The 57,671-nt window shown below is 44.8% G+C and carries 51 protein-coding genes (2 of these 51 running past the window's edge); 28 read left to right on the top strand and 23 right to left on the bottom strand.

Annotation, left to right across the window (positions count from 1 at the left end):
* The 3 genes from AC27KT_RS10795 to AC27KT_RS10785 all read right to left on the bottom strand — a co-directional run.
* On the bottom strand, positions 1–24 hold the start of the coding sequence (locus AC27KT_RS10795) for a PH domain-containing protein (RefSeq protein WP_487129907.1). The gene continues 540 nt to the left of window position 1, outside the view; only the first 24 of its 564 coding nucleotides appear in the window; the start codon lies at positions 22–24; the stop codon falls past the left edge of the window.
* Positions 25–186: 162 nt separating this feature from the next.
* Positions 187–2,541: an aerobic respiration two-component sensor histidine kinase ArcB gene (gene arcB, locus AC27KT_RS10790; RefSeq protein WP_487129822.1), complete on the bottom strand. Its 2,355-nt coding sequence runs from the start codon at positions 2,539–2,541 to the stop codon at positions 187–189.
* Between the two features lie 99 nt (positions 2,542–2,640).
* Positions 2,641–3,576, bottom strand: coding sequence for an N-acetylmuramoyl-L-alanine amidase (locus AC27KT_RS10785; RefSeq protein WP_487129820.1), 936 nt, complete (start codon positions 3,574–3,576; stop codon positions 2,641–2,643).
* 659 nt (positions 3,577–4,235) lie between these two features.
* Between AC27KT_RS10785 and gltB the strand changes: the two genes are divergently transcribed.
* From gltB to AC27KT_RS10720, 13 genes are all read left to right on the top strand, one after another.
* Positions 4,236–8,702 (top strand): glutamate synthase large subunit, encoded by a 4,467-nt coding sequence (gene gltB, locus AC27KT_RS10780; RefSeq protein ID WP_487129818.1) that lies wholly within the window; start codon positions 4,236–4,238, stop codon positions 8,700–8,702.
* 13 nt (positions 8,703–8,715) lie between these two features.
* On the top strand, positions 8,716–10,131 hold the full coding sequence (locus AC27KT_RS10775; RefSeq protein WP_014980146.1) for an FAD-dependent oxidoreductase: 1,416 nt from the start codon (positions 8,716–8,718) through the stop codon (positions 10,129–10,131).
* Positions 10,132–10,250: 119 nt separating this feature from the next.
* The gene (locus tag AC27KT_RS10770) at positions 10,251–11,768 is read left to right on the top strand and encodes a M20/M25/M40 family metallo-hydrolase (RefSeq protein ID WP_487129816.1); all 1,518 of its coding nucleotides are present in this window, start codon (positions 10,251–10,253) and stop codon (positions 11,766–11,768) included.
* A 143-nt stretch (positions 11,769–11,911) separates the two neighbouring features.
* A complete protein-coding gene (locus tag AC27KT_RS10765; RefSeq protein WP_487129814.1) occupies positions 11,912–12,325 on the top strand; it encodes a hypothetical protein in 414 nt (137 codons plus the stop codon).
* 208 nt (positions 12,326–12,533) lie between these two features.
* Positions 12,534–13,121 carry a DUF2726 domain-containing protein gene (locus AC27KT_RS10760; RefSeq protein ID WP_487129812.1) on the top strand — a complete coding sequence of 196 codons (588 nt, stop codon included), beginning with the start codon at positions 12,534–12,536 and terminating at the stop codon, positions 13,119–13,121.
* A gap of 166 nt (positions 13,122–13,287) precedes the next feature.
* Positions 13,288–13,989, top strand: coding sequence for a 5'-methylthioadenosine/adenosylhomocysteine nucleosidase (locus AC27KT_RS10755; RefSeq protein ID WP_487129810.1), 702 nt, complete (start codon positions 13,288–13,290; stop codon positions 13,987–13,989).
* A 1-nt stretch (position 13,990) separates the two neighbouring features.
* A complete protein-coding gene (locus AC27KT_RS10750; RefSeq protein WP_487129808.1) occupies positions 13,991–14,938 on the top strand; it encodes a cobalamin biosynthesis protein CobD/CbiB in 948 nt (315 codons plus the stop codon).
* A gap of 14 nt (positions 14,939–14,952) precedes the next feature.
* Positions 14,953–15,849: a cobalamin-binding protein gene (locus tag AC27KT_RS10745; protein ID WP_487129806.1), complete on the top strand. Its 897-nt coding sequence runs from the start codon at positions 14,953–14,955 to the stop codon at positions 15,847–15,849.
* Positions 15,850–15,908: 59 nt separating this feature from the next.
* Positions 15,909–16,313 (top strand): rhodanese-like domain-containing protein, encoded by a 405-nt coding sequence (locus tag AC27KT_RS10740; protein WP_487129804.1) that lies wholly within the window; start codon positions 15,909–15,911, stop codon positions 16,311–16,313.
* A gap of 121 nt (positions 16,314–16,434) precedes the next feature.
* Positions 16,435–16,836 (top strand): DUF2721 domain-containing protein, encoded by a 402-nt coding sequence (locus AC27KT_RS10735; protein WP_487129802.1) that lies wholly within the window; start codon positions 16,435–16,437, stop codon positions 16,834–16,836.
* A complete protein-coding gene (locus AC27KT_RS10730) occupies positions 16,833–17,429 on the top strand; it encodes a GNAT family N-acetyltransferase (protein WP_487129800.1) in 597 nt (198 codons plus the stop codon). The genes AC27KT_RS10735 and AC27KT_RS10730 overlap by 4 nt, the downstream gene beginning before the upstream one ends.
* 29 nt (positions 17,430–17,458) lie before the next feature.
* The gene (locus AC27KT_RS10725) at positions 17,459–18,817 is read left to right on the top strand and encodes an NAD(P)/FAD-dependent oxidoreductase (protein WP_487129798.1); all 1,359 of its coding nucleotides are present in this window, start codon (positions 17,459–17,461) and stop codon (positions 18,815–18,817) included.
* A gap of 97 nt (positions 18,818–18,914) precedes the next feature.
* The gene (locus AC27KT_RS10720) at positions 18,915–19,268 is read left to right on the top strand and encodes a DUF1428 domain-containing protein (RefSeq protein WP_014980153.1); all 354 of its coding nucleotides are present in this window, start codon (positions 18,915–18,917) and stop codon (positions 19,266–19,268) included.
* Between the two features lie 98 nt (positions 19,269–19,366).
* On the opposite strand, the gene AC27KT_RS10715 is transcribed toward AC27KT_RS10720, so the two are convergent.
* The 4 genes from AC27KT_RS10715 to tyrS form a co-directional block, all read right to left on the bottom strand.
* Entirely contained in the window at positions 19,367–20,077 is a 711-nt protein-coding gene (locus AC27KT_RS10715; RefSeq protein WP_487129796.1) for a hypothetical protein, read from the bottom strand.
* Complete coding sequence (locus tag AC27KT_RS10710) at positions 20,074–20,601, bottom strand: RNA polymerase sigma factor (protein WP_487129794.1); 528 nt, start codon at positions 20,599–20,601, stop codon at positions 20,074–20,076. The genes AC27KT_RS10715 and AC27KT_RS10710 overlap by 4 nt, the downstream gene beginning before the upstream one ends.
* 70 nt (positions 20,602–20,671) lie before the next feature.
* Positions 20,672–21,379, bottom strand: coding sequence for a hypothetical protein (locus AC27KT_RS10705; RefSeq protein WP_487129792.1), 708 nt, complete (start codon positions 21,377–21,379; stop codon positions 20,672–20,674).
* A gap of 373 nt (positions 21,380–21,752) precedes the next feature.
* Positions 21,753–22,952, bottom strand: coding sequence for a tyrosine--tRNA ligase (gene tyrS, locus AC27KT_RS10700; RefSeq protein WP_487129790.1), 1,200 nt, complete (start codon positions 22,950–22,952; stop codon positions 21,753–21,755).
* A 316-nt stretch (positions 22,953–23,268) separates the two neighbouring features.
* On the opposite strand from tyrS, the gene AC27KT_RS10695 reads away from it, so the two are divergent.
* Both AC27KT_RS10695 and AC27KT_RS10690 read left to right on the top strand, forming a co-directional pair.
* Entirely contained in the window at positions 23,269–24,594 is a 1,326-nt protein-coding gene (locus tag AC27KT_RS10695) for an OapA family protein (protein WP_487129788.1), read from the top strand.
* A 10-nt stretch (positions 24,595–24,604) separates the two neighbouring features.
* Positions 24,605–25,807 carry an anhydro-N-acetylmuramic acid kinase gene (locus tag AC27KT_RS10690; protein WP_487129786.1) on the top strand — a complete coding sequence of 401 codons (1,203 nt, stop codon included), beginning with the start codon at positions 24,605–24,607 and terminating at the stop codon, positions 25,805–25,807.
* 62 nt (positions 25,808–25,869) lie between these two features.
* Here the strand turns inward: AC27KT_RS10690 and nhaD are convergent, their stop codons facing one another.
* On the bottom strand, positions 25,870–27,123 hold the full coding sequence (nhaD, locus tag AC27KT_RS10685; RefSeq protein ID WP_487129784.1) for a sodium:proton antiporter NhaD: 1,254 nt from the start codon (positions 27,121–27,123) through the stop codon (positions 25,870–25,872).
* Between the two features lie 248 nt (positions 27,124–27,371).
* Complete coding sequence (gene fucP, locus AC27KT_RS10680; RefSeq protein WP_487129782.1) at positions 27,372–28,709, bottom strand: L-fucose:H+ symporter permease; 1,338 nt, start codon at positions 28,707–28,709, stop codon at positions 27,372–27,374.
* 499 nt (positions 28,710–29,208) lie between these two features.
* Between fucP and AC27KT_RS10675 the strand changes: the two genes are divergently transcribed.
* Both AC27KT_RS10675 and AC27KT_RS10670 read left to right on the top strand, forming a co-directional pair.
* Positions 29,209–30,528: a carbohydrate porin gene (locus AC27KT_RS10675; RefSeq protein WP_487129780.1), complete on the top strand. Its 1,320-nt coding sequence runs from the start codon at positions 29,209–29,211 to the stop codon at positions 30,526–30,528.
* A gap of 211 nt (positions 30,529–30,739) precedes the next feature.
* Positions 30,740–31,861 (top strand): alkene reductase, encoded by a 1,122-nt coding sequence (locus AC27KT_RS10670; RefSeq protein ID WP_487129778.1) that lies wholly within the window; start codon positions 30,740–30,742, stop codon positions 31,859–31,861.
* A gap of 100 nt (positions 31,862–31,961) precedes the next feature.
* On the opposite strand, the gene AC27KT_RS10665 is transcribed toward AC27KT_RS10670, so the two are convergent.
* Both AC27KT_RS10665 and AC27KT_RS10660 read right to left on the bottom strand, forming a co-directional pair.
* A complete protein-coding gene (locus tag AC27KT_RS10665; RefSeq protein ID WP_487129776.1) occupies positions 31,962–32,408 on the bottom strand; it encodes an SRPBCC family protein in 447 nt (148 codons plus the stop codon).
* Positions 32,409–32,608: 200 nt separating this feature from the next.
* Positions 32,609–34,420: a trans-sulfuration enzyme family protein gene (locus AC27KT_RS10660; RefSeq protein ID WP_487129774.1), complete on the bottom strand. Its 1,812-nt coding sequence runs from the start codon at positions 34,418–34,420 to the stop codon at positions 32,609–32,611.
* Between the two features lie 155 nt (positions 34,421–34,575).
* Here AC27KT_RS10660 and AC27KT_RS10655 point away from each other — a divergent pair, with 155 nt between their 5' ends.
* Positions 34,576–35,568: a D-2-hydroxyacid dehydrogenase gene (locus AC27KT_RS10655; RefSeq protein WP_487129772.1), complete on the top strand. Its 993-nt coding sequence runs from the start codon at positions 34,576–34,578 to the stop codon at positions 35,566–35,568.
* A 61-nt stretch (positions 35,569–35,629) separates the two neighbouring features.
* On the opposite strand, the gene AC27KT_RS10650 is transcribed toward AC27KT_RS10655, so the two are convergent.
* Positions 35,630–36,202, bottom strand: coding sequence for a glutathione S-transferase family protein (locus tag AC27KT_RS10650; RefSeq protein WP_487129770.1), 573 nt, complete (start codon positions 36,200–36,202; stop codon positions 35,630–35,632).
* A gap of 191 nt (positions 36,203–36,393) precedes the next feature.
* On the bottom strand, positions 36,394–36,738 hold the full coding sequence (gene erpA, locus AC27KT_RS10645; RefSeq protein WP_014950570.1) for an iron-sulfur cluster insertion protein ErpA: 345 nt from the start codon (positions 36,736–36,738) through the stop codon (positions 36,394–36,396).
* A 248-nt stretch (positions 36,739–36,986) separates the two neighbouring features.
* On the opposite strand from erpA, the gene AC27KT_RS10640 reads away from it, so the two are divergent.
* Positions 36,987–37,820, top strand: a complete 834-nt coding sequence (locus AC27KT_RS10640) for a polyphosphate kinase 2 family protein (RefSeq protein WP_487129768.1) — start codon at positions 36,987–36,989, stop codon at positions 37,818–37,820.
* Between the two features lie 48 nt (positions 37,821–37,868).
* Here AC27KT_RS10640 and minE read toward each other — a convergent pair whose 3' ends face one another.
* The 5 genes from minE to AC27KT_RS10615 all read right to left on the bottom strand — a co-directional run bounded on the left by minE (position 37,869) and on the right by AC27KT_RS10615 (position 41,966).
* A complete protein-coding gene (gene minE / locus AC27KT_RS10635; protein ID WP_334050310.1) occupies positions 37,869–38,129 on the bottom strand; it encodes a cell division topological specificity factor MinE in 261 nt (86 codons plus the stop codon).
* Positions 38,129–38,938 (bottom strand): septum site-determining protein MinD, encoded by an 810-nt coding sequence (gene minD, locus AC27KT_RS10630; RefSeq protein WP_014977272.1) that lies wholly within the window; start codon positions 38,936–38,938, stop codon positions 38,129–38,131. The genes minE and minD overlap by 1 nt, the downstream gene beginning before the upstream one ends.
* Before the next feature lie 30 nt (positions 38,939–38,968).
* A complete protein-coding gene (minC, locus tag AC27KT_RS10625) occupies positions 38,969–39,751 on the bottom strand; it encodes a septum site-determining protein MinC (RefSeq protein ID WP_487129765.1) in 783 nt (260 codons plus the stop codon).
* A 350-nt stretch (positions 39,752–40,101) separates the two neighbouring features.
* Entirely contained in the window at positions 40,102–41,475 is a 1,374-nt protein-coding gene (locus tag AC27KT_RS10620; protein WP_487129763.1) for a class II fumarate hydratase, read from the bottom strand.
* A gap of 152 nt (positions 41,476–41,627) precedes the next feature.
* Positions 41,628–41,966, bottom strand: a complete 339-nt coding sequence (locus AC27KT_RS10615) for a hypothetical protein (RefSeq protein WP_487129761.1) — start codon at positions 41,964–41,966, stop codon at positions 41,628–41,630.
* 201 nt (positions 41,967–42,167) lie between these two features.
* Here AC27KT_RS10615 and azu point away from each other — a divergent pair, with 201 nt between their 5' ends.
* The gene (azu, locus tag AC27KT_RS10610) at positions 42,168–42,617 is read left to right on the top strand and encodes an azurin (protein ID WP_487129759.1); all 450 of its coding nucleotides are present in this window, start codon (positions 42,168–42,170) and stop codon (positions 42,615–42,617) included.
* A gap of 76 nt (positions 42,618–42,693) precedes the next feature.
* A complete protein-coding gene (locus tag AC27KT_RS10605) occupies positions 42,694–43,929 on the top strand; it encodes a putative manganese transporter (RefSeq protein ID WP_487129757.1) in 1,236 nt (411 codons plus the stop codon).
* Positions 43,930–43,987: 58 nt separating this feature from the next.
* Here AC27KT_RS10605 and AC27KT_RS10600 read toward each other — a convergent pair whose 3' ends face one another.
* Positions 43,988–44,695, bottom strand: a complete 708-nt coding sequence (locus tag AC27KT_RS10600; RefSeq protein ID WP_487129755.1) for a DUF6776 family protein — start codon at positions 44,693–44,695, stop codon at positions 43,988–43,990.
* A gap of 106 nt (positions 44,696–44,801) precedes the next feature.
* Between AC27KT_RS10600 and AC27KT_RS10595 the strand changes: the two genes are divergently transcribed.
* The 3 genes from AC27KT_RS10595 (at position 44,802) to AC27KT_RS10585 (ending at position 47,296) form a co-directional block, all read left to right on the top strand.
* Complete coding sequence (locus tag AC27KT_RS10595) at positions 44,802–46,478, top strand: chloride channel protein (RefSeq protein ID WP_039235311.1); 1,677 nt, start codon at positions 44,802–44,804, stop codon at positions 46,476–46,478.
* 1 nt (position 46,479) lies between these two features.
* Positions 46,480–46,908: a CopD family protein gene (locus AC27KT_RS10590; protein ID WP_474809457.1), complete on the top strand. Its 429-nt coding sequence runs from the start codon at positions 46,480–46,482 to the stop codon at positions 46,906–46,908.
* A 196-nt stretch (positions 46,909–47,104) separates the two neighbouring features.
* Entirely contained in the window at positions 47,105–47,296 is a 192-nt protein-coding gene (locus AC27KT_RS10585) for a hypothetical protein (protein WP_039235315.1), read from the top strand.
* 60 nt (positions 47,297–47,356) lie between these two features.
* On the opposite strand, the gene AC27KT_RS10580 is transcribed toward AC27KT_RS10585, so the two are convergent.
* Positions 47,357–48,058, bottom strand: coding sequence for a UPF0149 family protein (locus tag AC27KT_RS10580; RefSeq protein ID WP_487129751.1), 702 nt, complete (start codon positions 48,056–48,058; stop codon positions 47,357–47,359).
* Between the two features lie 253 nt (positions 48,059–48,311).
* On the opposite strand from AC27KT_RS10580, the gene AC27KT_RS10575 reads away from it, so the two are divergent.
* Positions 48,312–49,508: an Nramp family divalent metal transporter gene (locus AC27KT_RS10575; protein WP_487129749.1), complete on the top strand. Its 1,197-nt coding sequence runs from the start codon at positions 48,312–48,314 to the stop codon at positions 49,506–49,508.
* Between the two features lie 47 nt (positions 49,509–49,555).
* Here AC27KT_RS10575 and AC27KT_RS10570 read toward each other — a convergent pair whose 3' ends face one another.
* The 3 genes from AC27KT_RS10570 to typA form a co-directional block, all read right to left on the bottom strand.
* Entirely contained in the window at positions 49,556–50,731 is a 1,176-nt protein-coding gene (locus AC27KT_RS10570; RefSeq protein ID WP_487129747.1) for a MalY/PatB family protein, read from the bottom strand.
* A 263-nt stretch (positions 50,732–50,994) separates the two neighbouring features.
* On the bottom strand, positions 50,995–51,372 hold the full coding sequence (locus AC27KT_RS10565) for a response regulator (protein WP_487129745.1): 378 nt from the start codon (positions 51,370–51,372) through the stop codon (positions 50,995–50,997).
* 565 nt (positions 51,373–51,937) lie between these two features.
* Positions 51,938–53,770, bottom strand: coding sequence for a translational GTPase TypA (gene typA, locus AC27KT_RS10560; protein ID WP_487129743.1), 1,833 nt, complete (start codon positions 53,768–53,770; stop codon positions 51,938–51,940).
* 457 nt (positions 53,771–54,227) lie between these two features.
* On the opposite strand from typA, the gene glnA reads away from it, so the two are divergent.
* The 3 genes from glnA to glnL form a co-directional block, all read left to right on the top strand.
* Positions 54,228–55,637 carry a glutamate--ammonia ligase gene (glnA, locus tag AC27KT_RS10555; RefSeq protein ID WP_014999421.1) on the top strand — a complete coding sequence of 470 codons (1,410 nt, stop codon included), beginning with the start codon at positions 54,228–54,230 and terminating at the stop codon, positions 55,635–55,637.
* 246 nt (positions 55,638–55,883) lie between these two features.
* Positions 55,884–56,504 carry a DUF4124 domain-containing protein gene (locus tag AC27KT_RS10550; protein WP_487129741.1) on the top strand — a complete coding sequence of 207 codons (621 nt, stop codon included), beginning with the start codon at positions 55,884–55,886 and terminating at the stop codon, positions 56,502–56,504.
* A gap of 130 nt (positions 56,505–56,634) precedes the next feature.
* Positions 56,635–57,671: the 5' portion of a nitrogen regulation protein NR(II) gene (gene glnL, locus AC27KT_RS10545; protein ID WP_487129739.1), read on the top strand. 49 nt of this gene lie beyond the right edge of the window; only the first 1,037 of its 1,086 coding nucleotides appear in the window; its start codon is at positions 56,635–56,637; its stop codon lies beyond the right edge, outside the window.

The raw sequence follows: 57,671 nt of genomic DNA, 5'->3' as shown, positions 1-57,671 counted from the left end.
TGCGCTTGTTCTTGTCACATTAATTCCTTTTACCACCGAAAGATGCAAACAGCCCACCACCTCTTTGAGAGCCATTTAGCTAAATAGCAACGCTGTTCTTAACGTCTAGCCTACCGCTGTCTTGATAACAAAAAAGAGGGCAAGCCCTCTTTTTCGCATTACCTATTAAAGGGCGCACCGCGTCAGCTAGTCGTCAACCTGCTGTTCATTTAACCAATCGTGTAGTGCCTTCATGTCGTGTTGAACAGCCATTTGCAGCTCTTCTACCCAATCGTGCACGTTCTCCCACCATGTAGGGTGGTCGCCCTGCTGAATTTGGTTAGCAATTCGCTGTACACGAGCCAAGCCTACAGAGCCTGCGGCGCCTTTTATTTTGTGAGCCTGTGAGCAAACTTCCGATTTTTCGTCGGCACTTAAGCTTAGCTGCAGTATTTCCATGTATTCCGGCATTTTTTCTTGGAACACTTTAACGCTAGCACGCACCATTTCGTCCCCTATGGTATCCACTAACATCTGCAACAAGTCCATATCTAAAATGTTACTTAATGTTTTATTCGGTTCTGGGCGCTCTACTTCACCGTCAATTTCAAGCGGCGCAGGTGGTGCATGAAACAACTCATTAAACACTTCAATAACCCGAGACTTCTTGATTGGCTTTGCAATCACATCGTCCATTCCGTTTTCTAAATACTCATCGCGCTTTTTAATGACGTTTGCCGTTAGCGCGACAATAGGCGTTTGCATGACCAAATCTTCTTCAATAATCGTGCTTGCTACATCGAATCCGGTCATATCAGGCAGCTGAATGTCGAGCAAGATAAGGTCGTATTGGTTTTCCCTGACTTTATCGATAGCTTCTTGCCCTGTCATAGCCACATCAACTTTCTGACCCAGCTTCTCTAGCAAGGCCTTGGCGACCATAACGTTTAATTCGATATCTTCTACTAACAAGATATTAAGCCCTGTCACTTGAAGCTGCGCCACTTTCATTGGGCTATTAGAGATTTGAACTGGCAACACAATTTCAAAACGAGTGCCTTTACCCACTTTACTAGAAACGTGAATTTCGCCTTTCATTAGGTCGACCATCTGCTTACAAATAGCCAATCCAATACCGGTACCTGTGGCCGATTGATGGTCTGGGTGATCGACCTGATAATACATAGCAAAAATCTTATCAATCTCACTTTCTGGAATACCCACTCCAGTATCTTCAATGACAAAGGTAACATACGCCTTGTCGCCATCTGGTTTCGTTGATGAAACCGATAAGCTTACGTGCCCTTTTTGCGTAAATTTCACTGCATTAAACAAGATATTCCACAAAATTTGACGAAGGCGCGTGCCATCTATTTCAACAAGACGGGGAAGTGGCTCGTTGATTGTTGTTTTAAGCTCTAGCTGTTTGTCAGCGGCCAACAGGCGAATAATGCTACTGAGTTCCTCGGTAAAATCTTTCAACGATATAGTTTTAAGACTTAGTTCAAGTTTGTCTCTATCTAATTTATCTAGGTCAATAATGTCGTTAAAGATATTACCTAGCGTAATGGCACTTGCGTAAATTGTACTAACCCAGCTAAATTGCTCGTCGCTTAACTCGGTATCACGCAGCATGCGACTTAAGCCAACAATACCGTTCAATGGTGTACGAAGCTCATGGCTGATGGTCGCGATAAAGCGCGTTTTATCTGTGCTAGCTTTCGCCGCAGCATTTTCAGCCTGTTTACGCTCAGTCATGTCGCGACCGAATGATAGTAGCCCCAAGCGGTTGCCTTCTTTATCGAAGAAAGGTACGCGCTTCATTTCAAAGTAGCGACGTCGGCCGTCAGCAAAGCGAAGCCACAGCTCTTCTGTAATACTTGCGTTGGTTTCTAGTACTTCGTGATCACTCGCAACAATTTGCCGTGCCAGTTCTTCTTCATATACATCTTTTGGCGTTAAACCAAGCAGTTCTTGCTCAGTTTTACCCGTCATCAACTCGGCAATGCGGTTGCATCCCGCAAATCGGCCTTCTTCATTGCGATAGTAAATTAAGTCTGGCGAAGCATCGATAATGGAACGAAGTAATGTAGATAAACGGCGCGCCTGGGCCTCTTGTTCGGATTTATCCTGAATTTCTTTTTCTAAATCTTTAAATAGCGCTTCACGCTCTTCTTGAGCCTGCTTACGCTGCTCTATTTCGTGATTTAGCTGGCGAATATTGCTCTGTAATTCTCGGTTAAGAAAAACGTCTTCTTCACGTAAACTTTCTAGCTGACTAACGACTTCTTTAAGATTAGTACGCGAATTCTCTAGCTGCTTAATTAGTTCACTGAAAAAGTAGAGAACCCATGGCGCAGACAGCATGGTAAGAATAACGGCACTTATGAAATCATCGGGTTGAACTTGGCTTCCCATACTTACGCGTATCACGTAAGAACCGCCCAGTGTGAACACAAGCGAAAGAACAACAAATAAGATGCTGAGCTTTAGAGTGCCAAAACGCTGAACAAATTGAGCAAAGCGGATTGCCCAAGAATCGTTTGGTGAATCTGAATGCATGTATGTCTAATCTAAACTTATTTTGCCTTTATCCTATCAGGCTTTACCCTTTTCGGGAATGCGGTTTGTCAAAGCAGAAATCTACCTTCCTGTTCGGCGTCAAGATTTGAAAGGTGACTTTTCAATAATTTCATTTAGGTAGCGAGTATTCACCCACCCTACTTTTGTGTAAGACACTTTCGCCCACTCTCCCTGCTTTTCTAATATTTTTAATACCTCGCCCTTGTGCAATCCATTTTCGATCGTTGGAAATGAAACGTCGGGGCCTTTTCTCACATTCAGTGAATTAGCACTTACATTAGCCACCCGCTTTACAGCACTACCAAGATCACGCTGCAATTGATCGTGGGCTTCTCGTTGTGAACTCGACTCTTTTTTTTCATTAGCCCATTTTTCGCTACCACCTTGTAAAACGATAGCCTTAAATTTTTGAATCGGAAAAGCGGGCCCGGGATCAACCTTTCTTGACGGCGCGATTTCATCGTGCCCAACAATAGTAGAAATGTTGTAATACCTGCATAGTGTTTTGCAAAGAGAAAGCGTATTTGCAAGTTGCACGTCGGTATACTTGTGCCAGTAACCGATTGTCTGCTGATTATTGTGTTGCGCTGTTAATACTTCACACTCACTATAAATTTCACCAAACCAGCTTTCATACGCGCCGTTTCCTCTCGCTTTTAGCTGGCCAGCATTGTCTAGTTCAATACCAATAGAATATTGGTTTAACCCACTGCGACCTTCATAGTGACTGTCTCCAGCATGCCACGCTATTTTATTGGTCGGCAATATTTGAACAATGTTGCCATTTCGACCCACAACAAAGTGAGCCGACACATTATTGTCTGGATGAGTTAGCACATTCACAGAAGAAGCGAGACTACTCCCTGCAGTGAAATGTATAACGATGGTGTCGGGGCGGCCGTTTTGAAAATATCCAGAAGTGTTGGGAGACGACTTAAAACTTACGTTCTCGCCCGTCAATAAATGGTTGTCTATATCAAAGGCATAATTGGATGTTGCGTGTAGTGCTTTCATTAAATAGCCCTCATTGGCTTGATAGCATATGCTTTCAGTGAATTTTTATTCTTTTGCTGTCACTAAAGCACCCGTGAAAATTACACGAATGCCGTATCAAGTGTTGAAGCTATGAGCTTTAACCTTACACGCGAATAATTTTTAACCAATATAGCAAAACACTAATGTAAGTGGAACCATACCTTTACGAGTTAATAAAAATACAAACAAAACAGCCATTGACAACATAAAACAGCAGCTCCACTGCATAACTATTCACAACAAAAGATTAAATGAGAACCAATATCATTTAAGGGAGGTTAACCATTTCGTTTTATAAGTTGATAACATTTTTATTACAAACCTGACTAAAACTCCTTATCCTATTGATAAAAAAGAATTAAATTATATTTATACTAATTCACTATAAAGCTTATACTTTTAGCGTTTGATTTTATTTTTCAATGTGGGTATTTTGTACGGCCCGCATCGCAATAATGCATAAAAATGCGGAAACGACTGGAATCCTCTAATAATAAATAACGACAAGAAAGGCGCACGCCGCTAGCAATAACGCTCGCAGGCTTAAAAGACGTCTAACAATGTTGTGATACGCAAACCTAGGCGCATCTACACGCAACGCATACCTTGCCCAGTCAAAAGGTTGAAGGAGTTAAGAGATGAGTTTATATAATCCCAATGATTCCCGGGACAACTGTGGGTTTGGCTTAATAGCGCATACTCACGGGGAAGCCAGTCATGAATTGGTAACGACTGCTATTCACGGTTTAGACCGTATGCAGCATCGTGGCGGTATCGCCGCCGACGGGAAAACCGGTGACGGCTGTGGTTTATTACTGCAGAAACCGGATGCGTTCTTCCATGCAATCGCCGAAGAAAATGGCTGGAAACTCAGCAAAAAATACGGCGTGGGCATGATTTTCTTAAGTCAGGACCCGGTACTTGCGCAAACTGCGCGTGAAGTACTTAATGAAGAACTTGAAAAAGAAACACTTTCAGTAGTGGGTTGGCGCGAAGTGCCTGTCGACCGCTCAGTACTGGGTGAATTAGCGCTTACAGGCGTTCCGCAAATCGAACAGGTATTTGTGAACGCACCAGCAGGCTGGAGAAAACGCGACCTTGAGCGTCGTTTGTATATGATCCGCCGCCGCGCTGAAAAACGTCTTGAGAAAGATCCCGATTTTTACGTAGCTTGTTTGTCAGGCTTAGTAACGATCTACAAAGGCTTGGTAATGCCAAAAGACTTACCCGCCTTTTATCACGATCTTGCCGATGAGCGTATGCAAAGCGCAATTTGCGTTTTCCACCAACGCTTCTCAACAAATACATTACCACGCTGGCCTCTTGCTCAGCCTTTCCGCTTCCTTGCGCACAATGGTGAAATTAACACTATTAAAGGAAACCGCGACTGGGCCATGGCACGTGCAGCTAAATTTGCAACGCCACTTATTCCAGACCTTAAAGATGCAGCACCTTTCGTTAATACCGAAGGATCAGACTCATCATCGCTGGATAACATGCTGGAGCTATTCTTAGCCGGCGGTATGGATTTATTCCGTGCTATGCGGTTACTTGTTCCACCCGCCTATCAAAACAACAAAACCATGGACGATGACCTTCGTGCATTTTACGAGTTCAACTCTATGCACATGGAACCATGGGACGGCCCAGCGGGTATCGTTTTAACTAACGGTCGCCACGTAGCCTGTAACCTTGATAGAAACGGTCTACGTCCTGCGCGTTACGTTATCACTAAGAACGGTTTCATTACCCTAGCCTCAGAAGTAGGTATCTGGGATTACGAGCAAGCTGACGTAATTGAAAAAGGCCGCGTAGGCCCAGGTGAAATGCTTGCTGTAGACACATACACAGGCAAAATCTGGCGCTCTACTGAAATTGATGACGACTTAAAAGCCCGTCACCCATATAAAGAGTGGCTAGAAAAACACATTCGCCGACTAACGCCAATTGAAAAACTTGATGCTTCATTAATTGGCAAGCGCGTGTTTGACGACGATGCCATGGCGGTGTACCACAAGCTACACGCCTACAGCTATGAAGAAATTCAACAAGTTGTAAAAGTACTCGCGAAAGATGGTCAAGAAGCCGTTGGTTCAATGGGTGATGACACGCCAATGGCGGTTATGTCCTCGCGTCAGCGTACCGTTTACGACTATTTCCGTCAGCAATTCGCACAGGTTACTAACCCGCCTATCGACCCGCTACGTGAAAACCACGTTATGTCGTTGGCAACCTGTATTGGCCGCGAGCAAAACGTATTTAGCGAAACCTCAGGTTACGCCGACCGCGTATTGTTCGACTCGCCAGTACTAATGTATACCGACCTTAAACAATTGCGCGAGTTTAACCCTGACAACTACTACTCAGAAGTCGTCGAGCTTCAATATGCACCGCAAGAAGGTTTGAAGAAAGCCATTGAGCGCGTGTGTAACGAAGTAGAAATGCTGGTTAAGAACAAGCGTGCTGCGTTCGTTATTCTGTCTGACAGAAACATTAAGCAAAATCGCTTGGTAATCCCTGCGGCAATGGCAGTTGGTGCGGTACAGCGTCGCCTAGTTGAAAAGTCATTGCGCTGCGATGCTAACGTTGTTGTTGAAACAGCAAGTGCCCGCGATCCACACCATTTTGCAGTGTTGATTGGCTTAGGTGCCACTGCGGTTTACCCATTCCTTGCATACGAAACTATTGAGCAGCTTTGTGAAAAAGGCGAGCTAGATATTTCTCCTATGCAGGCCACGTTGAACTACCGTAAGGGTATTAACAAGGGCTTGTATAAGATCATGTCGAAAATGGGCATTAGCACCGTTGCTAGCTACCGTAGCTCTAAATTGTTTGAAGCAGTGGGTATTAACAACGAAGTGATGAAGTTATGCTTTAAAGGTGTAACCTCACGCATTCAAGGTGCGGGTTTCGATGATTTCCATCAAGACCTTATCAACCTAAACCGTATTGCGTGGCTTAAGCGTAAGTCTGTCGATCACGGCGGCTTGCTTAAATACGTTCACGGCGGCGAATATCACGCTTATAACCCAGACGTAGTCAGTACGCTTCAAAAGGCTGTGGTGTCAGGTAACTACGACGACTACCAGCAATATGCCAAGCTTGTTAACGAGCGTGCGCCTGCGCACATTCGCGACTTACTCGCTATTAACCCTAATTGCGACCCTATTGATATTAGCGAAGTTGAAGCACCGGAAAATTTATTCCCACGCTTTGATACTGCGGCGATGTCAATTGGTGCACTAAGCCCTGAAGCGCATGAAGCGCTAGCGATTGCCATGAACCGCCTAGGCGGTCAGTCTAACTCAGGGGAAGGTGGCGAACACCCCTCTCGCTTTGGGACTGAAAAGAACTCTAAAATTAAGCAGGTGGCTTCAGGTCGCTTTGGTGTAACGCCTCACTATTTGGTTAACGCTAACGTTATTCAAATTAAAGTGGCGCAGGGTGCAAAACCGGGTGAAGGTGGTCAGCTTCCAGGCGATAAGGTAAATAAATACATCGCACAGCTACGTTTTTCTGTGCCGGGTGTAACCCTTATTTCACCGCCTCCACACCACGACATTTACTCAATTGAAGATTTGGCACAGCTAATTTTCGATTTGAAGCAGGTTAATCCAACGGCACTTATATCCGTTAAGCTAGTATCTGAGCCGGGTGTTGGCACCATTGCAACGGGTGTAGCGAAAGCCTATGCCGACCTTATCACCGTTTCAGGTTACGACGGCGGTACAGGTGCAAGCCCGCTAACATCAGTTAAGTATGCGGGTAGTCCTTTCGAGCTTGGTTTATCTGAAACGCAACAAGCGCTAATTGAAAACGGCCTACGTCACAAAGTACGCGTTCAAACCGACGGCGGTTTGAAAACAGGCTTAGACGTAGTGAAAGCCGGTATTTTAGGTGCTGAGAGCTTCGGTTTTGGTACTGGCCCAATGGTAGCGCTAGGTTGTAAATACTTGCGTATTTGCCACCTAAACAACTGTGCGACCGGTGTTGCAACGCAGGATCAAAAACTGCGTGACGACCACTTCATTGGCTTACCTGACATGGTAATGAACTACTTTAAGTTTATTGCTCAAGAAGTACGTGAAATCATGGCGTCTATCGGTATTGCTAAGTTCGACGACCTTGTTGGTCGCACAGAACTACTTAAAGTTTTAGATGGCATTACCGCTAAGCAAAACCGTTTAGATTTAACTCCGCTGCTAGCGCAGCCTAAAGCAGGCGACCATACGCGCTTATTCTGCTCACAAACGACCAACGCACCTATCGATAAAGGTGAGTTGAACGCGCAGATGCTTAAAGACGGCCAGCAAGCGGTTGTTGACGGTAAATCTATTACCCTTAAATACCCAATCCGCAATACGGATCGTTCTGTCGGCGCGTTGCTATCAGGTGAAATCGCTAAACACCACGGTAACCACGACTTTGAAGATACACCTATCAAAGTTGAGCTTACAGGTACAGCGGGTCAGAGCTTCGGTGTGTGGAACGCTGGCGGCCTGCATATGCACCTTGAAGGTGATGCCAACGATTATGTAGGTAAAGGGATGACCGGCGGTAAGCTTGTTATTCACCCACCTCGTAACATCTCTTACGACGCCCACGACAGCGCCATTATGGGTAACACCTGCCTTTACGGTGCAACAGGCGGTAAGCTGTTTGCTGCTGGCCGTGCTGGCGAGCGCTTCGGCGTACGTAACTCTGGTGCTATTGCGGTAGTTGAAGGCATTGGCGATAACGGCTGTGAATATATGACAGGCGGTATCGTGGCTGTACTTGGTCCGGTTGGTGTTAACTTCGGTGCAGGTATGACTGGTGGTTTTGCTTATCTTATGGATGATGGCGACGACCTTGATAACCGTGTAAATGCGGAACTGGTCGATGTAATGCCAATTGAAGATAAAGCGATTCTTGCTGAGCACTTACGTGGCTTAATTAATCAGCATTACGAAGAAACAGGAAGCGAGCACTCGCTGTCGTTGCTGACTGACTTCGCCGCAACGCTGAAACGCTTCAAGCTTATTAAGCCAAAAACCAGTGATGTGAAAAACTTGCTTGGTCACATCAGTCGTTCAAGTGCTGAATTACGCATTCAGGCTCAGTAGGAGGATTTAGTTTATGGCAAAGAACGTATATCAATTTGTCGATGTTGAACGTATCGATCCGCCGAAAAAGCCGATCATGGTACGTAAACAAGAGTTCGCGGAAATTTATCAACCGCTGAGCCAATCTCAAACCGAAGGCCAAGCAGATCGCTGCTTGGACTGCGGTAACCCATACTGTGAATGGAAGTGCCCGGTGCACAACTACATTCCTCAGTGGTTAAGCTTGGCGAACGAAGGCCGAATTCTAGAAGCTGCGGAACTTTCTCATAAAACCAACAGCTTGCCGGAAGTATGCGGCCGCGTATGTCCCCAGGACAGACTGTGCGAAGGTGCATGTACACTGAATGACGATTTTGGTGCAGTTACTATCGGTAGTATTGAAAAGTACATTACTGATACTGCATTCAAAATGGGCTGGCGCCCAGATATGTCTGACGTGGTATGGACCGATAAGAAAGTGGCAATTGTAGGTGCAGGCCCTGCGGGTCTTGCATGTGCAGATATCCTAGTTCGCAACGGCGTTAAACCTGTTGTTTACGACAAATACGAAGAAATTGGTGGCCTACTTACATTTGGTATCCCGTCTTTCAAACTAGAGAAAGACGTAATCAAGCTACGCCGCCAAATCTTTACCGAGATGGGCGTTGAGTTCGTACTTAACACTGAAATTGGTAAAGACGTCCAGTTCCAGGATTTACTTGATAAATACGATGCTGTTTTTCTTGGCATGGGTACGTACAAGTCGATGCAAGGTGGTTTCGATAACGAAGAAGTTGAAGGCGTTCACGAAGCCTTACCTTTCCTTATCGCCAACACCAATCGCGTAATGGGCCTTGAAAAAGATCCTGCTGATTACATTGATATGAAAGGCAAGCGCGTCGTTGTATTAGGTGGTGGTGATACCACCATGGACTGCGTTCGTACATCAATTCGCCAAGGTGCTGCCCAAGTGACCTGTGCATACCGCCGGGACGAAGAAAGCATGCCAGGATCTCGCCGCGAAGTTGTTAATGCTAAAGAAGAAGGGGTTGAGTTTAAATTCAACCTTCAGCCGCTAGACATTGCAGTAGATGAAAACGGTAAGGCGTGTGGTGTTAAGTTGGTTAAAACCGAAATGGGGCCACCGGACGCCAATGGTCGCCGCCGTCCTGTTGAAGTGGAAGGTTCAGAGCACGTATTAGAAGCTGACGCGGTGATCATTGCTTTCGGCTTCCAGCCAAGCCCTGCGCCATGGTTTGCTGACTTCGGCATTATGCTTGATGAAAAAGGTCGCGTACGCGCGCCATCTGCTGGCAAATTTGCTTACCAGACCTCTCACCCGCAAGTCTTTGCCGGTGGCGATATGGTACGTGGTAGTGACTTGGTTGTTACTGCTATCGACGAAGGCCGCAAAGCCGCAGAAGGGATTATGGATTATATTGGCGTTTAACCTTCGCTAACAAGTCCTTTTATGAGAAGCTCGATAGTTCTGCTATCGAGCTTTTTTTATTTAAAACTAAGAAGATACGATTTACATTGGGCAATATAGTTAATTTAAGAGAGCACATCATGGGATTACGGATCGGTCTACTTTGTGGACTCGCCTTACTTTCTTTTTCTTATTCGTCATACGCGAACGACGATAATCCGCCTACCGACGCTATAGCAACGGCGGTATTTAATGACTACCTTGAATATCTCACACTACCAAACGTCGCCACGCAGTCGGCTAGCGATATTCGAAAAGTAGCAGAATGGACAGCTCAGAAATACAGTGAATATGGTATAGACACACAGCTTCTCGATAATGAGGGCATGCCTATGATGTATGCTGAATATAAATTAGCCGATGAAAATGCTCCCACTATTCTTTTTTATGCACACATGGATGGTCAAGCAGTTAACGCAGAACTTTGGGATCAAAAAAGCCCATGGCAACCTGTGCTAAAAGCAGAAGAGGATGGTGCATGGGTGGAAAAGCCTCTCTCGCTGCTAAAAAATAGTGTCAATCCTAATTGGCGTATATTTGCGCGCTCAGCGTCAGATGATAAAGCGCCCATTATGATGCTGCTTGCGGCAATGCACGCGTTATCAGTAAATCAAACGTCACCTTCAATCAATGTGAAGGTGCTTTTAGATTCAAATGAAGAAGGTGGTTCTCCATTACTCGCTGAGGTTATTCAGAAAAATAAAAGTCTACTTTCAGCAGATGCAGTGGTGATGCTGGACGGGCCCATGCATCCCTCTAACGCACCCACCGTAGTTTTCGGGCACCGTGGTGCCACCCTTGTCAAGCTAACCGTTTATGGGCCTATCTCAGACAGCCATAGTGGTCACTTCGGTAACTACATTCCAAACCCTGCCTTTATGCTTTCGTCTCTTCTAGCAAGTATGAAAAATGACAAAGGCCAAGTTGTTATACCTGGTTACTATGGTGATTCACCATTATCAGAAGCAGAAATACAGGCATTACATAATATTCCCATTGACGAAGATGCACTTCTTTCGCGTCTGGGCGTTGCGAAATCAGAGTCAGTGGGAAGCAACTACTATGAATCTATTAGCCTTCCTTCTTTAAATATCAATGGATTAAGTGCAGCAAGCACAAAAGCAGTGAGAACGATCATTCCAGCCGAAGCGTCCGTATCCTTGGATATAAGAACAACAAAAAAAGCACACTCATCTCGACAGACTGCTCTTTTAAGGAAATTCATAGAGTCAAAGGGATACCTAGTTGTTGATGAGACACCTTCAACAACATTACGTTTAAAACACGAAAAACTTATTCGAATGGAGATAAATCAAGGAACTGCCGCCCTTCAGACCCAACTCAATGCGCCAGTTGGTCAATGGGCACAAGAGGCGCTTGAGTCTGCGAGGAATGAAAAAGCCATCCTTATCCCGTTAATGGGAGGTACTGTGCCTACTGCTCCCCTTGTAACTAACTTAAAGAAACCTGTGATACTCATTCCATTGGTAAATGCTGATAATAATCAGCATGCTCCTAATGAAAACTTGCGGATTGGCAACTTTTACAGCGGGACGCAGATTTTGTATGAGCTGTTAACTACGCCTTATCCAAATTGAATTAAGATAGTAAAAGAGCGTAAGCGATATACCAGAAACCTTGATTGCATACGTTAATAGACCAAGGTTTAGTTGATGTAAAAGAGCAACGTCTCTAGTATTTCAAACTTAAGTAAAAAACTAACTTGATCAAGAGTCTATCTATGAAGAACTTAGATGTTAAAAGACTTGCCATCTATCTAACCTTATTATCAGGCATGAGTGGCTTATCTTATGCCGATACTGTTTCGGTAGAGGCAACGCTATCACGCGCAGATACCGCTAAACCTAGGATAGCGTCCTGTCCTTCTGAGTTCCAGCAGGTAAAAATTGCTCAAGATGCTCGTCAATGCCAAGCCTTTGACGAACCCTTGACGTCTGTGATGGTTTATCATTCACCCGCTGCTCCTGAGGCTATGGTTAATCTCTATCAAACGGCTCATCCTGCTTTAAAAACCCACGTTCCAGTTAATGGACGAACACTACTGTCCTCTTCAGACAAAACCATCAGAGTTATTGTAAGCCCAGATAAAACAGGCTCTCAAGTCGACATTTTGGTTACGTCAAACGCTAATTGAACTCTACTTTCAAAAGCCAGTGAAAAACATGCTCATGTTGGCATCTGGCTTGCAATTTCACTGTAAACAACATGATGACAACGTTTGGCGTCATTTTTCTGACACCAGCGAAGCTAAAAGAAGTAGGCTAGATCTTCAGTGATAAATTAGCGCACCGTAAATAGCTTAACGTCATTCGCTTTTATTTTTGAAATTTGCGAGGGTTACGATGGAATTGGCAATTATTCTAATGATGTTACTTATTGTCGTTGCACTAGGTGCCATAAAATTGTCAGACGGTGGAGTCGCTTTTCCATTTAGGCGAAAGCCACAACTGTTCACGCCGGTAGAGCATACCTTTTTGAACCTTATCGAACAGGCCATGGGACGAGAGTTTAGGATTGTGTGTCGTGTACGTCTTAATGACTTGGTCTCAGTACGTCAATCTGCCAACAAGAAGACAGCAAGCCAAGCTATTAGTAGAGCATCAAGCAGGCAGCTAGACTTTGTGTTGGTGGATAAACAAGATATGAGCCCGGTAATGGCCATCGACTTAGTCCATAGCCAAGGTAAAGAGGGTTACAAAGCGCAAAAAGATTGGTTTGTAACAGGCGCATTAGATGCAGCCGGCCTTCCTCATGCACGAATAAAAGTAAAATCTGGCTACACCGTCGATGACATTCGCGAATGTTTGGAAAACAAACTTATTCCGTATCGTCGATTACAAAATAAGATGGCTCAATTGCCAACGCATAACCCAGAGCCACCTAAGCGCCCTACTCGCCCGGTGCGCTCAAGCAGACCAGCTGCCGCCTGATAAGGTAAACTCACCTTTCCCCTAGCCTTTGTTGCTCAACTGTTTTCTTACTCTCAAATAGTGCAACAAAGGCATTTTTCTGTCAGTTTCTTTGTTTTCCTTATACAATTAATACATTCAACAGCGTATTCACGCGTTAAATTCCCTTAACACCGTCGGTATAGTTATGAAAAAAATTGGTATTTTAGGTGCAATGGATGAAGAAGTTGCGCTACTTAAAGCGTCTCTTTGGAATGTTAAAGAAACCCAGTGGAAGCACCTTACATTTTATGAAGGCACGCTTGACGACATAGAAGTGGTGTTAGTTAAATGCGGTATTGGAAAAGTGGCAGCAGCTATCGCCACTACCGTACTCATTGAGCAATATGCACCCGATGCTGTGGTTAACACCGGCTCTGCAGGTGGCTTCGACAAGAACCTGAACATTGGTGATTTAGTGATTGCCAGTCACGTTATCCATCACGATGCTAATCTAACTCACTTTGGCTACAAACTCGGTCAATGTGCCGGTATGCCAGAAGACTTCCGTTGCGATACAACATTAATGGAAACGGCCCGAACCGCCGCTGCAGGTATTACATCGCTTCAGTCTACGACAGGTTTAATTTGTACGGGTGATGCATTTATTGGTAGCGATGAAGCAGTAGCGGAATTGCGCGAAAACTTTCCGGATATGAAAGCTGTTGAGATGGAAGGTGCAGCCATTGGCCAAACCTGCCATATGCTCGACACGCCATTTCTCGTAATTCGTTCGTTATCTGATATTGCAGGCAAAACATCATCCGTAAGCTTTAAAGAGTATCTAGAGACTGCCGCTAAGCATTCTGCACAACTTGTAATGGCAATGATTAAAACCCTCGCCAAATAAGATGACAGAAGTTATTAGCGACCCGAATTATCAGTCGCTATTCGTACTTTGGTTGGCTATCGCCATCGACGCTCTGTGGCGCTGGCCCCAAAGTACTCATCCATTAACGCTAATGCGCTACCTTGTTTTGCAAATGGGGCGCAAAGTGGTGCCATCTGCCAAATATGGTCCGTCTCAGCACTACATTTCAGGCACGTTAGCTGCGTTGGTACTTCTCGCGCCTCTGATAATCTGCGTAACCATTCTAGTGTATATGGCGCAGTACCCTGTTTTCTTCGAAGCCATTATTCTTGTTGCACTCCTCGACTTCGGCTACCAGCGTCAGCAGTATAAGAAGGTGCTAGGAAGTGTGGGAAGAAACAAGAAATCTCTTGCCCGTGAAATGGTACAAACCATAACAGCACGTCAATGCAATTCACTTACCGATATAGGAATTGCCAAAGCCGCTATAGAATCTCTATGGCTCAAGTTTCTCTATCTATATTGCGGCGTTATTTTCTACTTTGTAGTGGCAGGCCCCATAGGCGCACTCATTTATCGATTGCTTTTACTCACATCTTGGCAATGGCATTACCGAACCCCAACAATGACTTTTTTTGCCAAACCCGTACGCAACCTTGTCTACTTACTCAATATGCCGCCAGCGGCCATTGGTGGTCTAGCAACACTATTGATCAGCCATCCTATTAAAGGGTTTCGGGCCATAAAGCGCTCCCCAGTGAAAGATAAAACGTCACTGTTGCTTGCTCTAATGGGTGGTGTACTAGATGTAAAACTGGGTGGCCCTGCGATTTACGCAAATAAAAAAATTCGATATCCCCGTGTAGGTGGTGCTAACGAGGTGAAATACTCTCACATGCTATCAGCCAAAAGCACCGTTAATCATGCGATGATAACAATTAGCGCTTTCGCCTCATTAGTAATGCTAGCGATAGCGGCCCCATCATGAAAGTAGCAGGTCCAATGAAAACCATTTTTTTTGTATATCTATGCTATCTGCCTCTTCTCGCGCTTGCTGATTCATCGTCAGATATCAGCACAATGCACCTTACAAACGGCAATCAATTTGCTTCTGCCGATGTTGCACCAAGCTCGGAATCAAGCGCTTTATCAAATCCCGCGGAGCTAAAAATAGTCAGTCTTGCGCCACACCTAACAGAGTGGGCGTTCAGTCTAGGTTTAGGCCCTAATCTTTTAGGCGTCAGCGACTATAGTGACTATCCAGAAGCAGCCCAAAACATTCAACGTATAGCTGATTTTCAGGGGGCAGATATTGCTGCAATAGTGGCTTTAAAGCCAGATTTAGTTTTGGCTTGGGAGGGTGGCAACAAACCCCAAGATATCCATAAGCTTTCTTCAATGGGGCTTAATGTATTTAGTAGTAAGATTGAAAACATTACAGATATTGCGAGTGAAATAAAAAGGCTTGGCGCTCTTACCAACACGCAAAAAAAAGCAACCAAACTCAGCAATACCTTTCTCAACGATTTAAAAAATCTAAGGCATAAATACGATACTGAGCCACGTCAACGAGTATTTTACTATTCATGGACAGCGCCACTAATGACAATCGGCCCCAATGCATGGGGTAATAAGCTATTAAATATTTGTGGTGCACAAACTCTGTTTGCAGATAGCCCTGTAGACTACCCGCAAGTGACAGTTAGGGACGTATTGGTCCGTCAGCCGCATGCTCTAATCGCTGCATCTAAAAACTCGCGCCAAGAACTAGAAGTATTCTGGCAGAAACACCGGCGTTTTCTAAATGCGCCACTTATTGTTGTAGATCCAGACGTTACAAGCCGGTTTTCGCTACGATTAATAAATGAACTAAAATCGCTATGTGAAGGTATTAAATAAAACGCATAAGCGTTATACTTAAGTCTAAAATATCAGTAAGAAGGTAAGAGCATCATTTCATGCGGATTGTTGTTGCGGGTTTTCTAGTTGTTGTCAGTATTGCATTATTTGTGTCGCTTCAGTGCACTGCAAAAGCCACTGCCCAAGCCTCAGTTGCGGCTTCTCCTTATCTTATTGAACGCGTCGCAAACAACGACTGGCTTCTTATCGACGTCCGCTCTCCCGAAGAATTTGCCGACGGGCATATTCCCGGGGCAGTGAATATGCCTCATGAAAACATTAACGACTATCTAAGCGAATTAGAAGGTCACAAGAACAAGCCTATTATCATCTACTGCCGCTCTGGTAGGCGAGCCAAACTGGCTATGAAAGTGTTAGAAGAACTCGATTTTTCTGAAGTCATGCACTTAGAGGGCGACATGTTAGGCTGGAGCGCGGCAGGTATGACAGTAGACAGGATGTAGGCAAGCATATTGTCCCTTAAAACTACGCGATATTTTTATAAACCCACCTCTTAGCTGATGACTGTGTGTAACTAATCCCCTGTGGTACACTCTTTTCATTCGACGATTGCATAAAACACCTATGAAAATAGATATAGCTACTCCAGCCATGTTATTTCCAGCAATTTCTTTATTGCTTTTAGCCTATACCAATCGTTTTTTGACGCTTGCGACTATCATCAGAAACTTTTCAAAAGAAGAGAAAGATGACAATACACAGGCACAAATAAAAAATCTTCGCTTACGTATACAGCTTATTAAGCGCATGCAAATAGCAGGAGTGGGCAGCTTTTTTCTATGTGTAGTGTCCATGTTAGCGATTTATCTTACCTATCAACAGGTGGGCAATTGGGTGTTTGCTGCAAGTCTAGTGTCACTATTGTATTCACTATGGATGTCGGTAAGGGAGATATTAATTTCTGTAGAAGCATTAGATGTTCACCTTGACGGAATGAAAAGCACACCGAACAAAGAAAGAGTATGACGCCTTCAATTCATATGAATCACATAGTTCAAAGCGCTATAGATTACGAGCAGTTAGCGCCAGCGTTTTTTGCAGGTGTCATTTCTCTTGGTAATCGTGTTCACGGAGACAACTACCTGACCGATGACCTGATCGCTGATTACTACGCTAAAAGTTTCATTGGCACTACGAATGCTAGCTGGGTAGCACTGTATGCAAACAAAGTGGTGGGTTTCAGGCTAACTTTTGCGTATACACAATGGGAAGCAGATGAGTGGTGCAGCCCTTCTCTTTGGCCTGTAGACCCAAGTGCCGTATGTTATTTCAAATGCAACACGGTAGACCCTGCAATGCAGGGGTGTGGTATTGGCAGCACATTACTGAGCAAATCTATAGACTGTGCACAAACTCAAGGCGCAGAAGCGGGTTTAGCACATATTTGGTTGGCAAGTCCGGGCAACAGCGCATTTAAGTACTTCACCAAAAATGGGGGCCAGCTTATCAAAAAGCACCCTAATAAGTGGCGTTACGCATCTATTCACGAAGGCTACGACTGCCCTGTATGCGAGGGCTATTGCGCGTGTGAAGGTGCGGAAATGCTACTCCAATTTTAAGCATTCCTCACTGTAAAACGCTTTCATCTATGACTTACGATCCCCTTATTTCCCGCGGCGTTTCATCAATGTTTCCCGCAGCAAACAGTTACTGGCATGCCACACATAAACCACCGACAATGCCGCCTTTAAACAAAAAGTTGAGCACCGAATACCTCGTTATCGGTGGTGGTTATACCGGTCTTTCAGCTGCGATCACGCTTGCTCAAGCTCAACAAGAAGTCACGCTACTTGATGCGAATTCACCGGGATTTGGCTGTGCGGGCCGCAACGGGGGCTTTATTCTATCTGGTAGCGGACGATTAAGCTTAAGCGCCATAGAAGACAAGTGGGGTCGTGACGTCGCCAGAGCTATGCAGGGCGAGTTTGATGGCGCGGTACATCTGCTCAAACAACGTATTGCAGACTTTGATATGCAGGTCGATTTGGTAGAAGGACCATATTTAAAACTGGCGCATAACTCAAAGCAAGCCGAACTACTCTGTGCCAGTGCTAAGCATCTTGAGTCACACTTCAATGTGCCGAGCTCTCCACTTAGTGAAAAAGACCTTATTGCGCGCTTTGGTATTGAAGGGTCGTATGGTGGCGTTGAGCTAAAGGGTGCATGCTTACACCCTTTAAAATTAGTAAGCGAATATGCAAGAGTAGCAAAGGAGCTTGGAGCAACGCTTTTTTACGACTCGCCAGCCATTCGCATTGAAAAGCACAAGACCGGATATGTTGTCGCAACACCAAGCGGGTCAGTTTCGGCCAAACACATACTCATTGCTACTAATGCTTATACCCCTAAGCGCTTTCATGACAGCGTAGACAATAAGCAATTTCCTGTTCAATCGAGCATTTTTGTCACTGCGCCATTGAGTAGCGAACAGCGTGCAAAGTCTGGCCTAACCGCACCAATGAGCTTCATGGATACGCGGATGATGAAGTATTACTACCGTGTGCTGCCAGATGGCAGATTATTATTCGGCGGTCGTGGTGCCGTAAAAGGTAAAGATGCAGATAATGTTTCAGAGAAACAGCGCTTATATCGCGCGATGCTTAATAGTTTCCCTTCACTTAGCGGTATCGCCATGGATTATTTTTGGAGTGGTTGGATAAGTGTATCGTTAGACAGTATGCCGCGGATTTTCATCGACAATGAGGTAAGCGGCAACAATTTAAACCGCTCTAGCGGTAATATCGGTTACGCCATGGGGTATTGCGGTTCGGGCGTTTCTTTTGCCGCGTTTGCAGGGCAGCGACTTGCTCAACGTATGATGGGTACCGGTGACGTCGATTTATCTCTTCCGCTCTATCGTTCTCCATTGAAAACCTATCCCTTTGCGAAAGCAAGAAGGCTAGCGCTGCATGGCTTATATCAATGGGCGAAAATCGCAGAACGCTAGAAATGTTTACGATTTTCGATACCCCTTAATGTTGAGCATTGCAAACTGGCTACAATTTAGGCTAACTTAGTCATATCTTCTTTGACGGAGCCTTCTCATGTCATATATCGATGCCTTTGCTGTAGCCGTTCCCACTGAAAATAAAGCGTTATACATTGAGCACGCCAAACTCGCCGGCGATATTTTTAAAGAGTATGGTGCGACTAAAATACTTGAAGCTTGGGGTGACGATGTCCCTGAAGGGGAAGTCACGTCTTTCCCGATGGCTGTTAAAGCCAAAGAAAATGAAACCGTGGTGTTTTCAATTGCGTTTTGGCCATCAAAAGAAGTACGTGATACCGCATGGAAAAAGGTGATGGAAGATCCAAGAATGCAGGAAAACGAAAACCCCATGCCTTTCGACGGTAAGCGCCTTATTTATGGGGGCTTCGCTCCTATCCTTGAGTTATAAAGGGGAAACTACAGCTTTTATACCTGCGGTAACTCGCTGCGATTACGAACATTTTAACTCTCGCTGAATGAGTAATTGTTTATGCGGACCGGCATTAACTATTTCATGTCGTCTATTTTCGCCAGCGCCGCCGGCAAGTCTGCCGCTAGCTTTTTGTACCTGCGGTATACGATAAAAACGACCACACTGTTTATCAAAAGCTGTGTTCCCCACAGCTTGAAGGCATTAAACATCAGTACATTAAAGACGGCGAGTGCCAGCAGTCCACACCACAAAGCTAAGCATCCATAGAGGCTAATTTTCCAGTAATGTAATTGTTGTTTTAATTGGTTTTGTTTAAACGCCAACATTGACTGAACGTCTAACGCCTGGACCTTCCACTGTTTTTGCCTTACCCAGTATCCCCATGCCCCGAAGGCGACAGGAATAGGTGTAAGTACCATGAAAAGCAAAATTTGATTCGCGCTAAGTGGCTCGAACAACACCAAAGTTAAACACCACACAGAAACCGCTAGCCCGAGCACCAAATCAACGACACCTTTTAGTTTAAGTTTAAATCTTGCGCTCTTGGTTTCTTTAATCAGCGAATCTGTATCTACTGAAGGGGTTGCATTCATGTAGGCACTTTGCCACTGAGCGAGTTGCTTATCTAATTCGTTCATTTGCGTGCTGTTATCGGCCATACTTAATTTTTCTTTGCTCAAGGCTCTTTTATTATCGCTCAGGGCTTTTTTATCTTCGCTCAAGGCTTTTTTATCTTCGCTCAAGGCTTTTTTATCTTCGCTCAAGGCTTTTTTGTTATCGCTCAAGGCTGTTGCTCCATTATCTGCGTTAGCTGTTGGCGGGCGCGGCTTACTCGCTTAGCGACGGCACTCTCTTTGATACCTAACATATTGGCTATTTCCAGCTGACTGAAACCTTCTAATAACAAAGCCAGCACCTGTCTGTACTTTATTTCTAGTTGACGTAAGCCGGTCAAAAGATCCATTGCATTCTCTTGTAACGTGGCATCTCGAGATGAGCTGGTGCTAGTTGCATGAGAAGAATCAAACTCACCGTCATGGGTAAACTCTTGACGCCGCTGCTCTTTAATCACGTGATCAACCGCCTTGTTGTGCGCGACTTTGGCCACAAACGTTTTCACACTTGCCTCACCGCGAAAGCCGCTATCACTGTCTTTTGAGGCTCCTTCAAAAGCGCGCCAAACCGCCAGTGACATTTCTTGTATCAGCTCATCTTGAAGTGATTTATTAGCCTCAAATGTTGCCGCAATACGCGCCATGAGCGGCGCGTATTCACTAAGCAGTTTTTCTATTTGAATGGTTTCTTTCACTGCATTTCCATTTTTATTATTTTTTAATTCCACGCTTTAAACGAGCAGTTGAATTACGCTTCCTAGCTGATTAGCGAAATAAGCGCTGGTAAGCAACAAAGCACATACATGAAACAATAGGGCCAAACACTAATCCCGACAATGCGAAAGTATAGGGCGCAAGTGCAACTGTTAAGAAAATCAGGGCACCTATTATCAACATCGGCTTATAAGCGCCCACTACTGCAGCAATACTATTTGTAAAAGATGCTGGGATTGAGCGATGTTTTAAAATAAGCAACATAGGTACAAATAAAAGCAGTAAATTTATTGGTGTTGCCGAGCCCATCATTAGCCCGACCTTCCAAGCGGATACATCTACTACAACACCATTTGCTAACGCCGCCACTGAATCTGCGCCCATTAACATAGCGCCAATTTGAAATTGGATCCACGCGATTACTGGCCCGGTCAAACTCCACAAAGCGACATTTGTCCATGAGCGCAGGGTACCGCCCGACAATCTCAGCTTGTTATTTTCTGCTAAGTTGGCAATGGCCAACCACATTACGGTAGCCAGAAGCGGACCTACCCATTTCGATATGCCTAAGCCAATTGGCCCTGCTAGCGCTTGAATGAGCCCCGCGGCAAATAAAGTAACAAAAGAAAGCCCCAATAATTTGAAAGGTGCTTTTATAAAAAGCTGCCACCCCTCTTTCAGCCATGTGAACGCTTCCTTCGCAGGAAGACTCTTGTTAGCTTGATGGTATGTTGCACGAGTTGAAGTTACCGTTGTCATGTTTTTATCCTTTGCATTGCGTAAGCGTTAGTATTAAGTTTCACTGTTGTTTCATCCCAGCCTGCTACGCGTTAACTGCTTATCGTACAGTTGGGTTCATTGATTGATTTTTCCCCTATAGACGATAGCAATTGCAAAAACCTGACAAACTTTTTCAAAAAAAAGTAAAAAAAAACAAAAAATCCTTTAGCGACAATAATTTATAAACGTTAAAGCCAATATCCCCACTTTTAAATTTGGCTTGTAGCTCAACTTTGTATGAGTAATTAGAGCCTTTTAAAAAATAATCGCCCTACCACCCTTTAATACTCTTATTTCAGGCAAAAAAAAGCCCGCTAAATTAAGCGGGCTTTCAAAAACTATCAGAAAAACATTAGGCTAGTGTAATACGCGCAAACTTGCGTTTACCCACCTGATACACATTTTCACCTTTTTCGGTGATTACTAAGCGGGTGTCTTCCACTTTATCGCCGTTAATTTTAACTGCGCCTTGCTTAATCATGCGCATAGCATCTGAAGTCGAACCTACAAGGTTAGCTTCTTTCAACAAATTACCAATGGCAATACCCTCATCGCTTAATGCAATTTCAAGCTCAGGCATATCGTCAGGGATAGCATTTTTCTGGAATCGTTGAATAAAGTCCTGATGCGCGCCTTCTGCCGCTGCGTCGTCATGGAAGCGTGCAATAATTTCTTTCGCCAGCATGATTTTGATATCACGTGGGTTTTCACCGTTAGCAACACGAGATTTAAGTTCAGCAATCTCTTCTAGCGGTCGGAAGCTTAGAAGATCATAGTAACGCCACATCAAATCATCAGAAATAGACATCACTTTACCAAACATATCGTTTGGCGCATCTGTAATACCAATGTAGTTGTTCAAAGACTTAGACATCTTCTGAACGCCGTCTAGACCTTCTAGAAGCGGAACCATTACAATAGATTGCTGCTTTTGGCCTTGTTCTTTTTGAAGTTCACGACCCATTAGTAAGTTAAAGCGTTGGTCTGTACCACCTAATTCAACGTCTGACTCTAACGCAACAGAATCCCAACCTTGCACCAACGGGTACAGGAACTCATGAATAGCAATTGGCTGACCGTTGTTATAACGCTTTTTAAAGTCGTCACGCTCAAGCATACGTGCAACGGTCTGACTAGCCGCAAGTTTAATCATGCCTGCTGCGCCGAGGCCATCCATCCACTCTGAGTTAAAACGTATTTCCGTTTTATCTTCATCAAGGATCTTGAACACCTGTTCTTGATACGTTTTCGCGTTCTCTAATACCTGTTCTTTACTTAAAGGCTTGCGTGTTACATTTTTACCTGTAGGATCGCCAATTAGGCCAGTAAAATCGCCAATAAGAAAAACAACTTTGTGGCCTAGTTGCTGGAATGTACGCAACTTGTTGATCAACACAGTGTGACCAAGATGCAGATCAGGCGCAGTTGGATCAAAACCCGCTTTGATAGTTAGGGTTTTGCCGGATTTTAGTTTTTCAATTAAATCCTCTTCGGGGAGAATTTCATCAACGCCCCGTTTAATCTCAGCTAGCGCTGTTTGCCAATCTTTCATTTGTACGTCACACTCTTAAAAAAACTGTATATTCAATATTGGCGGGCATTTTACGCGTACAACGGAACCATTAAAAGGTTTGCGCGTCAAAAAACGGATTACAAACAGTCATGTTGTTAAACCCAACAGCTTTTAACGTGGAATTAGAGTGCTGAATTAACGGGGACTGTATTCAGTAAACTCAAGAAATAGCCTTCATGATAAGAGCTATTGGGTGTAACAATTTGCGCTAACAATATAATGAGAAAAGTTGCATTTTTAAGCAACGTATGTGAAATAGTGTTGTGCACATAACATTTCTCAGGTGGGCAGTAGTATGAGAAAGAAATTAGACGCTTCTAAAGCGCTCAATTTATTTAAAAAATTACCGAAACAGCACAGAACTGGGTTAGCAGTAGCTAGCTTATTTCTGGGTGGGCTTATTCTTTTTCCAAGTGAACCAGTAGAAGCCAGTCGCCATCAAGAAGCACACATTCTGGATGCGGGTGTCCGCTATCCGGTGGAGCTTCATATTGCGCCGTCAACCAACGTATTTTCTGGTGAAGAAGAATTTTCATGGCAGACGTACAAGGTGCGCAGTGGCGATACATTAGCAAAGCTGTTTAAGCGTGCTGGCTTCTCTTCGCGTGACGTATATAACGTAACGCAGGCAGGAGAGCTAACAAAAACGCTGGTTACTTTATTGCCCGGCGATGAACTATCGTTTAAGGCGAATAAAGACGGCAGCTTCGGCGAGCTAAAGTACAAATTGTCTTCGACTGAAACCCTGTTTGTACGTCCAGAATCGTCGGATGAGAACAGCGCCTTAACCGCTGAGCTTGAAAAGCGAGATGTAGACATTCGCTACAACTTCGCCCAAGGTGAAATCCACTCAAGCTTTTGGAACGCCGCCAGTGATGCAGGCTTAACCAGCAACCAAATTATGAATTTGGCGGGTATTTTCGGCTGGGATATCGACTTTGCCATTGAGATCCGTTCTGGCGATACGTTCAACGTAGTATTCGAAGAGCAATACATCGACGGTGAATTTGTCGGTTACGGCGACATCGTTGCAGCGGAGTTTACCAACCAAGGCGAGCATTTTAGCGCTATTCTTCACGAAGATGGCACATACTACACGCCTGAAGGGCGCAGTATGCGTAAGAGCTTCTTACGTGCTCCGGTGAATTTTAGATATGTAAGCTCTAACTTCACAAAAGCTCGCTTCCACCCCGTGCAAAAGCGTTGGAAAGCGCACCGCGGTACAGATTACGTTGCTGCGGTTGGTACGCCAATTATGGCTGCGGGTGACGGTAAGGTAATTAAAGCGGGATACGATAAATATAACGGTCACCATGTATTCATTCAGCATGGCGAGAAATACACGACCAAATATCTTCACTTTAAAAAGCGTGCAGTTAAGGTAGGAGATACGGTAAAGCAAGGCCAAACCGTGGGCTATTTAGGTAGTTCAGGAATGGTTACTGGCGCCCATCTTCACTACGAGTTCTTAGTGGATGGTGTTCACCGAAATCCTCGTACGGTTGAGCTACCGAAGGCGCTTCCTATTGCTAAGGAAGAGAAAGAAAGGTTTATGGAAATTGCCGCAATACGCCAAGAGCAGCTAGATAATAACAAGCGCATTATGCTTGCAATGAAATAGCGACGACTAAATGGCAAAATATATTGGCCTGATGTCAGGTACTAGCATGGACGGCGTCGACGCCGTCCTGTGCGACATCTCGCAAACGTCTTGCACCACCCTCGCCGCCCATTCAATTCCTTATTCTGCCGAATTACTTACTGCACTGAATGCACTTTGTAGTGAAGGTCCAGACGAGCTCAATAGTTTAGCCATCGCTGATCGACTGGTTGCTGAAACCTTTGCAAAGGTCACCTTAGCGCTGCTTGAGAAGAGCAACCTACGTCCCTCGGATATTACGGCTATTGGCTCGCACGGCCAAACCGTACGTCATCACCCGAACTCCGATGTATTGTCAGCACACTTTGCAGAATCATCCATACGCGGCTTCACCTGTCAGATAGGCGATCCTAATACCATCGCTGTTCTTACTGGCATTGATGTTATTGCTGACTTTAGGCGCAAAGATATTGCGCTTGGTGGTCAGGGAGCTCCCTTAGTACCCGCTTTTCACAATGCAGTATTTGCCAGTGATGATAAACACCGGGCACTCGTTAACATTGGCGGCATAGCAAACGTTTCACTGCTTGCGCCAAAACGAGAAGCTTCACCACCCAAAGGGTTTGATACCGGACCAGGTAACACCTTGATGGATCAGTGGATAAGCCTTCATTTAAATAAAAGCTTTGATAAAGACGGAGCATGGGCGGCGTCAGGGCATTGTCACTCAGGTTTGTTAGACAGGCTCTTACTGGATGATTACTTCGCTTTGCCTGCGCCTAAAAGTACTGGCAGAGAGTATTTCAATATCAATTGGTTAAGTAATGCGCTTGCCGATTACTTCCCCTTTAGTGCAGAACTACAAAGCGAAGAAAAGAACAATAATTTAGCCCCTAAAGACGTGCAAGCTACCTTACTTTCGCTAACAGGTAGCACTATCGCTCAGGAAATTGTGAAGCATTTCCCTAAAACCAATCATGAAGGCGCAAAAAGCGAAGTTATAGTGTGTGGCGGTGGCGCATTCAATAAAGCATTAATGCATAACCTGAGCAATGCATTAAGCGATTATGTAGTAACAGACAGCCATGCTCTGGGCATCCATCCACAGCACGTTGAAGGCGCAGCATTTGCGTGGTTTGCACACGCTTATATGAATGATATTCCAGGCAATGTGCCTGCAGTGACAGGGGCTTCAAAAGCCACAGTACTCGGAGCGTTATATAAAAAAGCGTAAGGGCGACAGGCTATCGCCCTCAGACACTTTATTGGTTCTGTTTATAAAAGCAACGTCACTAATTAACTTGCCGTAACAAACAAATTCGCCATTACCAATACCAGCGCGTAACCCACGCTATACGCTGCAAGAAGAAGCAACACGAACTTGCCGTATTTGGCGAACGTCAGGCCCTTAACCTTACTCATGGTAACAATACCTGCTGATGAGCCAATAATAAGTAACGAGCCCCCCACTCCTACTGCATACGTGAACGCCATCCACTCAGCTGTCGACATGGCAATGTCCGCTTTTAACAACGCAGCAGTTAATGGCACATTATCTATCATGGAAGACAACACCCCCATCACAAAGTTGGCCCCTGTTGAAGGCATTACGCTATATACATGTAAAAGTGCGCCCAATGCGTCAATGTGATCGAGCATACCGACAAGCAGCAACACCCCAAGGAAAAACAGAAGCGTGTCGAATTCTATTAGGCGAATATAGTCCAAGATAGGATCATCATATTTTTCTTCTCCCATGAAGGTTGCCACTAAAAACATAACCGCCATACCCGCCAAAAACGAAAGCATAGGTGGAATAGCAAAAAGCACATTGGCAATTAACGTCAGTACAATAGTGGACAGGAATATTCCCGCAATTACGTAATCAACTGGCCTAAGTTCATGGCGTGTTTTTTTAATTTTAACCTCCCCCTTCATACCTATACTCAGCAGTAACGCTAGAAATAGTACTGCTGTGAGTGAAGGAATAATGAGTAAGAGCAGCTGAGTTATAGTGACCTTATTATCCAAGAAAATCATAAGAGTGGTGACATCCCCGGTTATTAGCGACACGCCCCCAGAGTTCACCGCAAATACCACTAGCACGGCAAATCGCATGGTTTGGTTAAAGGGCAAACCCAAGGATAAAACCATGGCAATAGACACCAAGGTCGCTGTGATGTTGTCAGCTAGCGAGGAGAAGCAAAAACTAAAAATAGCGGTAAAGAATATGAGTTTTTTGAGGGTTATTTTTTGCGGCATGATAATGTTTAACATGTTTTCAATCATGCCTTTGCGGTTAAGGTAAGCAACGAAAGTCATTGCCGCTAAAAGGAATAACCAGAGTGTGGATATTTCGCTTATGTTTTCTATGAGGTGTTCATTGAGCTCTGCTAGGTGAGGGCCCCTATTCGCATCTATGAAAAGAAGGATCCATGCGAATGTTCCGAAAAATAATGTGGTTTTGGCTTTATTCACGTGTAGCACTTCTTCAAATACCACACCCAATAATGCCATTACCGCTATGCCAATGAGCACATAGTCCAGCATACGTTTTACTCCCAAATTGTCAGGGGTGAATTATACGATTGCTGTTTATGCGTTAGCAGGTGTTCTGCGTTATACAAGGGGAAAAATCAGTTATATTCAACATGCACTAAACTGATGAAAATACGGTGAAAAAATGCTGTTAACTAATTGAGTGCATTCCTCAAAAAAGTGGAATACATAACGTATTCAATATACAAAAAAGGGCCAGTGATAAAATCACTGGCCCCGTAGACGTTTCTGAAGAAATACTATTTAGCTATTCCCATTTCCATCTTTTTAAGGGCATCTGCGTCTATATCGGGCTGAGGCTTAGCGCTGCTCTTTTTGGCGCGCATGTCGAAGTAGCCATAGCCACCTACAAGCAAGAAGCAAATAGCTGGAACAATATATGACACAACAACACCTGCGCTATCAATAATGGCGGCTTGGAACAGCGGCATAATAGCTCCACCAAGAATGGCCATTACAAGGCCTGCTGCGCCTAGCTTAGTGTCTTCCCCCAGACCTTCAAGCGCAATGCCGTAAATCGTTGGAAACATTAATGACAAACAGGCAGAGATAGATACCAATGCGATCACGCCTGCTAAATTAGGCGACTGTGTCATGAAGATACATAGCGCCATGGCAATCAGTGACATGATCATTAGCAGTCTAGCTGGATAGAGATACTGCATAACCCACGTCATCACGAAGCGAGAAATTAGAAATACAATCATGCTGTATTGTAAAATTTCACCACCACTCACTTCGTTGCCACCTGTCGCTTTCATTGCATATTGGATGGTGAAGGTCCACACGCACGTTTGTGCTCCGACATTAAAAAACTGAGCCAATACGCCAAACCGATAATGCTTGTTGGCTACCAACCGCTTAAGCGAAGCGCCCAACTTAACGTCTTCCACACTAGACTCAACCGACTCTTGAATTGGCGCTTTAATTAGGAAGATAGCAACCCAAACCAAAACGAGTACACATGCCATACCTACATAAGGAAGCATTACCGCATCAAGCTCAGCCCCTATCACGTTTTTAAGCTCGCTTACCGACATGGCGGCACGCTCTTGTGCAGATGCCTGATTTAGGTTTGGCAATATAAGCGTTGCAGCCAAAAACACACCTAAATTAGTACCAACGGGGTTAAATGCTTGAGCTAGATTTAAACGGCGTGTCGCGCTTTTTTGATTTCCCATCGCCATAACGTAAGGGTTCGCCGACGTTTCCAGGATGGATAACCCACCAGCCAATACAAAAAGTGCTGCAAGGAAAAAACCGTAAGTCATGGTTTGACTGGCTGGATAAAACAGAAATGCCCCCGCGGCCGCACAGCCTAGTCCGGTCAATACACCTGTTTTATAAGAAAAGCGCTTGTTGATAAAAGCAGCAGGAATGGCTAAGCAAAAATACGCGCCATAGTAGGCAAATTGAACCAATGCCGATTGCAAAGACGACATGGTAAATATTTTACTAAATACCTTTACCAAAGGGTCTGTCATGTTCGCAGCCACACCCCATGCAGCAAAGCAAATCGTTAACAATACAAAGGGAATCAATGTGTCTTTGGAAACCAAAGGGGCGTTGTTTTTCATAAGAACGGCCTTTCGCTTGTAAAAAATTAGTTAACCAATTTAAGCATTGCTCTTTACCCCTGTCAATAAATCAATTTGATTTATTTATTACAAATTGCACTGAAAATTAGACTTTATATGTAGAAAACCGTTAACAAAAACCACCGGACTATTTTCAAACCGATTGCAATTGAGATTAAAAGAACTTTTAATTCAATAACTTAAATAAAATACAAGATAATAACGAAAGACTACTGCCCACTTGGAAATATCGTTATTCCATCACCGTTCCGTTAACGAAAAACACACAAATTTTGAAAATTAAATAAATAAACAAGGTTGATTTAATATCAAAGGTTAGTTAAATTTCGTTCAAAACAAGCATATGTTAACGCGTTGTAACGTTAGCCAGCTGCGATTTATCTAGCTTCAACAAGGAGTTAGCAACAAATGCGTAGATGTCATCAGTCACATATTCGTAGCAAGCTGTGATTGATAAACATTTTTAATTGAGAGAATAATGATGAAAACACCTACAGTTACCCGTCGCTTTTCTGGATGTAAGACCGGCTTGCAAACAGCGCTCCTCGCAAGCACCGCCATTGTTGTCGCCACTGCGTCAGCATCACAAACTAAGTTCCAAGACGCGTTTGACTTTCAAGCAAGTTATACGGGTGAGTCAGCCACTAATATTGACGGTGGTGACCGCAGAGGCAGTGCCTATGCGGGTCAGCTCTTTGTAGGAGGGGAATTAGATTTAAATACGCTAGCGGGCTGGAAAGACACCAAAATCCATATTGCCATGACAAACCGACACGGCAAAAACTTGGCCGAGCATTACATTGGGAACAGTACGTCCGTACAAGAAATCTTTGGTGGCCAAAATACCCGTCTTGCACGGTTTACGATTTCTTCCTCGTTTTTAGGTGGCGATTTAGAACTAGAAGGTGGCCGTACAGTAGCGAATATTAGCTTTTTAGGCTCTGAACTTTGTCAGTACTTTCAAACCAATGCTGCTTGTGGGAACCCAACCTTTGTATTTAGAACCAGTAACTTTACTTGGTGGCCGGTTTCGAGTTGGGGTGGCCATGCGAAATACTGGCTTTCGCCAAAAACATATTTTCATACCGGCGTTTATGAAGATAACACCAGTCATCAAGACTTAGGCGATCACGGCTTCGATTGGGCGACTAATGAGGCTACAGGTGTTGTTGTGCCCTTCACTCTGGGATATCAAACTACGTGGGACAATGACGAACTTCCAAGACGCTATGAAATTGGCGGTTGGTACGATGGCGCAGACTACACCGACCCAGTCTTTGATGAGGAGGGCAACTATGCGGCGCAGTCAGGCAATGATTACGCTGTTAGAAACGGTCGCTCGGGAATATTCGCACGTTTTGAGCAAACTGTTACTCGTCCTAACCCACTAACGAAAGAAGGGTTAACACTATTCGGTGCAGTGCTAACCGGTACATCGGGCGAGCTGATTGAAGACTACTATATAAAAGCGGGCTTTGTATTGCGAGGCACACTGACCTCACGCCCTGACGATACCCTTGGCTTCGTATTTACCCGTCAACAGTACAGTGACGAAGCGCTAGAGGATCAGCGTATATTAAGAAGCATAAACGGCGGGGTTGGTACACCAGCAAGCAGCCAAACCATGTTAGAGCTAAGTTATGGTTATCAACTCAACGACCACGTAAGAATTCAGCCGAACGTTCACTACATTATCAACCCCGACCAATTCGCACAGCGCGACCGAGTCTTGGCACTTGATGATGCGATTGTTCTGGGCCTAAGGTTCGACGTAAACCTAGCGGCTTTGATACTTTAAATCTCCCTGCAATACACTTCACAGCGCCTTCGGGCGCTTTTTTTAAAACCGATGTCACTCCCTGCCGTTGTGTTTAATTAGTTTCAAGGGCAACTTTCTACCAATCCAACTTCTCGCTATCCCTGTATTCACTACTGTCTTATAGCGTTGTGAGCACCAATACGCTTAGCGCTTCAACATCAATCTATTCTACGTTGAATAAGGAATAACAATGACAGACTCAGTACTTTTTAGCTCGTTTAAATGGGCAGAGAATACATTGCAAAACCGCATGGTATTAGCCCCTATGACGAGAGGTAGAGCTGGCGCCGATCGCATACCCAATAAAATTATGGGCGATCACTATGTACAACGCGCAGATGCAGGGCTCATTATTACTGAAGCAACGGCTATTTCAGAAGAAGGCATTGGCTGGGTTGATACCCCCGGAATTTATACCGACGACATGGTCGAGGGCTGGCGCTCGGTGGTTAATAGAGTGCACGAGGCAGGGGGAAAAATCGTTTTGCAGCTATGGCATACTGGGCGCGCATCACACAGCGACTTCCACAATGGAAATTTGCCCCTGTCGGCATCAGCAATAAAAATTGAAGGGGATGAAATTCACACGCCTAAAGGCAAGAAGCCCTACGAAGTGCCGAAGACGATGACCTTTGACGATATAAAACGCACAGTACAAGACTACAAAAAAGCGGCCATTAACGCCAAGGCAGCCGGATTCGACGGTGTGGAAGTTCATGCGGCAAATGGCTATCTCATCAATCAATTTTTGGATAGCCGCAGCAATCAGCGCACCGATAATTATGGTGGTAGTGTCGATAACCGCTACCGCTTTTTGGCCGAGGTGATGGACGCAGTATTGAGCGTGTGGGATAAGGAGCACGTTGGCGTGAGATTATCGCCAAACGGTGTATTTAACGATATGGGGGCCGATGATTTTCGTGAAACCTTTACCTTTGTTGCCCAACAGCTAAACAAATTGGAGATAGGTTATTTACACGTAATGGATGGCTTGGCCTTTGGCTTCCATGAACGAGGCGAAGCCATGACCCTTGCTGAATTTAGAGCGCTATTCGACGGTATGATCATTGGAAACTGTGGCTACACCAAAGAAGAAGCCGAGAAACGTTTATCTGATGGCGATGGTGACATGATTGCGTTTGGAAGACCTTGGATCACGAATCCAGATCTTCCGACACGATTTAAGCATAATTACCCTCTCGAGTCCTTTGACGATCCATCGTCATGGTACGGAGGTGGTGTTGAAGGCTACAACGATTTTGAAACCTACCGCGAGAAGAGCGGGAAAGACGCGATGACTTCGCTGACTTGATTGTCTTTGGGCAGAGCCTTGCGCTCTGCCCTTTTCAAAAGCGTTATTTGAATTAACACGATGCGTAATGCTGACGCGTTCTCACTATTTAAATATGGCCTTAGTTAAACGACTTTTTCTTAGCGGCTAATACGGCAAGTTTTTCTAGGCACGACATCCACGCGTAGTTGTGCTGATCGCATTCTTGCTTATTTACAAAGCCTTGCTGAATGAGAACCAACCTTACATTCCCCTCTTCAGTCTGTTCGAAGTGAATGTCGACTGATGTCATCACCGACTCTTCCATATCATCTTCCCACGCCCAAGAGAACGACAGCTGCTCGTTCGCTAAAATAGTCACGTACTCACCAGTTAATGACATTTCAATACCGCTGGGATCCATCATCTTTATGCGATAGCGACCGCCTTCCTTGAAATCACTCATGATTTGTGTGACCGAACAATCGCCCGGCGCAAACCACTCACTAAGATATTCAGGCTCGTGAAATGCCGCAAAAACAAAGGGCAATGATGCATCTAGCGTTACATCAATTTTAAACTCGTGCATAAGGCTGCCTTAGATATTCTTTGACGTTAAAGATCTGTGTCTATCTTACCTTATAACAAAAGTTAGGCGCACTAGCGTCATTTACCTTTGCTATAAATAAAAAATCCCGAGCCCGCGTAAGGAAAGGCCCGGGAGAAGGAGAACATCCTCAATATTTTTTATCGACAGCTCAAAGCAACTTCTTGAGCTAAAAAATGAACCTATGCACCTTTCATCAGTGAATCCATACTGGCCTTGCTGCCAAAGTGCTGTGAACTTACTCTTTCACTTACCGTCAAATACAGATTGTCGATGTCGGCATTTGCCATAAACTTCTCACAAAATCCTGGAACATGAGGCTCGATAAAATGTTTGGCGGCTAGCATAAAGTGGGCAATGAGCTGCTTAACGTTGTCGGTACCCATGGCGATACGCATAGTCGTCAGTTCTATGCCGGCTTTCTTCTGCTCTTCGGTACTGAGTTCCGAATGAGACGTCAGCGCCGGGCATAAAATTATCGTATTATTCTGGCCAATACTCACTTGGTGGCTGAATGCAGGCTCTAGAGCATCAAAAAATCGCACAAAAACGTCGCGAGGCAGGTTTGCCGGCGCCATATCAACAGTGAATAAGGTACACGGCCAGCCGTGTGTATGCTGCTTCTCGCGCAACCCGGCATTACTGTGTTCAGGCAGTGCGTGACAGTTAACGCGAATTTGGTCGTGAGCATTCAAAAATGCAGTAAACACTTGGGTATTGATGACCTTGGTCATCATACGCTGCTCTAGGGTCTTCATGCCGTTTAGTACATCAAAGGCCTTTTCAGAATCTAAGAACGCGCCTTTAATGTAGTACACATCCCAAAACATGGTCTGTGACCAATCAACACCATTTGCTGAACTGCCTTTTGGCTGGAACATGCGGTGCCCTTCGCCAATAACTACGCCTGCTGTGGTAGCACCGCTGCCACACAAATCTTTGGTGTAGCTGTGGATCACATAGTCAGGTCGTGCAGCTTTGTTTTTATGCTGAAGTGGCTGATGCAGTACAGGTGTAGCAAGGGTGGAGTCCAACATTACCAACGCATCTTGTGCATGCGCTAATTCACAGATCCCAGGCACATCCAATACGTAACCATGTGGGTTACAAGGCGACTCTAAATACACGTGCATTTTCGCACCATTGCTTAAGCGCGACGCATGTTCAGTTTTAGTTTGCTGCATGAACTCTGCAAAGCTCTGTGCGTCATAACCGTCAAACCACGCAATCTGTATGTCCATTCGGTTGCTGCGGGCGAAATAATCATGAAGTAGCTGGTACACTCCGCCGTACACGTTCCTCGAAACAATCAGTACATCGCCATGACTAAGAACATTTGATAAACACGCATCAATGGCAGCCATGCCCGAGTTGAAGTTCCAAGCTAGATATTCGGCAGCGTAAGGACCCGCTTCCATATCCACAATGGCGTTAGCAAGGGAAATATTCGTTGGGTTTAAAAGACGTGAATAAATTTGGTGAGTAAATTCTTTGCCTTGAAACGCGTCGTCGACCCATTCAGTACAGGCATACACATAAGTCGCTGTTCTTACCACCACCGGTGTTGCAGAAAAAAGTGCCGTGACATTGTCGAACAGTGGATAGTGCCCTTGCGAGCCATTGCCACTCGACAAACTTTGGTACGTGGCACGAAATGGATTTTGCAACGTGTCCAGTATCTTGGCAATTTGAAAAGACAGAAACTTTTTAGCGTTGAAATAAGCCAGTCTGTCTTCTTTATCAAGTCCTTGTAGCGTATTACTCGTAATATCCCATAGCTGCATGACGCTGGCTTGAGCACCATATAAGTGATGAGCGGTGTTGGCGAGTGCCTTACCGTAGTCGCTTTGTGCACTAATACCGAAATGAGATAATTGTTCCTCAACTAAAGCCTGCGTTGTTTCGGCTTGGGTCGTGTTACGCTTAGGTGAAAGCACCTTGGCGTGCATTACATCAACATCTGTTGAGTTTTGGAATTTGTTTTCTGACTGCATAGCGATTCCGTTGCAAATTGACTTCAGGTGCATGTACATGACACCAATACTGTTTACAAAAATGTAAAACTTAAATCACATTTTTAGAACAACCAGCATTACGATTGTGCAGTCAGACAGAGGAAAGAAAAGTTTACTTTAGGAGTGTTAAGCGAATGACAGCAAGGAGTTCAAAGAGGATTGAACTGACTATTTTAAGCGATGAGGCGAATGATATTGCCGAAGCGATTCGCCAAAGAATAGCAGATAACAACGACTTCATAGGCGCTGATGGTCTCCCGCTTTTAACGCTTAAACAAATTACTCAATGCCCCGAAGATGTAAATTCAGAAACCGTTACGGTACTGCTTGCAGACCCCGACCTTGCGTCTCGAATTATTGATACATGTTCAGCACTCACCTGGTGTCAGTCTAGCTGGGCAGGCAATGCTCCCCTTCTAAATGCCGATAGAAAGAACTACATACTTACCGGATTAAAGGGAATTTTTGGTAAGCTAATGCGGGAATATGTTTTTGCTTACTTGCTTGGGCATGCCAGAAACGTAAAGGCTTTTGAGCAAAACCAGCGTGCCGCTCAGCCAATTTGGGAAGCATCAAAGCGAATGCCGCTAAATGGACAAACGCTTGGCATTGCTGGACTGGGCAGTATTGGGCAAGCATTGATCCCCGTTGCTCACGCATTTGGAATGAGCGTTGTGGGTTTAACCCGAAGTGGGCAAGCAGTGGAAGGTGCAGATGCTGTCTATACACCCGATACTATAGAAGCCTTTGCCAGTGCATGTGACCACGTGGTGAATTTAATGCCCGACACGCCTTTTACGCAAAACATGCTTTCTCACGAATTTTTTAGTGCGCTGAAACCCCACAGTGTATTTATTAACGCAGGGCGAGGCAGTGCAGTTGACGACGATGCGCTCTTGGAAGCTTTAGACAACGGCGCATTGGCCCATGCAGCATTGGACGTCTTTCGTAACGAGCCACTCGACTCCGCTCATCCATTTTGGCAGCACCCTCGTATTTCGGTGACGGCTCATACTGCCGCGGAATCTCAACCAAGCGACGTAGCCGATGTGTTTTTAGAGAATGCGCTGCGTTACATCAACGGTGAATCGCTTAATTACCAGTTTGATTTTGCAAAGGGCTATTAGGGTTTAAATAGCACATCTCGTCATCCACTCAAGGCTAAAATACAGCCTGTCTGTATGACGGTTAAATTCTAGGGTCAGTTGCCGTTACCTCAATGCGATCATGGTGCTTTTCATGAAACGATAACAGCTGAGAATAATCCTTCATACTGTATAGCTCACGGAAAAGTACCCAGTCAATCATGCTGTACAAACAGATTTCGGGATAAGTCCAGCCACTAAATCCACCCGCATCAAGCTGGTTTGACAGCGCATCTAACACAGCTTCAATTCGCTCGTTTTGAAGACGGTAATACATTTTGTCTTCGCTAATATCAAATTCTGAACGTTTCAGCAGCATAAGCTGAACAAAGGAGTCGTTAGCTGCATCAATCAGGGTTAGTTGATTCTCTTCTTCCCAACTTAACCCTTCGTGATCAAGCTTATCGGCAAGGTAGTTATAAATAATGCGAGAGTCGAAAATCATTTGGCCGTCATCTTCAAGACAAGGCACTTTAAGCGTAGGGTTGCGAGAGGCGAGCAACTCGCGATCTTCACCTGAAAAAATTTGAAGATTAAGAAATTCATGTTCTGTAGACGCAAGTACGATGCGAATGCGGCGCACGTAGGGAGAAGTGGTGGAGCCATATAATTTCATAAACGCTGTCCTAAACCGTAGTCGTTCTGTGAAATCAGTGTAGCCGGAATTTGAAAATAAAAGGAAGTGTTGAGAACAAGACAACCGACAGGCATACAAAATGATGCGATGTATGCCTATCGTATTAACATCAAGCGCTCAAAGCTGAACGTTCAATGCCTAAAAAGCGTAATAGTGTATAGCTCATGCCCTTAAACGCTAAAGCTTGCACCACAGCCACAGGTCGTCGTGGCATTTGGGTTTTGAACTAAAAACCGTGAACCTTCCAGACCATCTACATAATCGACAATGCCACCGACCAAGTATTGTAAGCTCATCGGGTCGACAACCATAGTTACGCTGTCTTTTTCAATGGTCATATCGCCTTCGTTCACTTTCTCATCGAATGTGAAACCATATTGGAAGCCTGAACAACCACCACCTGTTACGTATACACGTAATTTCAAATCAGGATTTTCTTCTTCTGAAACAAGGGCTTTCACTTTCGCTGCTGCAGCGTCTGAAAACTCAATTGGCAACGCCGTTTCTACAGACATACCCACCTCTACATTAACCTCGTGCTTTCGCACTTTGTGCTTGGTCGCAATTATCTAATACTTGCGGATAGTTAGCAATTATTGGGGCAAAACTTAACGATTCAAGTAACTGCACAGTGACGGCATTTCTTTTAAGTGACACGTTGAGATAGAAAAGTTAAGTAAACTAGTTAACACTAACAGATAGAAAATAGCAGTGTGGTCAACGTATCTAAAATATTGACGATACACGAATAAAGGAGCGGCATATGAGTACAACCGATAACTCCCAGTTACCTTCTTCCACCCCAGTGCTGTTTGACAATTTCGGACAGTCTCGCTTTACGAGCAAAGAAGAATACAAAGACGCGTTAGTGAAACAGCAAGAAAAACTCTTTCACGTTCAGCAATCTTACTTTCATCAGAAAAAACGAGCACTCATTGTGTTTGAAGGATGGGATGCGTCAGGGAAAGGCGGCGCTATAAGGCGTATAACAGAGAAATTGGACCCTCGTGGCGTGAGCGTATTTCCTGTGGCAAAGCCCGCAAAAGAAGAGCAGGACAAACACTTTCTCTATCGCTTTTGGCAACACATCCCCTCCCCTGGCACACTTAAAATATTTGACCGCTCACACTACGGAAGAGTGCTTGTAGAAAGAGTAGATAAGTTGGTTGATGAAGAGGTTTGGCAGCGCGGTTATGACGAAATAAATGCATTTGAAAAAACGCTCAGTGACAGCGGGGTTCGCATTATCAAACTCTTTATGCATATTTCGTCAAGCGAACAGCGGGAGCGGTTTGAAGAGCGGCTGCACAATCCTTTCAAGCGCTGGAAGTTAACCGAAGAAGACTTGCATAACCGCAAGATGCGAAACGCCTACGTAGAAGCTACAAATGACATGTTCAAACACACCCACACGCATTATGCGCCATGGCATGTAATTAACGGAGAGTTTAAGTGGCAAGCAAGGGTTAACGTACTTGACGCCGTAATCGCCAAACTCAGTGAAGGCGTAGATATCTCTCCGCCTCCACTTGATGAGCGTTTAATCGCGCTGGCCTCCAAGCAACTAGATGTCGATGAAGATCTAATGAGCGACTAAGGTGAAAGAACGCTGGCAGGCAGCCATAACTAATTAAGCGATTTAGCCTTAGCTATTGCTGTCTGGCAAAGTCACGTTCAATTCAAGTACGCTGCAATCATCGTTATTGTCTAGCTGTACTGATACTTGATCGTCGGCAATCGTCACGTATTTGCGAATTACCTGAATAATTTCCTGCTGCATCATTGGCAAGTAATCAGGCTCTGTCCGCTTTTTACGTTCATGCGCAACAATAATTTGTAACCGCTCTTTGGCGACCGCTGCGGTGCTTGGCTTTTGCTTCTTTTTGAGCAGGTCGAAAATTCCCATTACTTCCCTCCTAGCAGACGCTTAAAGAACCCTTTCTTCTCTGCTTCTAGGAAACGATGTGGAACAGTTTCGCCTAGCAGACGTTTTACAGCGTCAGCATAAGCTTGTCCTGCATTAGCTTCTTCGTCAAGAATAACCGGCTGACCTTGGTTAGATGCTTTCAGCACCGATTCAGATTCTGGAATAACACCCAATAGTGGAATCGCCAAAATTTCTTCAACGTCTGCAACACTTAGCATTTCAGCACTTTCAACACGACTTGGGTTGTAACGGGTTAATAAAAGGTGTTCTTTAACCGGTTCGCCCTTTTCTGCGCGCATCGATTTACTTTGAAGAATACCCAAAATACGATCTGAATCACGTACAGACGACACTTCAGGGTTAGTAACCACAATGGCTTCATCAGCGAAATACAACGCCATCTGTGCGCCTTGCTCAATCCCCGCTGGCGAATCACAGATAATAAACTCAAAGTCTTTCTTAAGCTCGTCTAATACAGCCTGCACACCATCGACGGTAAGCGCGTCTTTGTCGCGAGTTTGTGATGCCGGAAGAATGAAAAGGTTTTCCGTTCTTTTGTCTTTAATTAGTGCCTGTTTAAGTGAGGCCTCTTTATTAATGACGTTTACGAAATCGTAAACAACGCGGCGTTCACACCCCATGATAAGGTCTAGGTTTCGCAAGCCCACATCGAAGTCTATCACTACCGTTTTATGGCCTGCTAACGCAAGTCCCGTACTTATTGCTGCACTCGATGTAGTTTTGCCTACACCACCTTTTCCTGAGGTTACTACGATAATCTTTGCCATCTATTCTTTCCTATTAGTGCGTACAAAGCATTAAGCCAACGGCTCTATACGTAATGTTTCTTCTTCTAAATATACTTGTGCAGGTTTCTTCCAGCATTCACCTTTCACGGTTTCGTGCATAATGAATTGCCCTGCAATTGAAATAAGTTCCGCGTCTAACGACTGGCAAAATACACGGGCTCCCGTATTGCCTTTTACGCCTGCCAACGCGCGGCCGCGCAATGTGCCGTAAACATGAATATTACCATCGGCAAGCAGCTCAGCCCCCTCGCTTACAGAAGCCGTTACCACCAAGTCTCCGCCTTCGGCATAGACTTGCTGACCAGAACGTACCGGACGGTTAATTACTTTGGCAGGTTTGAGCGTGGTTGCCGCTGCAGAAGCCGGTTCACTTTTTGGCGGCGCAGAAACGGTTTGATCTTGCTGTGCGGTTTGAGAAGGGTTTTCGCCGCTTCCGTTATTGTTTTCACTACCATTCGCTTTGTGCGAACGAAGGGCGCTGTCTGTAAATTTGCTTTGGCTTACATCTGCTAACCCCAAATCATTGATGGTAGGCTTCAGCTCTGCCACCTCACCTTTCACGGCCATTGGCTGCAACTGCAGTCGACGACATAGCGCCACCAGCAGCTCGAACTCTGTAGCAGATAAAGGCTTTATTAAATGTAAAATCAGTGAGGAACGGGTAAAGAACTGCGGCGCGCTCGCGACCTTCTGAGATAACTGAGCTTCAAAATTATCTGGCTCAAAATCTATTACTTCTAACACAATACTGGTGAGCGTAGTGCCCTTCATGCGAAAGCAAGTTTCTGTCATTTTTTCTTCCCGAAAAGGCGTCACTTTCCTCATAGCAATTAGCCATGACAATAAGCAAAACCTATTAGCGCTAGTGTCTGTTGCTGTCTTATGCAGCTATACAATTTATTTATTGTGTCACTGTATCAAAAATCCCGTTCGCATACAGCAACTGTATACCGGTTAAAACACGTTTTACCCTGATAATACCCCTTGAATAAGCCAAGAACGTGCCAATCGTTGAGCAGTTTTTAATCAAGCGTATATTATGCGAGTTTTTAGTGCGTCCTGTTTGTATACAAACGCCTCTTTCACCATAAAAAGTGCGATCGTAGATCGCACTTTTTATCACCTTCGTTTTCTCACAGCGCTTAAGGTGTGGTAAGTTTTTTCGGGTCTAGTAGTGATTCTAACTCGCCTCTGGGGATATCTGTCATCGCTTCAGCCACATCAATAACAGGCTTGTTTTCTTTATAGGCGGTTTTTGCTATTTCTGCGGCTTTAGCATAGCCAATAACAGGGTTGAGCGCAGTGACGAGCACGGGATTTCTGTAAAGCGCAGCTTCAATGTTATCTCGATTTACAGTAAAGCCCTCGATCGCCTGCTCGCCGATTAGCGTCGCACTGTTGGTCATTAGCGACAGACTTGAAAGCAAATTGCTGGCAATCATAGGTAGCATTACATTTAACTCAAAATTCCCAGACTGCCCGCCTACAGTAATCGCCGTATCGTTACCTATTACCTGTGCTGAAGCCATCGCCACTGCTTCTGGAATAACCGGGTTTACCTTGCCGGGCATAATTGATGAACCTGGCTGTAGCGCAGGCAGCGCAATCTCACCTAAACCAGCCAAAGGCCCAGAATTCATCCAGCGCAAGTCATTAGCAATTTTCATAAGGGTGACGGCTAAACTTTTTGTCGCACCGGAAAGCGTCACTGCTGTGTCTTGAGAGCCAATCAATGCAAAGAAATTGTCAGCGGGCTTAAACGCAATGTCGGTCAGCTCCCCTAGTGCATCTGAAAATGTCGTAGCAAAATCCGCATGGGCGTTTACACCTGTTCCCACCGCAGTGCCTCCTTGGGCAAGGGTTTGAATAGCAGGCTGCACAGCGCGCAGGGTTTTAACCTGCTGCTTAAGCTGAGAAGCCCAAGCCAGTAAGCTTTGATCCATGCCTACAGGCATCGCATCCATGAGATGAGTGCGTCCGGTTTTGCAGTATTGCGCTACCGACTTTGCTTTAACTTCAATAGTGCGAATTAAACTTTCAACGGCCGGTATAAGCTCATTTGACAATGCAATAGCTGCGCTAACGTGAATGGTGGTAGGGATCACATCATTTGAACTTTGCCCGTAATTTACATGATCATTCGGATGAACCTCTTCGCTGGAATAACGAGAGGCTAAGCGAGCAATGACCTCGTTGGCGTTCATGTTTGTGCTGGTGCCTGAACCAGTCTGAAATATATCAACGGGAAAATGCTGCATCACATCATCAAGTGCCAACAGCTCATCACAGGCTTTAACTATGGCTTGGCCGCGATCTTTATCCAGCACTTTGAGTTTCATGTTGGCTTGTGCTGCGGCTTTTTTTACTGTAATCAACGCGCGTACGAAGGCTTCGGGCATGCGTTGCCCGCTTACAGGGAAGTTTTGAATGGCACGCTGAGTTTGCGCGCCGTAGAGTGCATTTTCGGGGACCTGTAGCTCGCCCATACTGTCGCGTTCTGTGCGTGTTGCTGTCATGACTCGTATCCTTGTGTTGATATAGCTAGCTTTTCGGCGTGGTTGTCACGCTTTTATCAGAATCCTATTAGGGCTAGTGGCATTAGAAAACTAGGCCCTAGTAAGTGATTTATAAAAAATGGTGACTAGGGCATGCAGACCTTTGCTGTACATCAAAGATCAACAGGCTCTCTGGTGTTCATGTCTATTTTTATTCTCGCAAGCGCAATTCGATCACTCTCGTTACACGCGTAGCGCTCAGCTTTAAGTAACGGCTTGTACAAATGATCTAAACAACTATGCCGCCATTGCCGACTTACCAGCGGATCGCACAGAGTTTCATAAAGCACCTCAACCGCATTTTTATAGATAGAAAATTTGTCTCTATCACTTGGCAATAAGTTGGCAACGAAAGTTACACCATCGAGATAATTTCTTAAAAGCGTTGGGTTAAGCTCATTGTCGTTGTATCCAAATCGAACGTGTTGAACTGCATTTCGTATCGAAGACATGTGCACCCCTTGTGCGTGAAAAAAGAAAAAATCTCGGTAAACATAAAAGAGCGTTCTTTATATATCTCTTTGCATACCACTTAATATAAATGATAATTGTTAGCATTTACAATGATCCAGTGCTATTCTTTTTCGTAAAGAAAATTGAATCTTCCAATTCCACCGACAGGTGAAGTTAACCAAATTCAAAGGACATTATTTATGATCAAGAAGTTACTTGGTGGCACAGCCCTTTTCCTTATGACCTCTGGTGCATTTGCTAACGAATGCGAAGTGACTGTGGAATCAAACGATGCCATGCAATTCAATACGTCGAACGTTGTTATCCCAGCGAGTTGTAGCGAGTTTACCGTGACTTTGAAGCACACAGGTCAGTTGCCTAAACAAGCCATGGGCCATAACTGGGTGATGACAACAAAAGCCAACGGACAAGCAGTGGCAACAGACGGTATGAGTGCGGGTTTAGATAACAATTACGTTAAGCCAGACGATGAGCGTGTAATTGGCGCGACTGACATTATTGGCGGCGGTGAACAGACTTCTACGACCTTTTCTGTTGAAGGGTTAAGTAAAGATGAAGAATACATGTTTTTCTGCTCGTTCCCTGGTCACATCGGCATCATGAAAGGCACAGTTACGCTTTCGAGCTAAGGCGTTGCGAAAACTAGGCGTGCGTATCTCGGCACGCCTTAAACATGGATAACAGTAGGTCGAGGGTGTAGTTGTAATGGATACGGCGTCTCACACATCAAAAAGCGCAAAGGCGGTGGTCCGGTATAAGCACTTACCTTCTTTTACTAGCGCCCTATTAAGAAACGGGATTTTTCCTCACTTAACCAATAAACGGCTTTTGATGCCGCTGTTTATAGCCATTCTTCTTACTTATAACAGCACCCGTGCGGTTACCTTGTCGGTGTTGTCAGATGCATTTTTTCAAGTGGCAGCGTTTGTATATGCATCGCTTGCGCTTTATTACGTTGCCACGTTGCGCGTTTCAGCTGAAGCTATTGGTAATTATATGAAAGCGCACCCTGTACATGAGGTAGGATTGTCTGCCCTACTTGGTGCTCTGCCAGGCTGCGGTGGTGCTATTATCGTTGTCACTCAGTACACGCGAGGTGTTACAAGCTTTGGAGCTGTGGTAGCAGTGCTAACCAGCACTATGGGAGATGCCGCTTTTCTGTTACTCGCCCAAGCGCCGTTAGATGCTTTAACCGTAATGGCCGTCAGCGTCACGGTGGGGGCAATGACGGGGCTGGTGGTCAATAAATTTCATAATTATCAGGCTCCTGAAGCCGATGGTGCGCTCCAACAATCGCAAAACTGTGATAAACCCAAAACAGTAAGCCACAAAGCCATATCACTTTCTAAAGTATTCTGGATGATTGCGAGCTTACCCTCGTTGGCAATTGCGCTTGGTTTGGCGTTTCAACTTCCCGTACACAGTTACCTTGCTATCAGTGAAAGTACCCTAACGCTGATTGGCGCCGCGTTATGTATTTCGAGCCTTGGACTATGGTCTTTGTGTGGTTCGGGAAGCGGATACGCTTCGATTACAAAAGAGGATTTAATTCCGCCTCCGCCTAAATGGCAAGAGAAAGCCGCATTAGACACACAGTTTGTATTGGCATGGGTAGTACTCGCTTTTCTTATGTTCGAGCTGTCTGTTGTCTGGTTTGGGCTAGACATTGCAGGGCTGCTTCAATCAATGGGTCCCGGCTTAGTTGGCTTGGCGATCATCATCGGGTTCTTACCTGGTTGCGGTCCGCAGATATTGGTAACGAGCTTATACCTTAATGGCGCAGTTCCGTTTTCAGCACAACTTGGCAATGCAATAAGTAATGACGGCGACGCCTTGTTTCCCGCCATTGCGCTCTCCCCCAAAGCAGCGCTAATTGCCACAGTATACTCTGCTATTCCTGCGTTTCTTGTGGGTTATGGCTACTGGTATTTGTTTGAATAGAGCTTTCGATGCGTTAAAAGGTTGAATTTACGGCTAGGATAGCGCTGCCCCACAGCGATTACTCTATTTCGACAGAAAGCGCTTCATTCCACGGCACGCTTATCTCATAGTTGCCTTTACGGGTTTTGTACTGATAGACCGTTGTAGAAAAACTAATGGTTTCGGGATTTATATCTTCCTCGATAGTGAGAGTTACGTTAACGGCTTGGAAAAAGCGAAAGCGGTATTTGATATCTTCTGCCAGCAGGCTCGATTCGCCCGATTTCAGCGTGATCGCTTCACCGTTTCGCTCGCCGACTACGGCAATATCTAAACTGCCATTTATCACTGCTTTTTGCTGTTTAGATTGCAGTAAAACCAACCTGAGTTGATAAGTATTTTCGCTTAATTTAAAGACCTCTACCCCTTCAATAGCAAAGCCATCGTCGGTTTTCTCTGGCGCCACGACGCGTTCATAGAAACTCAGTAACTCTTGTTGCGCCTCACGTTCTTTTTTCTGTTCGCCTAACGTATTGGTAATGCTCTCCGTTTCGAGCGTGGCAAGCTCCATGGCGACTTCAAGCTGATTTACTTTTGTAGTTAACGCATTGTTTTCTTCTGATAATAAGGCAATAGTTTCCTGCTGAGCCTGTACTTTCTTGCTGTCGCCTTCGTCAATAATTCGCGCTAGCTTATAGCCGAAACCAATCATCGCAAACATAATAAGCGCCACTAACAGTGTCCACTTGTAGTTGCCTAAAACTTCTTTTAACTGATCTGTCGTCATGATATCTACATCAACAAAAAACACCGTGCGCTAAGGCGCTCTAAACATTATGAATTTTAGGTGTTTATGGTAAGCTTCTTTATACGTTAATCTACTGTACCACAACATGCGCTTGCAGGCTTTAAGAGAGGAAGTAGCTCATCCACGCACATCCATTCAGTTGTGCATGCTGGGCATTGTAGGGGGAACCTGCGCGGCGCTTATCATCATACTGTTTCGGCTGTGCGTAGAATGGCTACAAGAAACAGGCGTTTCGTCGCTTCAGTCGGTGCTTACCTATGACTGGCTAGTTTGGCTTATTATGCCATTTATCAGTGTAGGGTTAATTCTATTTATCGCCTTTCTTACGGGCTTCAAGCACTACCGTTTGGGAATTCCCTTTGTTATTCACAGAGTGAAGTACTATTACGGTCATATTCCATTTAGAACCACCATTAACCAGTTCTTTGGGGGCATGCTAGCCCTGGCCGGCGGTTTCGTTGTTGGTCGAGAAGGGCCTTCCGTTCATTTAGGCGCGTCAGGCAGTAGTTTCTTGGGGCAATGGCTTCGCTTGCCTTACAACAGTATTCGAATACTTGCAGGCTGCGGCATTGCGGCAGGGATATCGGCATCATTCAACACACCGTTTGCTGCCGTAATATTCGTGATGGAAGTGGTACTTAGAGAATACAAAATACATATTTTTGTTCCTGTCATGCTGGCTGCTGCTTGTGGCTCTGTGCTCACTCGCATTGTATTTGGGGAAGTAAACGAGCTTTCGTTTTTATCGTTTAATGCATTTAGTCAGTGGATGTATTTTTACTTGGTGCTACTAGGCATTCTGTTAGGCATGCTGGCAGTTTTATTCAATAGCCAGCTTATGCGGGTGATGACGTGGTTCAGGCCGGTTTCCATGGTGTGGCGTTTAATACTTGCTGCGCTAATTACCGGTACCATTGGTATGTTTATCCCTGAAGCCCTTGGCGCAAATTTTATCGATGTTGAGCACTTGTTTGATAGCTCCCCCGGCGCGCTGCTGTTGGTTTCTACTTTGGTGTTTAAAGTTATCTTGGCGGTATTTGCTATTGGCCTCGGTATTCCAGGAGGGATCATTGGCCCAGTGATGGTTATTGGCATGCTCGCTGGCGCCGTACTTTTATTGCCATTGTCGTACTTTATTGACGTACCCGAATTTACCAACAGCTTCGCCCTGTTAGGCATAGCAGGCATGTTGACCGCAGTATTGCACGCGCCTCTTGCAGCGCTCTCCGCGGTTATGGAGCTCTCGTACAGCCCGCAAATTATTTTACCAGCCATGTTGGTAATTGTGCCTGCTTACGTGACTTCTACGCAGTTCTTTGGCAACCGCTCTATTTTCATACGTCAGCTTGATTATCAAAATCTCCCTTACGCTATCTCGTCTATTCGTGAAGCACTTGAGAAAACGGGCGTACTTGCAGCGATGAATACCGAGTACAAGCTATTTCACGATGCGCCAGAGCAAGCGTTAATTAACTACTTAGAAAGCGATCCAACAAAAATTGTCATTCAGAAGTTAAAATTTGAAATAGATGTGCAGTATAAGCTGGTCCAATACAATGTGAGTTTGGAACACGATGCAACAGCGTTAAATTATTACGAAATGGAAGGTATTAGCGCGCAGTCTACGCTGCACGAAGTATACGAACACCTTAAAAATTCGCGCTCTGGCGCAGTTTATATTTACGATCAGGAGCTAAACGATATTATTGGCGTAGTAACGTGGAATATCTTACAAAGCTTCTTACAAAAGGCTCATTATTAGTATGTACATTTTATGGTTTAAAGCACTGCACATCTTTTTCATGCTGGCATGGATGGCAGGACTTTTCTATTTACCGCGACTTTTCGTGTATCACGCGACAACGAAATCTCAAGTGGTAAAAGACGAATTTAAGGTCATGGAACGCCGCCTTTGGTTGTTTGTTACTCCATTCGCCTTGTTAACTCTGGCATTCGGCGTTGCGCTTATTGTCAGCTATGGTGGAACGTGGTTTAAAATGTCGGGGTGGCTTCATATAAAGTTGCTGCTGCTTCTTGCTATTTACGGCTATCACTTCTATTTGTTTAAGTTAATGAAGCAATTTGCACGCGACGAAAATAGACACTCTCCGCGCTTTTATCGTTTTTTAAATGAAGCGCCGGTGCTTATCATTCTCGCCATCGTTTGCCTGGCTGTGGTAAAACCTTTATAAAAGTTTCAGCCAAACTAAATAGTAAAGGCGCACGTAAAAAGTTATTGAAAAGTCAGTACTCAAGGAACCAGTACTGCTGTGTAGTGTGAGAAGTAATTTTAAGCTTGTTGTTGAGAGTGTTGTAAGCATTGCACATAGTCGCCCAGAACCTGCTGTTTCTCGGGTTTAACGAATTGTTTTTATCGGAATTCTAACCATGGATGACAGTAATCAACACCTCAAGAATTTGCTCAAACAGACAGATATTGCCTTTAAGGCGCTTATGAGGGAGCCCGCTTCAAGGCTTCTTAACGAGCAATATGAAAAGGCAAAGCTTGAACTAGACAGCTATACTGCTTCACTTAAACACACGTTGAATCAACGACATCAACAACAAAGACAGCGCTAGTTTTAAATTAGCGCTTTTTGTTTTTTGCTTCTCCTGCAGCTCCCAGCTATCAAATTTTCCCTAAGTTACTTTGTTAAAGGTTTCAAATTGATTGGGTAACGCGCCTGCTAGCTCCCCTGACAACTTAGTGTAATCTGCCAGCACCGAAGGAAGCTGTTTAACAAGCATGTTTATATTACTTTCAAGCTGAGCAGCTTGTTTGTCGTTTCTGTAAGACAAGGCTAATTCAATATTAGCAAGCGTTGAAAAAAGCTTTAAACATCGAGACAGACGAGCCTCTGCGGGTTCTTTTTCCTCAGGCTCGTTACTATCACAGTTTTTCTTATTCGCCTTACTTTTTTCTAAATGCTTTTCCCAATGGTTCCACGCATTTTGCCACACAGGTTCTAATTGCTTGTGCACGTGTAAAAGTCCATTTAGCCAGCTTTCGAGCTCTTTCGAAGGCCTCGTCGCTCCTTGCACCTCTATCGCAACGGTTAATACATTAGGCATGGGCGACTTTTCCTGACGCATAAAATCCAAATGCGCCCGCAGGCCATTCATTAATGTATCAGCAAGCTTATCTACATCTTTGTCTACAAGGTGGCTGTCACTAGACTGTATGAGCCACGGCATCCACTGTTCGGGCATGGGAATTTCTGGAGCGGAGGCAACGGCAAAGATCATTCCATCTACGTAATAAGCATCCGGAAGCACATTTTCGAAACTGGGAAGCGAAACAATATCGCTGATTGTGTTTATTGGAAGCCTATCTTTCACCATTACCATCCTATTTTAATTTGCGTTCTCTTTTATGAAACGGTAGTCTGCGCGGCCACTTTGTAGAGGGCATGTTTTGTGACCTTATATCTACCCAAAATAATGGGAAATAAGGTAGAGAGTAAACAACAAACTTCTACACTGGGTACGCGACAATAGGTTTAAAACCAATCTGTTACTGTATTGGTTTAGCGGTACTGTTGCGTGCTCGCCTACCTATTGTCATGATAGCAAAACTTAACTAAGAGTCGTTGCAATGGCAAAAGATAAATCAGGATACATCATCGCGGCCGCCTTTATTGGCCCTGGAACAGTAACTACGGCAAGTCTGGCAGGTGCAAACTTTGGCTTTCACCTGGTATGGGCGCTCCTTTTCTCCATATTTGCAACTATTGTATTGCAAGACATGGCAGCGCGTTTGGGTGTGGCCAGCGGCCAAGGCCTAGCCAGTGCAATGAAAAATATGGCTTACAAGCCATGGCTAAAGAATCTTTTTATCGTGCTTATTGTCAGTGCTATCGGCATTGGCAACGCAGCCTATGAATCGGGCAACCTAACCGGCGCTGCAATCGGGCTAGACGCATTCATCAGTATAGGCATTGGCCCCTGGGCCACTATTTTGGGCACTATTGCTATAGTTTTACTCTGGTCGGGCAGCTACAAGTGGATAGAGACAGTACTAGTGTATCTGGTCTTTATCATGGCTGGTGTGTTTTTAGTGACGCTGTTGGTCGCCACACCTGATATCGCCGCGATGTTCAGTCAATTAATGTCTCCGCGACTGGACGCAGACGCCATTACCACGGTGCTGGCGCTTATTGGTACCACCATCGTGCCTTACAACTTGTTTCTTCACGCGAGCCTAGTTGCAAAATCATCGAAAGGCCAAGATAAACAAGAAGCGGTCGTCGCGTGCCGTAACCAGTCTGCGAGAGCTATTAGTATGGGTGGGCTTATTACGCTTATTGTAATGGCAACAGCAATGATGGCGTTCTTCAATCAAGCTGCCACTATGGACGCTTCGAACATGGGCGAACAGCTTAAACCGGTGTTAGGTGACAAAGCTCAGTGGTTCTTTGCACTAGGGTTATTCGCCGCAGGCTTAACCAGTGCTATCACTGCGCCGCTAGCAGCCGCTTATGCGGTAACAGGGGCGCTAGGGCTTTCTGACGATTTGCAAAGCAAGGGCTTTAAAGCGGTATGGTTTATCATCATTGTAGTGGGTGTCAGTGTTGCAGCACTTGGCTTTAAGCCCCTACCCGCCATCTTGTTTGCTCAAGCGACTAATGCTCTTTTACTGCCAATTATTGCCATATTTCTATTGGTCGTTATGAATAAAAGCACCGCACTGGGTGAATTTAGAAACACATGGAAAAGTAATCTAGCAGGCTTTCTAGTAGTGGGTACTGTGATTGGTTTAGGCCTGTATAAACTAGTCGGCGTATTTAGCTAACAGCCCCAAATTAGGGGGGCAGAGTCATGACTCTGCCCCCTAAATTTTTAGCTGGCAAGGCGTTGAAGAATATCTTGGAGCATCGCTTTGCTGCAGCCAAAGTTAATTCTGAAATGATCCGCCTTGTGAAAGTCGATGCCTGGTGACGGGCCTACGCCTTTTTCTTCGGCCCACTGCTGGACGTTTTCTACACCTAGTCCACTGGCGTCTACCCACGCAAGGAATGTCGCATCAGCTTTGAGCATTTTGAGACCGTCAATGCTGTTTACTGTGTTAAACACCATATCTCTGTTTTCACGTAAATAGGTAAGTTGCTGCTGGTGCCACTCGTCACATTGTGTGAATGCTGCTTCTGTAGCCGCTAAGCCCAAAACGGTAACCCAAGGTACTATACCCGCGGCGGCGTTGGTAAATGCCTGACGCAGTTGACGATTAGGAATAATGGCAAAAGACGTACCTAAGCCAGCAATATTAAATGTTTTACTGGCAGCCATTAGCGTAACGCTATTTTCAGCAAGGTTGGACTCGCGGCCAGCTGGGATGTGCTGTTTGCCTTCTTCTAAAATAAGGTCGCAGTGGATTTCATCAGAGCAAAGCTTAACGTTGTTCGCATTACAGATATCGGCAATGCGATCTAATTCTGCTTTAGTAAGCACCGAACCTACCGGGTTCATTGGGTTACAAAGAATAAACAGCTTACATTTTGGATCGGCGGCTTCTTTTTCTAACGCGTCAAAATCTAGGGTGTAGCGCGCCCCTTCAACACCTGAAATAGCGTCAGAACTAGTGCCATCGGCATTTTGTACTACCGTACCAATATCTACTCGCTCTAAACCATTGAGCTTGGGTGCAGCCAGCAACGGAGGATAATTAGGCGTTTGAATAAGTACCTTATCACCGGGTTCGCAATACGCCTTACACGCAACATTAAACGCAGGTACAACGCCTGGCGTCCATACTAGCCACTCTGGCTGTATCTCCCAGTTATGCTTTTCTTTAAGCCATCTCACTACAGCCTGAATAGCGCCTTCGTGATGTGCAGGCAGTATGTAACCCATGTTGCCATGCTCAACCTGACCCGAAATGGCGTCTAGAATTGGCTGCGCGCAACGAAACTCGGTATCAGCAACCCACGCAGGAATGATGTCTTTCCCTTTGTACTTTTGCCATTTAAACGAAAACGTGTCTTTTCTAGGAGGGGTATTATCGAATAAGGCGTTCACATTACATCCTGTTGCATAAAAACTTATGTCAACAGTGTAGAATCTTAGCGCCTCATAAACTAGAGGGGTGAGACGAATTAACCCGAATTTGCTATATCGAAATGTGCTTTATTAGAGATAAATAAATAGTTTTAAAAGCAAAAAAGATGAGCATTGCCGAATACGTCAGTGTTACGCAAGCCGTCATTAAGTCCGGTATGGATTTTCTGTTCATACAGATACGTTTAGCGTGTAAGCATTAAAGTGTAAGAACATCGATAGACTTAGCTAGCCTTAGACACCACTTCTTTCGACTTTTGTACAAGTTCTTCCATGTTAAGTGGCTTAGCCAAAAAACCGGTGACTTGCAGCTTACGGGCTTCTATTACTAACTCTTTGCTAGGGTCGGCAGTAATAAGTAAAAATGGAACATTCAAGCCCGATGACTGACAAGTTTTTAGGAGACTAAGTCCGTCATAATCTGGCATTACTTGATCACTAATGATCAAACTTATAGAGTCAGAACTTTGTTGCAGCAAAAAATCCCTTGCAAACTTACTACGCGTGAACGGATATACGGTAGCGTCTAATTGCGTTTCCAACGCGTCGGTTATAAGGTCAAGCGTGATAGGATCATCTTCAACTACTGCTACAGAAAACACTACCCTTCCCCTTTTATTAGGTCATTAGGCATAAATATTACAACGACTTAGCTTATGTGTTAAGGCATCAGTCTACGTTTATACCAATCCGCATAGATAATTGCCCACTCAGAAGGCGCTGGCAAGCTTCATAGCGAAGCGTGGGAATGTAGGAATGGTTGTTCCCTTTCAAATTCCCAGAATGAAGCTAGGAAGCTTGCCAGACCTTCCCGAAGGGCGAGTTTAAAATGTCCGTACTCTTTGTTGTGTCACCTTGATGTAGAACCACTATACCTGCGGTAACACGCCGCGATTACGAACATTTTAACCCTCGCTGAGTGGGTAATAATCTATGCGGATTGGTATTTTCAAGCATAGAATCTCTGAATGTATTTAACCACTAACCTTTGGTCGATATTTAAACTTTTTCTAGCGTTTAGCTAGCGCTGTTAAATTTATGAAAATGGTAAGTAATCAGTTGCTTTATCGAGAGTAATTTATAGGTATTACATTTTGGCAGAGAATGAAATAAAAAATGCCAGCAAAAAGCTGGCATTTTCAAAATCAATGTAAGTCTTAGAAGCTATTAAGACTTAGGTGCACGTGATGCACGCTTACGCTCGTTTTCAGTAAGAAGCTTCTTACGAATACGGATAGATTCAGGCGTTACTTCTACTAGTTCGTCGTCATCGATGAACTCAAGCGCTTGCTCAAGTGACATTCTGATAGGCGGAACAAGTGTTTGCGCTTCGTCAGTTCCTGACGCACGAACGTTAGTAAGCTGCTTACCTTTAAGCGCGTTAACAGTAAGGTCGTTGTCACGGCTATGAATACCGATAACCATACCTTCGTAAACTTCAACACCGTGACCGATAAATAGGCGACCGCGTTCTTGAAGGTTAAACAGGGCGTTAGTTAGCGCTTTACCATTTGCGTTGGCAATAAGTACACCGTTCTTACGCTTACCAATAATACCGCCTTTGTACGGACCATAGTGATCGAACGTGTGATATAGCAAACCAGAACCCGACGTCAACGTCATGAACTCTGTTTGGAAACCAATTAGGCCACGGCTTGGAATGATAAAGTCAATACGCACACGACCTTTACCATCTGGAGACATGTCAGTCATTTCTGCTTTACGCAGACCAAGCTGTTCCATGATTGAACCCTGGTGCTGTTCTTCACAGTCGATAGTCAAGGTCTCATATGGTTCTTGCGTTGCGCCGTCAACTTCTTTCAGAATTACTTCTGGACGTGATACTGCAAGCTCGTAACCTTCACGACGCATGTTTTCGATAAGAATACCTAGGTGAAGCTCACCACGACCCGATACGCGGAACTTGTCTGGATCAGGCATTTCTTCAACGCGCAGTGCAACGTTGTGAACTAGTTCGTCTTTAAGACGCTCAAGGATATTACGTGAGGTTACGTATTTACCTTCTTTACCTGCAAACGGCGAGGTGTTTACCTGGAACGTCATGGTTACTGTAGGCTCGTCAACCGTAAGTGGAGGAAGTGCTTCTACAGTGTTGACGTCACAAATGGTGTCAGAGATCTTAAGTTCACCAAGACCTGTGATTGCAATGATGTCGCCCGCGTGAGCAGATTCAACTTCATGACGAGCAAGACCAAGGTAACCATATACAAGGCCAACTTTACCATTGCGCTTTTTGCCATCAGCAGTAACAACCGTTACTTGTTGGTTAGGCTTAACAGAACCACGCTTAACACGACCTACGCCGATTACACCCACGTATGAGTTGTAGTCAAGCTGAGAGATCTGCATTTGGAATGCGCCGTCGATATCTGCATCTGGAGGAGAAACCTGATCAACGATAGTTTGGAACAATGCCGTCATATCGTTTTCTTTAGTATCTGCATCTAGTGATGCCCAACCGTTAAGTGCAGACGCATAAACAACTTGGAAATCTAGCTGTTCGTCAGTTGCACCTAGGTTGTCGAATAGGTCGAAAACTTGATCCATAACCCAATCAGGACGCGCACCAGGCTTGTCGATTTTGTTGATAACAACAATTGGCTTAAGACCTTGAGCAAATGCCTTTTGCGTAACGAAACGAGTTTGTGGCATCGGGCCTTCCTGCGCGTCTACAAGTAGAAGTACAGAGTCAGCCATCGACATTACACGCTCTACTTCACCACCGAAGTCAGCGTGTCCCGGAGTGTCTACGATGTTGATACGGTAGTCGTTCCAGTTAATCGCTGTATTCTTAGCTAGGATGGTAATGCCACGTTCTTTCTCGATGTCGTTCGAGTCCATTACGCGCTCTTCTTGCTCGCCTCGAGATTCAAGGGTGCCAGACTGCTGTAACAGTTTGTCTACCAGGGTGGTTTTACCGTGGTCAACGTGGGCGATGATTGCGATGTTACGCAATTTATTAATATCAGTGGTATTCATGCTTATATAGAGCCTGTGTAAATCAACGTCTACTTCAATTCAGTGGAAAGGAGTATGCGTTAGATTTGTTGCAAAAAAATGCAGATAGAAAAATTTGCGCGGATTGTACAGAAAAACCACGACGTTTGCGCATCTTTTTTTTGATGGATTGGTGTTTTGTTGCTTTTTAAACACTTGTTCAACAAATAACCAGCTATATTGCACCGAATTGATCATAATTGGTGGTCATCCGTTACAAAGTAAACTAGGCTCATTGACGTACAAATGAGCATTAAACACCATAGTGGTGCATCGCCGCACCATCATGGTGCGTTTTAATTTAAAAGGAAGTGATGAATGCCTGTCTATGCCGCAGAAATCGGCACACATATAGATGGCATGATAATCGCTTTCACTTTTGCCACTGTTGGAGTGAAGCTGATCATTCCGCATTTTTACATTAAACCTGGAGGACACGATGTCAGTAGAAAAGGCATTAGAGCTGATTAAAGAAAGTGAAGCGAAGTTTGTAGATTTACGTTTTACCGATACAAAAGGTAAAGAACAACACGTATCTATCCCTGCGGGCCTAGTTGATGAAGAGTTTTTCGAAGAAGGTAAAATGTTCGACGGTTCTTCAATCGCTGGCTGGAAAGGTATTAACGAATCAGACATGGTTCTTCTTCCAGATGCTGACAGCTGTGTTGTTGACCCTTTCGCAGAAGAGACACAAGTAAATATTCGTTGTGACATCGTTGAGCCTTCAACAATGGAAGGTTATGAGCGTGACCCACGTTCAGTTGCTCGCCGCGCAGAAGAGTTCCTAAAATCAACTGGCATCGGTGACACTGTATTCTTTGGTCCAGAGCCTGAGTTCTTCCTATTCGACGACGTTAAATTCCATACTGACATGGCGGGTTCTTTCTACAAGATTGACTCTTCTGAGGCAAAGTGGAACTCTGGCGAAGAGTTTGAAGGCGGTAACATGGCGCACCGTCCTGGCGTTAAAGGCGGTTACTTCCCAGTACCTCCAGTAGATTCTGCACACGATATCCGTGCTGCAATGTGCTTAGTTATGGAAGAAATGGGCCTTGTAATTGAAGCGCACCACCATGAAGTAGCAACTGCTGGCCAAAACGAAATTGCTTGCCAATTCAACACGCTAGTTAAGAAAGCTGACGAAATCCAAATTTACAAGTATGTAGTTCACAACGTTGCACACGCATACGGTCAAACTGCTACCTTTATGCCCAAGCCTCTAGTTGGCGACAACGGTTCTGGTATGCACTGCCACCAATCTATCTCTAAAGATGGCGTAAACATCTTCGCGGGTGACAAGTACGCGGGTCTTTCTGAAGAAGCACTATACTACATCGGCGGTATCATCAAGCACGCGCGTGCAATCAACGCCTTTGCGAACGCTTCTACTAACTCATACAAGCGTCTAGTTCCTGGATTCGAAGCACCGGTAATGCTTGCATACTCTGCACGTAACCGTTCTGCGTCTATTCGTATTCCTCACGTAACTAGCGATAAAGCGCGTCGTATCGAAGTACGTTTCCCTGACCCAACAGCTAACCCATATCTAGCGTTCACCGCTATGCTTATGGCAGGTATTGACGGTATTAAGAATAAGATCCACCCTGGCGATTCAATGGATAAAGACTTGTACGACCTACCGCCAGAAGAAGCTGCTGAAATTCCAACAGTTGCAAGCTCGCTAGAAATGGCACTTGAAGCTCTTGATAACGACCGCGACTTCTTGAAAGCAGGTGGCGTTATGACTGACGACATGATTGATGCATACATCGACCTCAAGTCTGAAGAAGTAACAAAACTAAACATGACTACTCACCCAGTTGAGTTCGACATGTACTACAGCGTGTAAATTCACACTGTATAGCAATTTATACTAAAGCCCGCTCTGCGGGCTTTTTTTATGCGCGCTTATTATCTACTATGTTTAAATAGCACTGTGAAAAAGCACTTTTTAAAAACGACACCTTCAATGAAATGGGTTAACCATTCACCTCATTCAGGTGTGGTCAAATAGATTCAGCGATAGGGTCTACGTAGTAAAAGAGTAATTTAGCCAACCCAAACAACATTGATTAGGTAACCACACGAGCAAAACATGAAGCGAAAACATTGCTTAGCCTCACTGCTGATTGGCGGTACTTTAGGATTAGGTTCTCTGCACGCGGCTGTGCTTAGTCAGGATAATGAAAGAGAAAATGTGCAGCAGAATGCAGCAACTCAAGACGCTGAAGTCTCAGCCGCTGCTGCGTCGTCTTCACCAACGACAATATATAAGGTGGTTGGAAAAGATGGCACTATAATTTTCACCGATAAGCCGCAGGAGAATGCTGAAGCTTTAGCGTTCGATGAAAAAACGCAGAATGTAGTTACCGCAGCAAAAGTTACACCTCCCCCTCCAACAACGCTTGCGCCCCCTAAACCGAATTACCGCGTAGTGATCAAATCTCCTGCACCGGAAGCGACAATCCGAAATAACTTAGGAGAATTAACCATCTCTGCGGCACAACCTGGTGCACCCAAAGCGCCAATTTATCGATTAATATTTGACGACGCCCCATTAGCTAGCAATAGTTCAGGCGTTTTTAGACTTTCTGGTATCCATCGTGGGGCACACACTTATAAAGTTGAACTAACCAACAATACGGGCAAGACTCTTGCATCGTCTCCACTACAAACCCTTTACCTTCATCAGGCATCGGCGTTAATTAATAACTAATAGCGTGCAACCACTGTTGTGTATGCGCACCATAGAGGTTCAGTGAATATTTCATCTTGGTCTCTTTATTCGCGTAACGCTTCATTGCAAGCTACAATGCACAATTATGGTGCAAAGGAGACGAGCTCGGATGCAATCTACCGAGTTAGAAACACAACAGCTTATCAATAGCCTTAATACCGCATTGGTAATGGTAGACAACAAACTTTCAATTGTTTACGCCAATCATGCGGGAGAAGCATTGTTTGAGACTGGGTTGAAACAACTTATCGGACACCCTCTCCAAGACTTTTTCTTGCCCGGCACAATAGAAACTACCCGCCTTAAAGCCGCCATTAGGAAAGGTGAAGATTTTACCGAAAACGAAATTAAGTTGGCATTTAGAGATAACCGCTATGTATCCGCCGATTTGACCGTCACAAACTTACACTTTGAAGATGGCCCAAGGCTATTGTTCGAAGTAAAAAAAATTGACCAGCAAAAGCGTATTTCTCGAGAGAATTTACAAAACGCGCAGCACTACGCGGCACGAGAGTTAGTGAGAGGTCTAGCTCACGAGATAAAAAACCCGCTAGGCGGTATTAGGGGCGCAGCACAGCTATTAGAAAAAGAGCTGACGGAAGAGCATAAAGAATTCACGCGTATGATCATTGAGCAATCTGATCGCCTGCGAAACTTAGTTGACCGCTTGCTAGGGCCAAACTCATTGCCTCGGTTCGAAGAAAGTAACGTGCATCAGGCACTTGAAAAAATACGCAGTTTAATGCGTTTTGACTCGGACAACCCCATAACTATAGTGCGCGACTATGACCCAAGTATCCCTCCGCTCATGCTCGACCCTGACATGATTCAGCAAGCGGTATTGAACATTGTGCGCAATAGCGTTCAGGCACTAACCGAAAGTCAAACACCTAACCCCGAAATTAGGCTGGTGACGCGAATAGAACGTCAAATGACAATTCAAACAAAGCGTCATGCATTGGTAGCAAAAATTAAGATCATTGATAACGGTCCAGGCATTCCAGCTGAAATTAAAGACACACTTTTCTATCCCATGGTCACGAGTAAGCAAAATGGCTCTGGGCTGGGTTTGTCGATATCACAAACCTTAATAAACCACCACGGCGGCAAAATAGATGTAGACAGCTACCCTGGTCACACTGAGTT

The sequence above is a fragment of the Alteromonas sp. 5NW40-0090 genome (genome assembly GCF_057552975.1).
This window is presented reverse-complemented; position numbering and strand designations above follow the sequence as displayed.

Coding starts and splice junctions, on each gene's coding strand:
- arcB (WP_487129822.1), bottom strand. CDS start 2,541: ATGCATTCAGATTCACCAAACGATTCTTGGGCAATCCGCTTTGCTCAA.
- AC27KT_RS10785 (WP_487129820.1), bottom strand. CDS start 3,576: ATGAAAGCACTACACGCAACATCCAATTATGCCTTTGATATAGACAAC.
- gltB (WP_487129818.1), top strand. CDS start 4,236: ATGAGTTTATATAATCCCAATGATTCCCGGGACAACTGTGGGTTTGGC.
- AC27KT_RS10775 (WP_014980146.1), top strand. CDS start 8,716: ATGGCAAAGAACGTATATCAATTTGTCGATGTTGAACGTATCGATCCG.
- AC27KT_RS10770 (WP_487129816.1), top strand. CDS start 10,251: ATGGGATTACGGATCGGTCTACTTTGTGGACTCGCCTTACTTTCTTTT.
- AC27KT_RS10765 (WP_487129814.1), top strand. CDS start 11,912: ATGAAGAACTTAGATGTTAAAAGACTTGCCATCTATCTAACCTTATTA.
- AC27KT_RS10760 (WP_487129812.1), top strand. CDS start 12,534: ATGGAATTGGCAATTATTCTAATGATGTTACTTATTGTCGTTGCACTA.
- AC27KT_RS10755 (WP_487129810.1), top strand. CDS start 13,288: ATGAAAAAAATTGGTATTTTAGGTGCAATGGATGAAGAAGTTGCGCTA.
- AC27KT_RS10750 (WP_487129808.1), top strand. CDS start 13,991: ATGACAGAAGTTATTAGCGACCCGAATTATCAGTCGCTATTCGTACTT.
- AC27KT_RS10745 (WP_487129806.1), top strand. CDS start 14,953: ATGAAAACCATTTTTTTTGTATATCTATGCTATCTGCCTCTTCTCGCG.
- AC27KT_RS10740 (WP_487129804.1), top strand. CDS start 15,909: ATGCGGATTGTTGTTGCGGGTTTTCTAGTTGTTGTCAGTATTGCATTA.
- AC27KT_RS10735 (WP_487129802.1), top strand. CDS start 16,435: ATGAAAATAGATATAGCTACTCCAGCCATGTTATTTCCAGCAATTTCT.
- AC27KT_RS10730 (WP_487129800.1), top strand. CDS start 16,833: ATGACGCCTTCAATTCATATGAATCACATAGTTCAAAGCGCTATAGAT.
- AC27KT_RS10725 (WP_487129798.1), top strand. CDS start 17,459: ATGACTTACGATCCCCTTATTTCCCGCGGCGTTTCATCAATGTTTCCC.
- AC27KT_RS10720 (WP_014980153.1), top strand. CDS start 18,915: ATGTCATATATCGATGCCTTTGCTGTAGCCGTTCCCACTGAAAATAAA.
- AC27KT_RS10705 (WP_487129792.1), bottom strand. CDS start 21,379: ATGACAACGGTAACTTCAACTCGTGCAACATACCATCAAGCTAACAAG.
- tyrS (WP_487129790.1), bottom strand. CDS start 22,952: ATGAAAGATTGGCAAACAGCGCTAGCTGAGATTAAACGGGGCGTTGAT.
- AC27KT_RS10695 (WP_487129788.1), top strand. CDS start 23,269: ATGAGAAAGAAATTAGACGCTTCTAAAGCGCTCAATTTATTTAAAAAA.
- AC27KT_RS10690 (WP_487129786.1), top strand. CDS start 24,605: ATGGCAAAATATATTGGCCTGATGTCAGGTACTAGCATGGACGGCGTC.
- nhaD (WP_487129784.1), bottom strand. CDS start 27,123: ATGCTGGACTATGTGCTCATTGGCATAGCGGTAATGGCATTATTGGGT.
- fucP (WP_487129782.1), bottom strand. CDS start 28,709: ATGAAAAACAACGCCCCTTTGGTTTCCAAAGACACATTGATTCCCTTT.
- AC27KT_RS10675 (WP_487129780.1), top strand. CDS start 29,209: ATGATGAAAACACCTACAGTTACCCGTCGCTTTTCTGGATGTAAGACC.
- AC27KT_RS10670 (WP_487129778.1), top strand. CDS start 30,740: ATGACAGACTCAGTACTTTTTAGCTCGTTTAAATGGGCAGAGAATACA.
- AC27KT_RS10665 (WP_487129776.1), bottom strand. CDS start 32,408: ATGCACGAGTTTAAAATTGATGTAACGCTAGATGCATCATTGCCCTTT.
- AC27KT_RS10660 (WP_487129774.1), bottom strand. CDS start 34,420: ATGCAGTCAGAAAACAAATTCCAAAACTCAACAGATGTTGATGTAATG.
- AC27KT_RS10655 (WP_487129772.1), top strand. CDS start 34,576: ATGACAGCAAGGAGTTCAAAGAGGATTGAACTGACTATTTTAAGCGAT.
- AC27KT_RS10650 (WP_487129770.1), bottom strand. CDS start 36,202: ATGAAATTATATGGCTCCACCACTTCTCCCTACGTGCGCCGCATTCGC.
- erpA (WP_014950570.1), bottom strand. CDS start 36,738: ATGTCTGTAGAAACGGCGTTGCCAATTGAGTTTTCAGACGCTGCAGCA.
- AC27KT_RS10640 (WP_487129768.1), top strand. CDS start 36,987: ATGAGTACAACCGATAACTCCCAGTTACCTTCTTCCACCCCAGTGCTG.
- minE (WP_334050310.1), bottom strand. CDS start 38,129: ATGGGAATTTTCGACCTGCTCAAAAAGAAGCAAAAGCCAAGCACCGCA.
- minD (WP_014977272.1), bottom strand. CDS start 38,938: ATGGCAAAGATTATCGTAGTAACCTCAGGAAAAGGTGGTGTAGGCAAA.
- minC (WP_487129765.1), bottom strand. CDS start 39,751: ATGACAGAAACTTGCTTTCGCATGAAGGGCACTACGCTCACCAGTATT.
- AC27KT_RS10620 (WP_487129763.1), bottom strand. CDS start 41,475: ATGACAGCAACACGCACAGAACGCGACAGTATGGGCGAGCTACAGGTC.
- AC27KT_RS10615 (WP_487129761.1), bottom strand. CDS start 41,966: ATGTCTTCGATACGAAATGCAGTTCAACACGTTCGATTTGGATACAAC.
- azu (WP_487129759.1), top strand. CDS start 42,168: ATGATCAAGAAGTTACTTGGTGGCACAGCCCTTTTCCTTATGACCTCT.
- AC27KT_RS10605 (WP_487129757.1), top strand. CDS start 42,694: ATGGATACGGCGTCTCACACATCAAAAAGCGCAAAGGCGGTGGTCCGG.
- AC27KT_RS10600 (WP_487129755.1), bottom strand. CDS start 44,695: ATGACGACAGATCAGTTAAAAGAAGTTTTAGGCAACTACAAGTGGACA.
- AC27KT_RS10595 (WP_039235311.1), top strand. CDS start 44,802: ATGCGCTTGCAGGCTTTAAGAGAGGAAGTAGCTCATCCACGCACATCC.
- AC27KT_RS10590 (WP_474809457.1), top strand. CDS start 46,480: ATGTACATTTTATGGTTTAAAGCACTGCACATCTTTTTCATGCTGGCA.
- AC27KT_RS10585 (WP_039235315.1), top strand. CDS start 47,105: ATGGATGACAGTAATCAACACCTCAAGAATTTGCTCAAACAGACAGAT.
- AC27KT_RS10580 (WP_487129751.1), bottom strand. CDS start 48,058: ATGGTGAAAGATAGGCTTCCAATAAACACAATCAGCGATATTGTTTCG.
- AC27KT_RS10575 (WP_487129749.1), top strand. CDS start 48,312: ATGGCAAAAGATAAATCAGGATACATCATCGCGGCCGCCTTTATTGGC.
- typA (WP_487129743.1), bottom strand. CDS start 53,770: ATGAATACCACTGATATTAATAAATTGCGTAACATCGCAATCATCGCC.
- glnA (WP_014999421.1), top strand. CDS start 54,228: ATGTCAGTAGAAAAGGCATTAGAGCTGATTAAAGAAAGTGAAGCGAAG.
- AC27KT_RS10550 (WP_487129741.1), top strand. CDS start 55,884: ATGAAGCGAAAACATTGCTTAGCCTCACTGCTGATTGGCGGTACTTTA.